The organism is Mucilaginibacter dorajii (assembly GCF_024808255.1).
GTDB lineage: Bacteria > Bacteroidota > Bacteroidia > Sphingobacteriales > Sphingobacteriaceae > Mucilaginibacter > Mucilaginibacter dorajii.
This window is the reverse complement of record NZ_JANTYS010000002.1, coordinates 519,041-575,833: the sequence shown is the minus strand read 5'-3', so window position 1 is coordinate 575,833 and position 56,793 is coordinate 519,041. Positions and strand designations below refer to the sequence as shown.

Annotated in this window: 45 protein-coding genes, 1 rRNA gene and 1 pseudogene (1 of these 47 running past the window's edge); 23 read left to right on the top strand and 24 right to left on the bottom strand. The window is 42.4% G+C overall.

The features are described from left to right. Positions 1-229: 229 nt before the first annotated feature. Positions 230-341, top strand: a 5S ribosomal RNA gene (gene rrf, locus FHS10_RS04470). Positions 342-567: 226 nt separating this feature from the next. On the opposite strand, the gene FHS10_RS04465 is transcribed toward rrf, so the two are convergent. Next, on the bottom strand, positions 568-1,980 hold the full coding sequence (locus FHS10_RS04465; protein WP_259087966.1) for an ATP-dependent DNA helicase: 1,413 nt from the start codon (positions 1,978-1,980) through the stop codon (positions 568-570). A gap of 412 nt (positions 1,981-2,392) precedes the next feature. Here FHS10_RS04465 and FHS10_RS04460 point away from each other — a divergent pair, with 412 nt between their 5' ends. Beyond that, on the top strand, positions 2,393-3,769 hold the full coding sequence (locus tag FHS10_RS04460; RefSeq protein ID WP_259087964.1) for a right-handed parallel beta-helix repeat-containing protein: 1,377 nt from the start codon (positions 2,393-2,395) through the stop codon (positions 3,767-3,769). 333 nt (positions 3,770-4,102) lie between these two features. On the opposite strand, the gene FHS10_RS04455 is transcribed toward FHS10_RS04460, so the two are convergent. Then, on the bottom strand, positions 4,103-4,870 hold the full coding sequence (locus FHS10_RS04455) for a DeoR/GlpR family DNA-binding transcription regulator (protein WP_259087963.1): 768 nt from the start codon (positions 4,868-4,870) through the stop codon (positions 4,103-4,105). A gap of 125 nt (positions 4,871-4,995) precedes the next feature. On the opposite strand from FHS10_RS04455, the gene FHS10_RS04450 reads away from it, so the two are divergent. The 6 genes from FHS10_RS04450 (at position 4,996) to FHS10_RS04425 (ending at position 14,344) form a co-directional block, all read left to right on the top strand. Beyond that, complete coding sequence (locus FHS10_RS04450; RefSeq protein ID WP_259087961.1) at positions 4,996-6,570, top strand: glycerol-3-phosphate dehydrogenase/oxidase; 1,575 nt, start codon at positions 4,996-4,998, stop codon at positions 6,568-6,570. 248 nt (positions 6,571-6,818) lie between these two features. Then, positions 6,819-8,321: a glycerol kinase GlpK gene (gene glpK, locus FHS10_RS04445; RefSeq protein ID WP_259087959.1), complete on the top strand. Its 1,503-nt coding sequence runs from the start codon at positions 6,819-6,821 to the stop codon at positions 8,319-8,321. A gap of 198 nt (positions 8,322-8,519) precedes the next feature. Next, positions 8,520-9,248, top strand: coding sequence for an MIP/aquaporin family protein (locus FHS10_RS04440; protein ID WP_259087953.1), 729 nt, complete (start codon positions 8,520-8,522; stop codon positions 9,246-9,248). Positions 9,249-9,613: 365 nt separating this feature from the next. After that, a complete protein-coding gene (locus FHS10_RS04435; RefSeq protein WP_259087952.1) occupies positions 9,614-13,285 on the top strand; it encodes a family 78 glycoside hydrolase catalytic domain in 3,672 nt (1,223 codons plus the stop codon). Between the two features lie 207 nt (positions 13,286-13,492). Beyond that, positions 13,493-13,894 carry a nucleoside 2-deoxyribosyltransferase gene (locus FHS10_RS04430; RefSeq protein WP_259087951.1) on the top strand — a complete coding sequence of 134 codons (402 nt, stop codon included), beginning with the start codon at positions 13,493-13,495 and terminating at the stop codon, positions 13,892-13,894. 72 nt (positions 13,895-13,966) lie between these two features. Beyond that, positions 13,967-14,344: a hypothetical protein gene (locus tag FHS10_RS04425; protein ID WP_259087948.1), complete on the top strand. Its 378-nt coding sequence runs from the start codon at positions 13,967-13,969 to the stop codon at positions 14,342-14,344. 140 nt (positions 14,345-14,484) lie between these two features. On the opposite strand, the gene FHS10_RS04420 is transcribed toward FHS10_RS04425, so the two are convergent. Both FHS10_RS04420 and FHS10_RS04415 read right to left on the bottom strand, forming a co-directional pair. Beyond that, a complete protein-coding gene (locus FHS10_RS04420; protein ID WP_259087946.1) occupies positions 14,485-15,390 on the bottom strand; it encodes a helix-turn-helix domain-containing protein in 906 nt (301 codons plus the stop codon). A 150-nt stretch (positions 15,391-15,540) separates the two neighbouring features. Beyond that, complete coding sequence (locus tag FHS10_RS04415; protein WP_259087945.1) at positions 15,541-16,353, bottom strand: SDR family oxidoreductase; 813 nt, start codon at positions 16,351-16,353, stop codon at positions 15,541-15,543. 621 nt (positions 16,354-16,974) lie between these two features. Here FHS10_RS04415 and FHS10_RS04410 point away from each other — a divergent pair. The 5 genes from FHS10_RS04410 to FHS10_RS04390 all read left to right on the top strand — a co-directional run bounded on the left by FHS10_RS04410 (position 16,975) and on the right by FHS10_RS04390 (position 25,743). Next, positions 16,975-18,513, top strand: a complete 1,539-nt coding sequence (locus FHS10_RS04410; protein WP_259087944.1) for a tetratricopeptide repeat protein — start codon at positions 16,975-16,977, stop codon at positions 18,511-18,513. Between the two features lie 297 nt (positions 18,514-18,810). Then, complete coding sequence (locus FHS10_RS04405) at positions 18,811-20,475, top strand: hypothetical protein (protein ID WP_259087941.1); 1,665 nt, start codon at positions 18,811-18,813, stop codon at positions 20,473-20,475. Between the two features lie 209 nt (positions 20,476-20,684). Continuing rightward, positions 20,685-21,242, top strand: coding sequence for an REP-associated tyrosine transposase (locus FHS10_RS04400; RefSeq protein WP_259087940.1), 558 nt, complete (start codon positions 20,685-20,687; stop codon positions 21,240-21,242). A gap of 797 nt (positions 21,243-22,039) precedes the next feature. Continuing rightward, positions 22,040-23,203, top strand: a complete 1,164-nt coding sequence (locus FHS10_RS04395) for an ATP-binding protein (RefSeq protein ID WP_259087938.1) — start codon at positions 22,040-22,042, stop codon at positions 23,201-23,203. Then, complete coding sequence (locus FHS10_RS04390; protein ID WP_259087937.1) at positions 23,203-25,743, top strand: ATP-binding protein; 2,541 nt, start codon at positions 23,203-23,205, stop codon at positions 25,741-25,743. The genes FHS10_RS04395 and FHS10_RS04390 overlap by 1 nt, the downstream gene beginning before the upstream one ends. A 230-nt stretch (positions 25,744-25,973) precedes the next feature. Here FHS10_RS04390 and ilvA read toward each other — a convergent pair whose 3' ends face one another. The 13 genes from ilvA to ilvD all read right to left on the bottom strand — a co-directional run bounded on the left by ilvA (position 25,974) and on the right by ilvD (position 39,778). Further along, entirely contained in the window at positions 25,974-27,224 is a 1,251-nt protein-coding gene (gene ilvA / locus FHS10_RS04385; RefSeq protein ID WP_259087936.1) for a threonine ammonia-lyase IlvA, read from the bottom strand. A 2-nt stretch (positions 27,225-27,226) separates the two neighbouring features. Next, positions 27,227-28,393 (bottom strand): 2-isopropylmalate synthase, encoded by a 1,167-nt coding sequence (locus FHS10_RS04380; protein WP_259087933.1) that lies wholly within the window; start codon positions 28,391-28,393, stop codon positions 27,227-27,229. Between the two features lie 151 nt (positions 28,394-28,544). Further along, positions 28,545-29,300: a class I SAM-dependent methyltransferase gene (locus FHS10_RS04375; RefSeq protein WP_259087932.1), complete on the bottom strand. Its 756-nt coding sequence runs from the start codon at positions 29,298-29,300 to the stop codon at positions 28,545-28,547. Positions 29,301-29,382: 82 nt separating this feature from the next. Continuing rightward, positions 29,383-29,757, bottom strand: coding sequence for a hypothetical protein (locus tag FHS10_RS04370; protein ID WP_259087931.1), 375 nt, complete (start codon positions 29,755-29,757; stop codon positions 29,383-29,385). Positions 29,758-29,791: 34 nt separating this feature from the next. Continuing rightward, complete coding sequence (gene leuB / locus FHS10_RS04365; RefSeq protein WP_259087930.1) at positions 29,792-30,862, bottom strand: 3-isopropylmalate dehydrogenase; 1,071 nt, start codon at positions 30,860-30,862, stop codon at positions 29,792-29,794. Between the two features lie 39 nt (positions 30,863-30,901). Further along, complete coding sequence (locus tag FHS10_RS04360) at positions 30,902-31,708, bottom strand: methyltransferase domain-containing protein (RefSeq protein ID WP_259087926.1); 807 nt, start codon at positions 31,706-31,708, stop codon at positions 30,902-30,904. 83 nt (positions 31,709-31,791) lie between these two features. Continuing rightward, positions 31,792-32,382: a 3-isopropylmalate dehydratase small subunit gene (gene leuD / locus FHS10_RS04355; RefSeq protein WP_259087923.1), complete on the bottom strand. Its 591-nt coding sequence runs from the start codon at positions 32,380-32,382 to the stop codon at positions 31,792-31,794. Between the two features lie 20 nt (positions 32,383-32,402). After that, positions 32,403-32,723: an antibiotic biosynthesis monooxygenase family protein gene (locus FHS10_RS04350; protein WP_259087920.1), complete on the bottom strand. Its 321-nt coding sequence runs from the start codon at positions 32,721-32,723 to the stop codon at positions 32,403-32,405. 75 nt (positions 32,724-32,798) lie between these two features. After that, a complete protein-coding gene (gene leuC, locus FHS10_RS04345; protein ID WP_259087919.1) occupies positions 32,799-34,214 on the bottom strand; it encodes a 3-isopropylmalate dehydratase large subunit in 1,416 nt (471 codons plus the stop codon). 146 nt (positions 34,215-34,360) lie between these two features. After that, positions 34,361-35,419: a ketol-acid reductoisomerase gene (gene ilvC, locus FHS10_RS04340; protein ID WP_259087918.1), complete on the bottom strand. Its 1,059-nt coding sequence runs from the start codon at positions 35,417-35,419 to the stop codon at positions 34,361-34,363. A 170-nt stretch (positions 35,420-35,589) separates the two neighbouring features. Further along, a complete protein-coding gene (gene ilvN / locus FHS10_RS04335) occupies positions 35,590-36,192 on the bottom strand; it encodes an acetolactate synthase small subunit (protein WP_259087917.1) in 603 nt (200 codons plus the stop codon). Between the two features lie 53 nt (positions 36,193-36,245). Next, the gene (ilvB, locus tag FHS10_RS04330) at positions 36,246-37,985 is read right to left on the bottom strand and encodes a biosynthetic-type acetolactate synthase large subunit (protein ID WP_259087984.1); all 1,740 of its coding nucleotides are present in this window, start codon (positions 37,983-37,985) and stop codon (positions 36,246-36,248) included. A gap of 80 nt (positions 37,986-38,065) precedes the next feature. Further along, on the bottom strand, positions 38,066-39,778 hold the full coding sequence (gene ilvD / locus FHS10_RS04325; RefSeq protein WP_259087916.1) for a dihydroxy-acid dehydratase: 1,713 nt from the start codon (positions 39,776-39,778) through the stop codon (positions 38,066-38,068). Positions 39,779-40,306: 528 nt separating this feature from the next. Here ilvD and FHS10_RS04320 point away from each other — a divergent pair. Further along, on the top strand, positions 40,307-40,672 hold the full coding sequence (locus FHS10_RS04320) for a glyoxalase superfamily protein (RefSeq protein WP_259087913.1): 366 nt from the start codon (positions 40,307-40,309) through the stop codon (positions 40,670-40,672). A gap of 196 nt (positions 40,673-40,868) precedes the next feature. On the opposite strand, the gene FHS10_RS04315 is transcribed toward FHS10_RS04320, so the two are convergent. The 6 genes from FHS10_RS04315 to rpsL all read right to left on the bottom strand — a co-directional run bounded on the left by FHS10_RS04315 (position 40,869) and on the right by rpsL (position 45,208). Then, entirely contained in the window at positions 40,869-41,054 is a 186-nt protein-coding gene (locus tag FHS10_RS04315) for a hypothetical protein (protein ID WP_259087912.1), read from the bottom strand. A gap of 23 nt (positions 41,055-41,077) precedes the next feature. Beyond that, positions 41,078-41,392, bottom strand: coding sequence for a hypothetical protein (locus FHS10_RS04310; RefSeq protein WP_259087910.1), 315 nt, complete (start codon positions 41,390-41,392; stop codon positions 41,078-41,080). Positions 41,393-41,562: 170 nt separating this feature from the next. Continuing rightward, positions 41,563-41,868 carry a 30S ribosomal protein S10 gene (gene rpsJ, locus FHS10_RS04305; protein ID WP_022830652.1) on the bottom strand — a complete coding sequence of 102 codons (306 nt, stop codon included), beginning with the start codon at positions 41,866-41,868 and terminating at the stop codon, positions 41,563-41,565. Positions 41,869-42,041: 173 nt separating this feature from the next. Then, a complete protein-coding gene (fusA, locus tag FHS10_RS04300) occupies positions 42,042-44,153 on the bottom strand; it encodes an elongation factor G (RefSeq protein ID WP_259087909.1) in 2,112 nt (703 codons plus the stop codon). A 145-nt stretch (positions 44,154-44,298) separates the two neighbouring features. Continuing rightward, positions 44,299-44,766: a 30S ribosomal protein S7 gene (rpsG, locus tag FHS10_RS04295; RefSeq protein WP_147052640.1), complete on the bottom strand. Its 468-nt coding sequence runs from the start codon at positions 44,764-44,766 to the stop codon at positions 44,299-44,301. Positions 44,767-44,785: 19 nt separating this feature from the next. Then, on the bottom strand, positions 44,786-45,208 hold the full coding sequence (gene rpsL, locus FHS10_RS04290) for a 30S ribosomal protein S12 (RefSeq protein WP_067190071.1): 423 nt from the start codon (positions 45,206-45,208) through the stop codon (positions 44,786-44,788). A gap of 583 nt (positions 45,209-45,791) precedes the next feature. Here rpsL and FHS10_RS04285 point away from each other — a divergent pair. Then, entirely contained in the window at positions 45,792-46,586 is a 795-nt protein-coding gene (locus FHS10_RS04285; protein ID WP_259087906.1) for a hypothetical protein, read from the top strand. Positions 46,587-47,085: 499 nt separating this feature from the next. Here the strand turns inward: FHS10_RS04285 and FHS10_RS04280 are convergent, their stop codons facing one another. Then, the gene (locus FHS10_RS04280) at positions 47,086-47,268 is read right to left on the bottom strand and encodes a hypothetical protein (RefSeq protein WP_259087905.1); all 183 of its coding nucleotides are present in this window, start codon (positions 47,266-47,268) and stop codon (positions 47,086-47,088) included. Positions 47,269-47,490: 222 nt separating this feature from the next. Between FHS10_RS04280 and FHS10_RS04275 the strand changes: the two genes are divergently transcribed. The 8 genes and pseudogenes from FHS10_RS04275 to FHS10_RS04240 all read left to right on the top strand — a co-directional run. After that, positions 47,491-49,248, top strand: a complete 1,758-nt coding sequence (locus FHS10_RS04275; protein ID WP_259087904.1) for a DUF885 domain-containing protein — start codon at positions 47,491-47,493, stop codon at positions 49,246-49,248. Positions 49,249-49,335: 87 nt separating this feature from the next. Next, positions 49,336-49,572, top strand: coding sequence for a UPF0175 family protein (locus tag FHS10_RS04270; protein WP_259087903.1), 237 nt, complete (start codon positions 49,336-49,338; stop codon positions 49,570-49,572). A 63-nt stretch (positions 49,573-49,635) separates the two neighbouring features. Further along, positions 49,636-50,019, top strand: a pseudogene (locus FHS10_RS04265) (PIN domain-containing protein); the annotation flags it as partial. A 125-nt stretch (positions 50,020-50,144) separates the two neighbouring features. After that, entirely contained in the window at positions 50,145-51,674 is a 1,530-nt protein-coding gene (locus FHS10_RS04260; protein WP_259087901.1) for a serine hydrolase domain-containing protein, read from the top strand. A gap of 63 nt (positions 51,675-51,737) precedes the next feature. Then, positions 51,738-52,508: a TlpA family protein disulfide reductase gene (locus FHS10_RS04255; protein WP_259087900.1), complete on the top strand. Its 771-nt coding sequence runs from the start codon at positions 51,738-51,740 to the stop codon at positions 52,506-52,508. A 131-nt stretch (positions 52,509-52,639) separates the two neighbouring features. After that, positions 52,640-53,011, top strand: a complete 372-nt coding sequence (locus FHS10_RS04250; protein WP_259087899.1) for a methionine-R-sulfoxide reductase — start codon at positions 52,640-52,642, stop codon at positions 53,009-53,011. A gap of 573 nt (positions 53,012-53,584) precedes the next feature. Beyond that, a complete protein-coding gene (locus tag FHS10_RS04245) occupies positions 53,585-54,556 on the top strand; it encodes a ribonucleoside-diphosphate reductase small subunit (protein ID WP_259087898.1) in 972 nt (323 codons plus the stop codon). 234 nt (positions 54,557-54,790) lie between these two features. After that, a protein-coding gene (locus tag FHS10_RS04240; protein ID WP_259087897.1) for a ribonucleoside-diphosphate reductase subunit alpha crosses the window boundary here: on the top strand, positions 54,791-56,793 show its 5' portion. 370 nt of this gene lie beyond the right edge of the window; 2,003 of the gene's 2,373 nt are visible here — the first part of the coding sequence; the start codon lies at positions 54,791-54,793; its stop codon lies off the right edge, out of view.

Here is a 56,793-nt window from a genome sequence, read left to right as displayed (position 1 = left end):
ACTATCAACCATGAACACTACAGTTCTGTTGTTTTCTCTGATTTACTTACTTCTTTCAATAATATGTCATTGTTTATAAGTCATTAGGTCACCGGGTCATTAAGTCATTATTGAAACGGTTGAATAAATGAATAAACAATATAAAATAAGTTGCCCATGGTTGGGTTAAGGTAATTGTAAGTCAAAAATGACTCAATGACTTAATGACGAAATGACAACTAAAAAACATTCAGGTGCCTATATCGGCGGTGTCTACCTCTTCCCATTCCGAACAGAGAAGTCAAGCCCGCCAGAGCCGATGGTACTGCGGTAATACGTGGGAGAGTAGGTCGGTGCCAAATCTTAATCAGCCATAGCGGCTGTTAACGCCAAGCCTTCATCTAACGATGAGGGCTTTTTGCGTTACTAACCCCTCCGTTCACTGGTTCATTAGTTCATTGGGAATTAGCGGAACAATCTACTAACTGAAAACCGCCCTCTGCTATCTGCAAACCGGCTTCCCCTGCTAACTGCAAACCGAAAACTCAAAAGATCCTAATCCAATAATCCTTACTCTAAAGACTCCCTTCAACCTATCCACCAGTTATTAACCAGGTTTAATTCTTCGCGGGCGCGGGTTGTAGCGGTATACCACCAGTTGCATAGTTCGGGGTAGGGCATGCCGTACATACTTTTCTCCAGGAATAGATAGACGTCGTTCCATTCGCCCCCCTGGGCTTTGTGGCAGGTAACAGCATAGCCGTAAGATGCTTTTAGGCAATTAAGGTATTCATCTTCACGCATGGCTTCGCGGTAGCTTTCGGTATTGGCAGATATACCTTTTTCGCGCATGCGCGTGTTGAAATCAATCATCAGATATTTGGAATCATCGTTGCTAAGGTTGCCCTTCATACTGTTTAAAGCATCAAGGGAGAGCATAATGCTAAACTCTTTCCCCGAAGCCAAAGCCGTGATCCTTATCTTCTGAAATTTCAATGTTGCTTTAGTTTTAATTTCACCAAGTTCATCAATAACCACAAAATCACCGTTAGTAAGCGGGGCCGCATAATTATTTTGAGTTACCAATAATACATCGCCCTGCCGTAGCGGCTCATGTTCAGATCCAAATAGCTCACGGCGCATCGCCCTGTTAATTTGCATCACCATTTTATTTCTCCGGGCAATAGCCAGTGTAGTGTTAGTGCCGGATGCCCGGTATTTGTTGGCATAAGCAGCAAATAATGATCGGTCTGTTGTATGCAACCTTACATTTTTGAGGTTGGCTGCGGGAAGCTTAGGGAATCTTGGGGGTTCTTTATCGTCCCTCATTTTTCTGATGGCCCCTGCCAACACCAGGATATCGTAGCCATCCTTAGTACGCTCTATAGTAGTTAAGGTGAATGATACAGCAACGTGGTTTTGATCTTCCAGCCATTTTACATCCAACGCGGGACTAAACGATGAGCCCACAGGGGGCAACTGACATGGATCGCCGACAAAAATGATCTTGTTTTTACCTGCCACCTCAAAAAAGTCATTGAGTAGCATGCCGGAGCCAAAAACCGCGAAATTGTCACTCTGCATCATTTCTGCCGATAGCATCGAAGCTTCATCTACTATATAGATCATTGGATCCTGATCTGGTGGCCGTGTAGTAAACTGGAGCGTCATTTGTGCGTTAGCAGATGCGGCTGCATTGGCCGTAGGATGTTCATCGATGCCATCTATCTTACTGAAATTATATACCTCGCCGTGTACTGTTGTTGCAGTAAACCCGGTTTTACCCCTAAGCACGGTAGCCGCTCTGCCGGTAGCTGCCAGCATGGTAAACTTCTTTTCCTTTTCTTCCAGCCACTTTCCAACACGCTGCATCAAAAAAGTTTTACCTGTGCCTGCGTAACCCTTCAAAACAAAAACGTTGGCTGTAGGATGCTGCAAAAACTTGTGAATCGCCTTAAAAGCAGCCTTCTGATCGGAATTTAAAACAGGCTGATCGGCCATAGATAGATTGATATGTTATTCAAATATAATGTTGGAGGATAGCATCAGGAAGTTAACGTTAAAAATTAAAACAAAAACGCGTTTGTAAATAATATTTGAACGCCGAATTATATGCAAATATCAAACGATTTTCTAATTACAGTGCTCCAACTACTTGTACATTGTCACCTCTTGTTACCCTTCACCCCTATGTAATATTTGGAGAATCAGCAGTAAGTCCTATTTTGTTAAAAAGAGAATTTAAATGAATTATTTACAGGTTGTTAGCTGTAAGACGAAACCTCACCACTGTTTTAAGCAACAATAAACACAAAAGCAACGTATAAGAACCGTTACTGCGAAGAACAGAAAAGTTGGATATATGTGGATTATTCCCCCAATCTACATCAACAGGATACTTTAAATAATAAATATGAATAACAAAAACTACCTGACGTGTATTGTAGCAGGTGTATTAATTTTATCATCATTTACGATGTGTACCAAAAGCAAAATTGAAGCACCGGTTGCAGCAACACCAACTCAGGCAACCGAAGCTGCAAGTTTGGCTACCCAGGCCGTTACAGGCGCCACATATACAGTAAAGTCTTCTGATTGGATAGTTGACGGCAGCACGATTGTTCCCGGAACAATTGTGTATATCCCGGCCGGTACAAGAGGTTCCTTACTGCTTAAAAATTTTAAAGGCACGGCTGCCGCTCCTATTATTATTGTTAATAAAGGTGGTAAAGTAACCTTTTCTACTTCTACAAGTGCATCGTACGGTTTTAAAACGCAAAACTGCACTTACTTTAAGGTGCTTGGAAACGGTGTATCTACTATCAAATATGGTTTTGATGTAAACGGTGGCAATATCGGAATGACAATGGATGATCTGAGTTCGGATTTTGAGATAGCCAATGTTGAAGTTCGTAACAGCGGCTTTGCCGGTATTATGGCAAAAACCGACCCATCATGTGATCCGGCAACGTGGCGAGGACATTTTACCATGAAAAATGTAAATATTCACGACAACTACGTTCACAAAACAGGTGGCGAAGGGCTTTACGTAGGAAATTCCTTTTACCAGGATGGGGTTTCAACTTCATGCGGAACGGTTTTTCCTCACAATGTAGTGAACGCGAAAATATACAGAAATCTTACAGATTCTACCGGCAGCGAAGGTATCCAGGTTGGCAGTGCTACTTCAGCTTGCGACATCTACAGCAATACGGTTAAAAACCCAGGGGTAAGTCCTTTTTCGGCTTACCAGGATAACGGGATTCAGATAGGGGAAGGTACCGGTGGGAGGTGTTTTAATAACCTGGTGAGCAATGCGCCGGGCAACGGTATTATAGTTTTGGGACTTGGCGATAACGTGGTATTCAACAACTATATCCTTAATTCAAAAAGCTACGGAATTTTTGCAGATTCAAGATATACCCCAGGGCCCCATTTTCAGTTTATTAATAATACCATCATAGCTTCTGCTTTGGGTGGTATCAAATTAAACTCCGAGACTATCCCGATGAATACTGTTATTAATAACGTTATTATCCAATCGGCGTCATTAACCCCGATAATCAGGAAAAGCACCAGTGTTAAGCTTACGGCTTCTAACAATTATGTAAATACAAATGTAGCTGCCTGCAAATTTGTGAATTATAATGGCGGTGATTTTCATTTACAGTCGTCATCTCCGCTTATAAATAAGGGAGCAAATGTTTTATCATACGGTGTAAAAGTTGACTATTATGGTAAAACGCGCCCTTCGGGAGCTGAGTTTGACATTGGCGCTGCCGAGTATTAATTTTTTGGATAAAGGATTGTTGGATAAAGGAGTAAGGATTTATAACCTTATGATAACCATTATGGTAAAAATCACAAGTCTGCAATGCTATTTTTGCTAATACATGGGGCCTGATAAAAGATTGTGCTGTTGTGTTGCGCAACAAGTGAAACAGTGAAAAGTAGCATCTGCTTGTAAGCCAATATGTTGTGAATTGTCATATTTTGCAAACCGCAACAGGATCGCAACAGTCTAAAAAAACAGTACTAAAATTATTTTCTATACTTTTCCTAATATCACCAGTCTAAAAGTCTTTGCTCTTTACTCCCCAAATCCTTAATCTGCCACCCCCAATTACTTTACAAGAGTAACCGCTATTCCTTTTTCCTGCAGTATTTTAAGCATTGCCGGGCTTATCCCGCTATCGGTAATAATATGCTGAACCTGGTCAATAGGGCAAATTTTCCCTAAGCCACGTTTTCCAAACTTGGTACTATCAGCCAATACAACTACCGTTTGGGCGGCATTAATCATTTTTTGGTTTAACCGGGCCTCCATTAAATTGGTGGTTGTTAAGCCAATTTCGGGATCGATGCCGTCAACACCTAAAAAAAGCATACTGCATGCCATGTCCTGTAGCATTACTTCGGGGTATGAACCTGTTACAGATGATGACGAATTACGTAGTTGCCCACCTAACTGAACCACCTCTACATTAGGTTGTTGGGATAGCTCGATAGCCACATTGAGGGCTGATGTAATTACGGTTAGGTGCTTACCGGGGTTAATTGACCTGGCAAGAGCCAGCATGGTAGTACCCGACGCTATAATAATAGAATCATTGTTGCCAATCAGCGCGGCTGCGGCCGCCCCTATCTGCTGCTTTTCTGCAGCATTTAGCTTCTCCTTTTCGGCTACAGGCCGGTCATTGGTGTATGGGTTGCTTTTGGTGGCTCCACCATGGGTTCTGAACAATAGTTTTTTATCCTCCAAAAGTTTCAGATCCTTTCGGATAGTAACTTCAGAAACATTTAATTGCTTACCCAGTTCCTGTACGTTTACAAAGCCCCCGTCTTCCAACTGCCGGAGTATGATCTTGTGCCTGTCGGTATTTTTATTCATAAACAAACAAAACTAAGCAAAAAAGTCGCCATAAATCAAATTTGAAATAAAAAATAAGTTTCGATTTGTTATTTTATATTTCGTTATTGTATATTTGAAAGTAAATCGAAATATAACATAATAGAATGAATGTTTTCAGCAGGCGGGCAATCTTGCAATCTATACAGGATACAGGCAAGGTTTGGGATATGATTATTATTGGCGGGGGCGCTACCGGGCTGGGTACTGCGGTAGATGCGGCTTCGCGCGGCTTATCGGTGTTGTTGCTGGAACAAGCAGACTTTGCCAAAGGAACATCAAGCCGGGCAACCAAACTGGTACATGGCGGCGTACGCTACCTGGCGCAGGGCGATATAGGCCTGGTACGCGAAGCCCTGCACGAAAGAGGTTTATTGTTAAAGAATGCCCCGCACCTGGTAAAAAACGAAAGTTTTATTATTCCTAATTATAGCTGGTTTGATGGTATATTTTATACCATTGGTTTAACCATATATGATTTGCTGGCAGGTAAGCTGGGTTTTGGCAGGGCCAGGCATATCTCAAAAAAAGAAACCATACAACGGTTACCAGGGATTGAAGATAAAGGCCTTCACGGTGGTGTAGTGTACCACGATGGGCAGTTTGATGACTCAAGACTGGCTGTAAACCTGGCGCAAACCGCTTTAGAGCAGGGTGCCTCGGTTTTAAATTATGTTAAGGTTACCGGATTGATAAAAGACAGCGGTAATAAAGTTGTCGGTGTTAAGGCTATTGATGCCGAAACAGGGCTTACCTATCAGCTAAAAACCAAAACTGTTATTAACGCTACAGGAGTTTTTGTAGATGATGTGCTTAAAATGGATATGCCCGATAAAAAGCCGTTGGTAAGACCAAGCCAGGGTGTGCATTTGGTTTTAAATAAAGAATTTATGCCCGGTGAGGATGCCATTATGATCCCCAAAACCGAAGACGGACGGGTGTTATTTGTGGTTCCGTGGTATAACAAGCTGTTGGTTGGTACTACCGATACGCCTATTGACCTGCACAGCCTGGAACCGGTGGCGCTTGATACCGAAATAGAATTTATTTTGCGTACCGCGGCTAAGTATCTAAAAAAGATACCAACCCATGAGGATGTGTTAAGCGTTTTTGCAGGGTTAAGACCTTTGGCCGCACCGCAGGATGAATCGTCAAAAACCAAAGAGATTTCCCGCAGTCATAAGCTCATTGTTTCTAAGTCGGGCCTCATCACCATAACCGGGGGCAAATGGACAACCTATCGTAAAATGGGGCAGGATACGGTAGATAAAGCGATAGAAGTGGGCAAATTACCCAACAAGGCTTGCATTACCGCCAGCCTGCCCATACATGGCAGCAAGCCAAACCCCGATAGGAGCAATCACCTGTATGTTTACGGTGCCAATATACCAGGGGTATTAGCCTTAATAAATGAAAACAACGACTGGCAAAACCGGGTGCATCCGGATGATGAATACACCAAAGGCGAGGTGATCTGGGCTGTAAGGAATGAAATGGCACGGACTGTTGAAGATGTACTGGCGCGCCGTACCCGCGTGTTATTTTTAAACGCCCGGTTGGCTGTAGCCATGGCCCCCGAAGTTGCCCGCCTGATGGCCGCCGAACTGAATAAAGATGCCGCATGGCAAACAGAACAGATAGCTGCCTTTAATAAGGTAGCAGGAAACTATATATTAGCGTAACCAATTAGTATCAAGTGGTTAGTATCAAGTATCAAGATTTTCTGGTCAGGCGAAGAATTGACTCGTAGAAGTTTTTGTTAAAACTTCCAACAACTGAACTTTTTTTCTTGATTCTTGACTTTACCTCAAGTAGTAAATATCAAGATTTTTAACTTTCGGGTAAAAGGCTCTTATATTAAACCGCTTATGCAGCGGTCTTGATACTTGATACTAACTACTTGATACTATTTACATAACCAACCTAAGTAATGGAACAATACATTTTGGCCCTTGACCAGGGCACAACCAGTTCAAGGGCAATCATATTTGATCATGCGGGGCAGATTAAATCGGTTTCACAAAAGGAATTTAAGCAGTATTTTCCGAAGCCGGGCTGGGTTGAGCATGATCCGAACGAAATCTGGTCGACCCAGGCGGGTGTGGCGGCCGAGGCTACCGTTAAGGCAGGGCTTAATGGCAAAAACATTAAAGCGATAGGTATTACTAACCAGCGCGAAACCACTGTTGTTTGGAACCGCGAAACCGGCGAAGCTATTTACAATGCCATAGTTTGGCAGGATAGGCGCACGGCTGCTTATTGTGATCAACTGAAGCAGGATGGTTATGGCGATATCGTCCGTTCCAAAACGGGGTTGGTGATAGATGCGTATTTTTCGGGCTCAAAAATAAAATGGATCCTGGATAATGTAGCGGGTGCACGGGCCCTGGCGGAGGAAGGTAAACTGGCGTTTGGCACGGTTGATAGCTGGCTGGTATGGAAATTTACCCGGGGCCATGTACATGTTACCGATGTTACCAATGCAAGCCGTACCATGTTATTCAATATCCGCACACAACAATGGGATGATGAGTTATTGCAACTGCTGAATATCCCTAAAAGTATGTTGCCCGAGGTAAAGCAATCAAGCGAGGTTTATGGTGAAACGGCCACCACCATATTTGCCAGTAAAATACCCATTGCCGGTATAGCCGGCGATCAGCATGCTGCGCTTTTTGGACAAATGTGCATTGATAAAGCCATGGTTAAAAATACTTACGGAACAGGCTGTTTTATGCTGATGAACATCGGCACAGAATTTATCGAATCGAAAAATAACCTGCTTACCACCATTGCCTGGAAAATTAACGGCCAGGTACAATATGCCTTTGAAGGCAGTATATTTATTGGAGGCGCCGTTGTACAATGGTTGCGCGACGGATTAGGCATTATCCAAACATCGGCCGATGTTGAACGGCTGGCCACCAGTGTTAAAGATACCGGGGGCGTATATTTTGTGCCGGCCTTTGCGGGCCTGGGTGCTCCTTACTGGGATCCCGAAGCCAGGGGTACTATAGTCGGGCTTACACGGGGCACTACGGCGGGGCACCTGGCAAGGGCCGCCCTTGCAGCAATAGCCTACCAAACCATGGATGTGTTAAAGGCCATGGAGGCCGATGCGGGTATGCCCATCAAAGAATTGCGGGTAGATGGCGGCGCAACCGGCAATGATTTATTGATGCAGTACCAGGCCGATGTGTTGAACTGCAAGGTAATAAGGCCAAACGTGGTAGAAACCACGGCTTTGGGCGCGGCATACCTTGCCGGTCTGGCCGTAGGTTTTTGGAAAGATATAACTGAAATACAGCAATTATGGCAAGCCGAAAGGGAATTTACGCCAGCGGATAACCTGCAGGATATTAAAACCGATATGGAGGGATGGAAAAGAGCCGTAAATACGGCGCGCTATTGGGCAGATAGTGCAAAAAGCTAAAAGCCCAAGGCATAAAGCAAGAGCAGATCGCATAATAGATCCAAAACTTACGAAGTTTTCAAAACTTCGTAAGTTTCTCGTCGCTTTGTCATTCCCTTAATTCAGAGTCCGCCAGATTTTACGACTTATAATGACGCTTTATTTTGTTTTTAAATAGCTTCTAAAGTAATTTACGCTCACCAATTAAAACTTTATATCATGTCTCCATTTATTGCCGAACTGATTGGCACCATGTTACTCATACTTTTGGGCGATGGTGTGGTAGCCAACGTAGTATTAAAAGATACCAAGGGAAATAACAGTGGTTGGATGGTTATTACCACAGCCTGGGGCCTGGCTGTATTTGTTGGGGTTGTGGTGGCGGGGCCATACAGCGGCGCGCATCTTAATCCGGCTGTTACCATAGCGCTGGCTATAGCAGGTAAGTTTCCCTGGGCCCAGGTGCCTTTATATATTGCGGCACAATTTTTAGGCGCGATGTTGGGCGCGTTCCTGGTATGGGCTATGTATTATGATCATTTTAAACGAACCAATGAACCTGCCGCTATACTGGCTGTATTTTGCACCGGCCCGGCTGTACGTAATTACGTATCCAATATTACCAGTGAAATTATTGGCGCTTTTGTATTGCTGTTTACGATCTTTTACATTTCAGGTGCCCAAATTATGCCAACAAATACACCCATAGGCCTTGGCTCCGTTGGCGCTTTACCTGTAGCGTTATTAGTTTGGGTAATTGGGCTGTCATTAGGTGGTACCACAGGTTATGCCATTAACCCATGCCGGGATCTGGGCCCCCGTTTTATGCATATGATACTTCCCATCAAAAACAAAGGAACCAGCGACTGGGCTTACGCCTGGATCCCGGTTTTAGGCCCAATTGCCGGGGCATCAATTGCGGCGGGTTTATATTTGTGGGTTAGGTAAAACAAAGGTGTATAGTCGGTATTTTGGAGACAAAGGAAAAAAGACAATAATACTTTATGATTTTGTCGGCAATCTAACCTTCCGTCAGTCTAATAGTCCGCCAGTCCAACAATCACATAATCCCCGAGTCTTTGCTCCAAAGCAGACAGTTCATGACGGTTTGATACTTACAACACGTATTATTGTATTAATAATTATAAAACCATCTATCTGCTTTTTTTGACGTTATACCTTGCCGATAGGAGCATTGTTGGGCTTTGCTGTTTGAGGTAATGCTGATTGCCGCAGCAGGTATCCCAATGGATTTGTTGTGGCAGCGTATAGCGTGGTTTTGAAATTATTGTTGATTTGTTAAAATACCTTTCATGGAAAAAAACGCTTTACGCCGCTTTAAAACCTGCCTGCCTGCATTGGGCTTATTTTGCCTTGTTGCTTTAACCGTACCCGCATCGGCACAAACTGTAAAACCTAACACAGCTGCCGGCCTTGATAATTTACAGGTTGAATACACAGATAGGCCCTTAGGCATTGATGTAACTGTACCGCGTTTTGGCTGGCAAATGAAAGCCCCTGCCGGTGCGCGTGGCTATGCCCAATTAGCATATCAAATAGCTGTTGCCGATGGTGAAGGCAAGCAGGTTTGGAGCACTGGTAAAATAAACAGTAGCACATCATCGGGCATCGAATACGCCGGCAAAAAACTAAAGGCAGCTACACGATATACCTGGAAGCTTACTGTATGGGATCAAACCGGCAAAACGTTAACCAATACTTCCTGGTTCGAGACTGGATTGATGAATACCGGGCTATCCGCATGGGATGGTGCCAATTGGATAGGCGGCAACGATAACGACCTGGTTTTGAAATCCCATTACCTGCCTGTTTTTAACTTAAGCTGCAAACTGGCTGTAGCGCCGGGCAGCACCCGCGCCGCGATAATTTTAAGCGCCAATGATGCCAGGTTAATGAATAGCAATAAAAACATTTTCCAGGTAGCCAGTAAAAAGGACGAGAGTTATTTTAAGGTAGAGCTTGATATTGCCGCCGTTAACAGCGCCGGTACAGGTACAGCCAAAATTAACGTTTACCGCAGCGGTTATACAGGCAATGATACTGCCGGCCGTGTCATCAAAACATTTGAGATAAAACCGGGCGTAATTAACAATGGTAATAAAAACAAGGAACATAAAATTTTTATCAATGACGAGTTTGGTACCCTTATGTTTACGGTTGACGACGACAATGCTTTTTTTGTTGATAACAATAAAGGCCCTGCCCCGGCTCCAAGTCCTTTCCCGTCCCGGGGACCGAAACGTGCGGTTGTTACCCTTAATCCCCTTGGCGAACATGATGTAATATCCTACGGTTTGCTTTGCGATATCGGTTATTCAGTAGATGCCGGGCAGCAGGCTTCGTTTTCGGGTATCGAGGTTTCCAATGCGCGCAGGCCCGGCAATACCTTGTTTAAGGAAGATCTATCGGCACAAAATTATACCGGTATTTATAAAAACTTTATTGGCAAAACTTCATCGGGCATCAGCATTAAAGACGATAGGTTCCAGGTTTCGGGCGGCAGCAAGGGCGCGTTCCTGGTGGCCGACCCAAGCCATAATTCAATGCCGATGCTGCGTACGCAGTTTGCCGCCGATAAAAAGGTAGCAAGCGCACGCTTGTATGTCACCGCGCGTGGCATTTACGAGTTTTACCTGAACGGCAAGCGCGTTGGTCATGATTATTACAATCCTGGCCTTACCCAGTACAATATTACGCACCTGTATCAAACTTATGATGTTACTGGTATGATAAGCAACGGGCAAAACGCATTAGGTGCCATGTTGGGCGAAGGCTGGTGGAGCGGCCTGCTAAGCTACGGTTCCGTATGGAACCACTTTGGTGACCGCCAATCGCTGCTGGCCAAACTGGTGATCAAATATACAGATGGTTCAAAAAAAGTGATCACCACCAACAATAAGGACTGGAAGTATTATAACAAAGGCCCGGTTGTTTACAGCAGCCTGGATATGGGCGAAGTGTACGATGCATCCTTAGAGGCAGGTATCAAAAACTGGAGCACCACCGGCTACAATGATGCAGCGTGGACAAAAGCGGTGGAAATCCCGCTGAAGGGTACGGCTTACTCAGGGGTATCGTATGATTTTTTTGGCCGCAAAGAGGATTTTAATTTTGATAAGCTATCATTGATTGGCCAAATCGGGCAGCCGGCGGGGATTTACAAAACGCTTACCGCTACCAAAGTGCTGGAAGTGCGCAAAGGCGTGTACGTATACAATATGGGGCAAAACATAGTGGGCGTACCGTGCATTACGTTTAAAGATGGCAAGGCCGGTAAAAAGATCACCTTTCGCTATGCCGAAGTATTGTATCCCAACCTGAAGGAATCTGGCAAAAACGTAGGTATGATCATGACCGAAAACTACCGCGCCGCCCTGAGCCAGGATATTTATACCATGAAGGATGGCCCGCAGGTGTTTCAGCCGCATTTTACATCGCATGGGTATCAATATGTGGAGATCACCGGGATAGATGAACCATTGCCCTTAACGGCAGTGCAGGGGCTGGCCATGAGTTCGATCAGTAAGCTTACGGCAGATTATAATACCTCAAACCCCAAAGTAAACAAGCTTTGGTCAAACCTTACCTGGTCAAACATTGATAACTTTTTAACCATCCCTACCGATTGCCCACAGCGTAACGAACGCATGGGCTGGTCGGGCGATATCAGTATTTTTTCGCGTACAGCCACTTACCTGTCCAATTCCGACCAGTTTTTGCGCCGTCACCTTTTTGCCCTGCGCGATTTGCAAATGGGCAACGGCAAGTTTACCGATATCGCGCCGGTTGGCGGCGGTTTCGGCGGCGTGCTTTGGGGCAGTGCGGGCATCACCATCCCCTGGGAGGCCTACCAGCAATATGATGATGTGGCTTTGTTAAAAGAACATTATGATGCCATGGCCAGGTACATGACCTACATCGACTCTACCATTAACAAAACTACCGGCCTTAGCAGCGACGACGTACTTGGCGACTGGCTTGGCCCCCAAAATAACCAGCTGGGTACCGATTACCTGGTAACCGCTTACCATATTTTTGATTTGGGTATTATGGTTAAGGTGGCCACCGCTTTAAACAAACCGCAGGATGCCGCCAAATACCAGGAACGGTATAACGAGCGGAAGGTATTTTTTAACAAAACTTTTATCAGTGCCGATAAAAAAGCCCTGGGGCTTATTGGCGGTGGCATATTTGCCCCACGCGACGCGAAGGTTGAATTTAAGGTTGCCGATATTGAAACACCTTACGCGGTAGGCCTGGCCCTTGGTGCATTCAGCAACGAAAACATTCCTTACATGGCTAAAAACCTGCAAGGCGCTGTTGAGCACGAAAGCAAGGACGATGGCGGCATTACCCGCCCTAAATATTCCTTAATGACGGGTTTCATCGGTACCGCCTGGATCAGCAAATCACTATCGGACTATGGCCACAGCGACCTGGCCTACAAGGTGCTGCAAAACGAACATTATCCATCATGGTTGTACGCCATTAACCAGGGTGCCACCACCATTTGGGAACGTCTGAACGGTTACACGGTAGAAAATGGTTTTGGCGGCAATAATAGTATGAACTCCTTTAATCATTATTCTTTTGGCGCTGTAGGCCAGTGGATGATGGCCTACTCCTTAGGCATTCAACGCGACGAGGCGGCCTTCAAAAAATTCATCCTGCAGCCCGAGCCCGACCCAACCGGCCAAATGACCTACGCCAAAGGCTATTACGATTCGCCCTATGGCCGTATCAACAGCAGCTGGAAAGTTACCGGCAACACGCTAAGCTATAACGCCACCGTGCCTGCCAATACCAGGGCAACTCTTTACCTGCCCGCCAAAGCAGCATCATCAGTTAACGAAAGCGGCAAGCCGGCGGCCAAAGCAAAAGGTATCAAGTTTTTGAAGTTTGCCGATGGCAAGGCCGTTTATGAGTTGGAATCGGGGAGTTATGCGTTTAGTGTGGTTCAATAAATTTATTACCAGTTGTTCGAATGTCGGAGACATTCGAACAACGTGAAGACTTCGAAGAACAGAGGGGAAATGTACAATGAAAATACAGGTATTTAGCTTATCGAATTATTAAAGTTCATTAATTTTGAATGCCTATGTACAAGCTTTCAGTATCAATGGGCCTGTTCAAGACTCATCTTTCGACCTGCTGATTGAAGAAACAACAATATGATTGCTTATATTTCCATTAGTTTTAATCAAAGGGATAAATTGGATCAGGAAGTTGATTCCCTTGTGCGCGTGCTTAACGATTTTAAGATAACTCCATTTATATTTGTGGACAATTACCAGTTTGATCCGGCCCAGGAGCGGATCATGATGCAGCAGGCCATGAATGACATTGATAAATGCGCCATGTTAATTGCTGAAACTTCTGATAAAGCAATCGGGATAGGCATAGAAGCGGGCTATGCCAAAGCCAAAGGGAAGCCGGTTATTTATGTACGCAGAAACACGGCAGCTCATTCTACAACCCTATCCGGAATTAGTGATTTTCAAATTATATACGCTTCTGTACACGATTTGGAACAACAATTCGGGGCGGTCATTGCTCAAATCTCCCGCAAATAATACCGCACTAAGTAACAGCATAAAACTTGTAATTTTATCAAAGTTCCTGAAGCCTGATGATTGGTTTTCTATATGATGCAATTGGTTTGTCGCATGGAGGGAATGATAAGCAGATTAGCTGAAGGTGCCGACAAGAACGTAAAGGAAAAAAATAATAATTGCCCGATACCTGACAATAACACCACAACTATGAATTTTCAATCAAAAAAGATTTCGTTAGTGATTTTGGGCGTAACGGCTATTCTTTGTTCCAGAACATTGTTCTTCTTTTTTAATGATACTGAAGGCCCAAATCTTTTAATAGTTGGGGGCTTAGCAGTGGCCATATATTTGTTAGCCTTTGCTGCTTATGTATTTGTACCTTCCAAAAAGCAGGGACTTAAGAAACTTTCAATAGCAGTTTGTATCCAGATACTATCTGTTATTGGCCTCTATTTTTGTATGAAGTAATTTCTGTTTATAATAACCTTAATCTCAACCGGGACATTCGAACAACCGGAAGACTTTGAAGAATGGGAACACTCCTGTCAGCATCTTACAGGTATCGGTTTTTCTAACCGTTCTTTCCATAAACCTCAACAAGCATAAATTCAATTTAATAACCTGTACTCACTCGGCGATTTCCCTGTTTTTGTTTTAAATATTTTAGTAAAGTGCGATGGGTGCTCAAAGCCAAGGCCATAGGCAATTTCGCTGATGGACTGGTTGCTGCCCCACAGCATGGTTTTCGCTTTATCTATCAGTTCCAGATGAATATGTTCCTGTGTGGTTTTACCTGTAAATTTACCCAGCAGGTCTGACAGATAATTAGGCGACAGGTTGAGCCTGGAGGCAAAATAACCCACGTTAGGCAATCCCGTTTCTATGAGGTTGTTTTGAGAAAAATAATCTTTTAATAATTTTTCAAACTGCTGTACCACATCCGAATTAACTTTTGCCCGGGTATAAAACTGCCGGTCATAAAACCGGTTGCAATAATTCAACAGCAATTCAATATTACTAACAATCAGGCCCTGCGAATGCTTATCGATGTTTTGCGCATACTCTTTTTCGATTTTGGCCACACAATCTTTAATGATCTGCTTTTCCTCTTCCGAAATGTGCAGCGCCTCGTTTATCTCATAATTAAAAAACGAATACTGATGGATCTTTTTGCCCAGGTCGGTGCCATGGATCAGGTCGGGATGGATGAACAGCGCCCAGCCTTCCTCCACCTGAACATCGGGTCCGGGGCCAAGAACCTGGTCTGGGGCGGTAAACATCAGGGAGCCTTCATTAAAATCATAATGTCCCTTGCCGTATTTTAACAATCCGTCAAACTTTTTACACGAAATGATATAAAATCCAAACCGGTAAAACACATCTGCTTTGGGATGATAGCTTTTATAAAAGTCGCAATGATCTATCACACTCACCAGTGGATGCCTGGGTGAGGTGTAATGTACCATCCGGTGCAAATCGCTGATCGATTTGATATCAATGTATTTATCGGGCATGTTTTTATGGTAAAGTTAATGCAAAAAAGGGAAGGTTGCCTCAGTTCGGGCGTATGGATTTTTGGAACAAGGAGCAAGGATAAGGTGAACAAAATTCTTTATTCTTTGCTCCCAAAATCCTTGTTCCCTAACCCGGGCAGCTAACAATTTTTAGATGCCCATTTGGCCCACTATCATTTTTTTGAAATCCACATCATCCATTTGGTGCCTTGCCTCAATTATTGGCCCGGCATCATGACCTACGGGGTAACGCAGTTTTTCGGTGCCATCGGTGGCTGCTTCATAAATGACTTCGGCCACTTCGCCAATGTTTTCAGACATTGGCCATTGTTCTACCGCGCTGATAAATTTATCAAACGGAGCCTGGTAATCGCCTGATTCGCCAACGCCATAAACGGAAATCGAACGGCCTGCGAACTCGGTTTTATAGCCGCCTGGTTCAATAATTTTTAACCGGATACCCAGCGGGTTGAGTTCGTATTGTATAGATTCTGTTAAACCTTCCACCGCGAATTTAGTGGCATGGTAAAGTGACGAGAATGGGAAGGTAACCTTGCCGCCTATAGAAGAAACGTTGATGATAACGCCCGATTTTTGTTGACGCATCACAGGTATTAAGGCTTGTGTTACTTCGATCAGCCCAAAGAAATTAACGTCGAACTGTCGTTTGATCTCGGCTTCGGTAGCGGCCTCCAACGCGCCAAATGAACCATAACCTGCGTTGTTCACCAATACATCAATCTGGCCAAACTTTTCAATGCCGGCTTTTACGGCGCTTTGTATGCTGGCTTTGTCGGTTACATCTAATTTGGTTACCAAAACCTGGTCAAGTGCCGATAGTTCTGTTTCTTTTTCTGGCGAACGCATGGTAGCTATCACGTTCCAGTTGTTTTTATGGAATAATTTAACGGCCTCTTTTCCAAATCCTGATGAAGCGCCGGTGATTAATACTGTCTTTTTCATTGCTCTTATATTTATTTGCTGAAACAAAGGTGCGGCGAAAGGCGATGACAGGTTTATACTTTTCTACTGATCACTTATACATTTCGGGGATCATCATGCCAACTACCCGTTTTTAGCACAAGTCTTGCGTAGCGGGCAGTGTGAAGGGTGACTTGTGCTCGGCGAACGAGATGTCTGAGAGCGGGGGGCCATACACACGGTAGTTTTAAACTACGGGCATAGCCGTTCGAAGTCAGAGACATTCGAACAACTGGAAGACTACGGAGCGCATGGTATGTGAACAAACGCCAATTAAGGGTTAACATAACTTAACATAATTTTGAAATATCAAAATTAAAACACTGGTAGTCAATTATTTGTGTTTTTAGTGGGTTAACATATTTAGCCTAATTTTGTGTATAGGCAATAAGAAGGGGACTTGTGAACTGTCTAAGTCACAAGTCTGCCTGTGCCCTTTTTAGCCAACACACAATACTTGCGCTAAGGGGGGACGCATGCGAAACGTGTGCGCGGGATAACGTTAGATATTGAGAATTATTATATTAAACTTGTTTATATATATTAAGTTAATATTTTTACTGTTATTTTTGAACAGTAAATCCCCCTAATCCCAGTCACTAGATGAAAAAACTCCTTTCCTTAATTAAGGAAAACATTGTTGAATATTCTTATTGGAGCACATTTATTGCTGGAATTCTCGGTATTTTAATTACAACATCCACAGTAATTAAAAGCGTTGCTTTAAATCAAGTAAATGTTTCGTTGTTCTTTATCATTTTGTTCTTCCTATTAAAGTTCTTTTTTAAAAAAATCGAGAGTTTAAAGGAAGAGAAATTTGGGCTAATGGTTAACTCATTTTCGCAAAAAACGCTGAAAATGGTTTGCGTCATGAAAAGAATTAATTGGATCTTTTTACTTGCGCCTTTACTTTTTTTGACTATTCACTTTGATGATATTTTTGCAAGTAAAAAGAACATTGATGAGCTTTGTTCTGAGAATAGAAAGAAAACTAATATTTTGATCGCTAACTTTATAAAAAAAACGGATGGCGATGATGATGACTTTTCTACCTTATTATATGGTAAGCTTGATTCGTACACGCAAAATGATGACTCTATCAATTTAAAAAGAATTGATAAATATATATCGGTAAATGGTAAAGAATATCGAGATTCTGTAGGGAAAGTTTTTCAAGAGAACTGCAGTAATACAGGACTGTTAATATTTGGAAAAAGAAAAGACTCAAATTTCTTTCTGTGTCGAATATATTCTCAAAATTTTTTCAATCAAAAAACGAGATATTTTTATAGGGAGAATAAAAATATCATCTATATTGAAAATCCAGATATTTTAGATTTTTCCATAAAAAGCGAGGTCAAGATAATATCTACATTTATAATGGGCCTGCTCAGATATCACAATAACGACTTTGAAAGTTCCAACAAATTAATCGATTCTGCATTGCGATTAAACAAGAATAAAGACGATCAACAATTTGTTACAATCTGTCATCTTTTTAAGGGTGACAATTTTATTCGAAGTAATCAACCGCTGAAGGCGGTAGCTGAATATCAATGTGGTTTATTATCGGATCCCAACAATCTATATTTGCACCATAATCTTGGCGTAATCTACTTAAAATTGGGAAAAGAAAAAGACGCAAAAGTGGAGTTTGAAACAGCCAAACGTATCAATAAAGGAGCAAAAGATTCAATTATTTCCATTTATCCTATTTACTTGAGCAAAAAAAGGCCAATTAAAAAAGACTCGTTTTTCATACGTCGTGATTCTGGAACTATTATTGGAGATATTTTACCAAAAAGAAAGGGGCAGTTGAAGGATTGGGCGAAAGAAGAATGTAATGTTTTTTATGATAATGGAAATTACGGCGTAATGAATAACAATGGAGATACGATAGTAAGAGGACGTTATAAAAGTATAGAGAAATTTATATACAAAAATGTTGATTGTTTTATTACATTTTCCGGTTATAAATATGGTATCGTATTTCATAGACATTTAGACGATGGATTTTCGACATTCGAGATTATACCTGAATATCCCGGAGATAAAGTAAAAACGAAAGCGACAACATGGATAGACTTAAATGAGAACGCGCTTATAAAATTTGTAGAAAAAAAGGTTAATTATAAAAATTGACCATATTTAACGCAGGTCTTATAGTAGTTCATTGGGAGATGGCTTTTGACGACAGAAGTAAATTAAAAGCATACAATTAATATTGTCTTTAGCGCAAGTGTTTTGGACAGGTATGTATGAAGAGAGACTTGTGATTCGACGTAAAGGAATACAATCACGATTCTTTCACCTGCTTGGCACCCAATACCAAGACTTACGCCAGCAGAGCGGAAGCAGTAGAGGAAAAACGCTTTCTGATAATTAGTTATTCTTGTCGAGGTAATATTTAGATCTTCGACCGACACTTTCACTTTTAGCATGAATCCCAATAGAGATAATTTCAGCGTAGAAACAAAACGAATATTAGGTAGTAGAGTGGCATATCGATGTTGCTATTTGGGTTGCCCGGCTATTACCATTGGGCCAAATACAACGGATAGCCAAAAATTCGTTAATCTTGGTGAGGCAGCGCACATACATGCAGCTGCACCGGGTGGGCCACGCTATCTTGCTACCATGACTGCGGAACAACGAAAATCCATTGAAAATGGGATTTGGATGTGTAAAAAACATGCTCGTTTGATTGATGCGAATTATGGTAATTATTCGGCAGAAACATTGCTTCAATGGAAACAGTCCTTAGAGATAGAGGCATATAAGCAACTAAAAAGCGTTGATAATATTGTGCTTTCGGAGCCTACAACTATTGTTTGTCTTAATCCTAATTTAATGTTTGAAGGATTATGGAAGGCTGCGAATAATGATTCCTGGACATTTACTGTGAAAGAATTTATTTACGGTGATATCAACTTGCTTAGAGAATATGGCAGTAAAATTAACGAACCTTTTAAAAAATATATTATTGTAGAATCACAGGGCGATGGCCGATTAATTAACAACCATTTTCAATGGGAGCAAAAGGCAAATGGAATTGAAATTTCTTTACAAGTATTTCCCTCGGTAATTCGTAGAGATCCTAATAACATTGGCAGTGATATTTCTACCGGCCTTGATGGTGATATACAAATTGAGGATGGAGACCTTAAAATTGTCTCGGGTAAAGCATTCGCCAAGCAGCTAATAGAACGAAACCTGAGCATAGAACTTGGCAGTTGGTTAATTCATCCACGAGTGGGTTCGTTGTTTACCAAATACTATCATAAATTTAAAAGCAACCAATCATTATTAAATCGGATTGTAAAAGTTGAAATTACACGCTTAATGACCATTCCTACAGGAGGAGGTGTTATCACAGATCAGCCTGAATTAAATTTCATAAATCGTATTCACGAGGTTATTGTAATGGAAGCATTGGACGGGATTGTACCTGTTTTTATTTCATTAGAATGGGGGGATGGCTCTTTTGAAAGTGACACTTTACATATTCATTTGTATCAGCCTAACTATGGAGACGAAGTGATTTTTGATGAGTTGCCAGACTTTATAAAACATTTGATTGACCAGGGGCCACTGGAACAAATGAAACGTCTAACTTCGAAACTTAATCAAGACGAGTTGCAAGAAAAAATAAATGGCGCGGCAATTATGAGAATCTTCAAAGATTTGCTGCCTGCAATCATGCAAAGTGCTGCTGATGCCCTAAATACAGAAGTATATCCACTTTTTGATTCCTATATACTTTATCGGTCTTATGATAATAACACGTTTGAATACAATACCTCTTACGATGTCGAACGCATCTTGTATCAAGGCGGAACAATACAACAAGTTGGGGTGACAATAAGCTTAAAGGGGTTTAAAAAGGCTGGTACTAAGGCGTTTGATGTTACAAGTAGTATTCTTGTTTTTTTTAACGACTACAACTATGTGGTCGGCAATTCTGGGGTAAATCCATGGCTAATAAAAATGTATCATCAAATGCCTTCGGATGAGGAAATTGAAAGACTTGCCAACCAATTGATTAATAATACTATCAATCAAATAAATCAAAAAGTTCTTAATTCTGGTTTAATACTTTTGTAGATAGTTGATAACTATTGGTACTTCGCCGGTGCAAGCGTTCCGCGTATCCCCACATGCCCTTTTTAGCGCAAGTCTTGTGTTGTGGCTGGTGCGAAGGATGACTTGTGATCGATTCCCTTTATCGTTGTGGTATACCGATAATTTGTGACCAATTTCCTTATCGGGATGGATGGGTTGTGATTATCTTTCCCATTTTCTACATTTAGCGAATGAGCACAAAATATAAGTTTGGCAATCCCGAAGGTGTTTACTTTGTAACTTTTGCAGTGGTAGAGTGGATTGATATTTTTACCCGGCAGGTTTACCGCGACATATTATTAGACAGTTTTAGGCATTGCATTCGTGAAAAAGGTTTAGCCATTCACGGGTATGTGATTATGAGTAATCATGTACATTTGATCATAAGCAGCAAGGGAAAACAAAGTTTATCGGCAATTATGCGCGATATGAAAAAGTTTTCGGCCGTTAAAATTATACGCGAAATAATAGAAAATCCAATAGAAAGTAGAAAACGTTGGATGCTACGTCTTTTAGCTGATGCTGGCGAAGCTAATTCCAATAATACACATTATCAATTGTGGCAACAGGATAATCACCCAATCGAATTGCATCCCAACTCCGATCTCTTTAGGCAGAAATTAGATTATATCCACGAAAATCCGGTAAAAGCCGGCTTGGTGGCCGAGCCTGGCGATTACATTTATAGCAGCGCAAGTAATTATATGGAAAAAGAAAGCATATTGATGGAAGTAGAAACTTTCTTCTAAATAAATCACAAGTCATCCGCCCGCCAGGCCAGCGCTCAAGACTTGCCCTTATTTAGCGCAAGTCTTGTGTATTAGGTGGTGCGAAGGATGACTTGTGATCGGCGAACGAGATGTTGATGCTAAACAAATCACAAGTCATCTACCCGCCAGGCGGTCGCTCAAGACTTGCGCTAAGGGGGGGCGCTAAGGAGGTTAACCTTTCCGGTGGAACACCACGGCATTTGCAATCGCTCTCGGCCAACACGCAAGACTTGCGCCAAATGGGTGCAGGGAGGTGTGAAGGGTGACTTGTGATCGACAAAGTAATGTCTGCTATAAGTCACAAGTCTGCCACCGCTCTTTGGCCAACACACAAGACTTGCGCCAAGGAGGGGGATCGACAAGTAATGTCGACTACAAGTCACAAGTCTGCTATCGCTCTTTGGCCAACACACAAGACTTGCGCCAAGGGGGGGGGACTTGTGATCGACAAGTAATGTCGACTACAAGTCACAAGTCTGCTATCGCTCTTTGGCCAACACACAAGACTTGCGCCAAGGGGGGGCGAACATCCCGGACTTCGATATGTTTTGTAGCCTCTAGCTGCTTGTTCGGTTTCAAAAATCATACCCATATTAGTTTTAAACTATCTGCATACTTAGCTGTAAGTCAGAAGTCCGCCATCGCCCTTTGGCCAACACTCAAGACTTGGGGCCAAATGACTATAAATGGTTTAATAATTATGACAATAAAATTATTGCCAAAATACTTGACAATGAAAAAGTTGTCATTATATTTGACAATAAAATTATTGCTAAATGAAAAATAGCTTAGGAAATCCAGCAAGGGGTGACGCCTTTTATGATAGAAAAAAAGAAATTGCTAAAATATATCGTGTTTTAGAAGCAGGGACAAGTATTTATTTGTCTGCCCCACGTAGGGTGGGGAAAACTTCAATACTAAAACATCTGGAGGAATTTCCCAAAGAAAATTTTTATTTCGTCTATATTATAACAGAATCAATTGATTCAAGCAACGAATTTTTTAAAGCAATATTTGAAGAAATTATTAAAAGCGATGCTATAAAAAAGTTGGAACAAATTTCCGTGGCGGTCAAAAATGTAATCGTCGGTTTAATGGGAAAGGTTAAAAGTATTTATAACGTTGAATTAAGGGAAAACGGCGAGACTGATTATTATGAGTTGTTGGTAGAACTCTTTTCACATCTTAAACCAGACTACGGAAAAGTTGTTATTATGATAGACGAATTCCCTCAAACTATCCAGAATATCATGGAAAAAGATGGTGGACCTATTGCCGAAGCCTTTATTCAAAAGAATAGGGAATTGAGACATCATAAATATCTACAAGATAAAATAAGTTTTATTTACACAGGTTCGGTGTCTTTATTTCCGATGGTTGAAAAGGTGACTTCACTTACTTCAGTCAACGATTTGCGCACCGTCGAAGTAAATCCATTGAGCAAGGAAGATGCGGCCGACTTCATCAGGCAGTTAATGAAAAATGAGGATTTTTCTTTAAATGACGAATTAATAGATTCTCTTTTGAGCAAAGTTGGCTGGCTTATTCCTTTCCACTTGCAATTGATGCAACAAGAAATAATAGATGTATTTGAATCGACGGGAAAGGAAATAGACGAGTCGGGAATCGATAAAGCGTATGATCAAATTGTTCATACCAGGAATAAGCCTCAATTTGAACCTTATTTTGGGCGTTTAACTAAGATATTTAAAGGTGGTGAATTTAATTTTGTAATGGAGGTGCTCACATTTACAGCTCAAAATAGTACTGTTGATGAACTGGTGATAGCCGACAAAGGTGTGAAATTCAATATAGCTGATACAAAAAACACAATGAGCATCTTGGAAGGTGACGGGTATCTTTTTAAAACAGCAGATGGACTATATCGATATACCTCTCCGATTCTTCAATTATGGTGTAAAAAGCATATCTGCAAATAATGGAAAATAAACTATATAATCCAGCGGGTCAGCCCAAAGATTGGTTGATCGAAAATTTTGTAGCGAGAACAAGCGTCTTTAAAAAGATTTTCAAAGACCTTGAAACCGGAACTATGCAATATCCGGAACAAAATTATCTGATTCAAGGCCAACGAGGGATGGGCAAAACCACCCTGTTGTTGCGCTTAAAATATGAAATAGAAAATACACCAGAACTCATTAAATGGATGGTACCAGTTTTCTTTAATGAAGAATCCTACGACCTTACTTCCCTCTCAAATTTGTGGGAAAAGCTTTTAAAATACCTTGATAATTTGTGGCAAACGGGTGGCATGTATTATAGAGAAACAGATAAGTTTGTTGGGACTGATGACTATGAGAAAAGAATTTTCGAATTATTAATTAGTATACTAAAAAGTGAGCAAAAGAAGCTGGTAATTTTTTTTGATAATTTTGGGCAGCTTTTTTTGGATAACTTAAAAGAGAAAGAGCAACGCCGCCTCAGGGAAGTTTTGATGAATTGTAATGATATTAGGATTGTAGGCGCTTCGGCTATAGTTCTTGAGGATTTGTACGATTATTCCAAACCTTTTTTTGAATTCTTTAAAATTATCAATCTTGAAGGGCTTAATAAAGACGACACGATACAGTTAATAGGAAAACTTCAGGAAGGTTCTGAAAAGAAGATCAACATCGAGAAAAGCAAAGGGAAAATAGAGACGCTGGGTATTTTAACAGGTGGAGTAATCCGAACGATAATGCTAATTTATGAAGTGATATTAGCAGATGAAGACGGCACCGCTTTGCAGAACCTGGAAATTATACTTGATCGTATTACCCCTTTATACAAACATCGGATTGAAGACCTCCCGGTTCAGCAGCGAAAAATAATAGATGTTATAGCTAAAAGGTGGGATGCAATTAGCACAAAAGAAATAGCAGAGAATATTCGTGAAAATGGTAAGTTAATGTCCACAAAGTTAATATCGGCTCAGCTGCAACAACTGGAAAAAAATAACATTCTGGAAAAAAAACATACTAATACTAAAAATCATTTATATCAACTTAATGAGCGCTTCTTTAACATTTGGTACTTAATGCGCAACGGTGATAGGATGGATAGGTGTCGTGTTATGTGGTTGACGAAATTTTTAGAAGCTTGGTATGACGGAGAAAGTATAGGGAACTTTATAAAAAAACACATTGAGTTATTACAATCGGGAAAATACTACGCGAGTTCGGCAATTATGATTGCCGAGGCTTTAACGTATTCAGCTAATGTAGGTTTTGAAGATCAGGCTACTATAATAAAAGCTACCGAAGTTATTTTAAATGATGATCAAAAAAAGCTGTTACCACAAGTTAGCCTTGAAAAATTTAACAAAGCAAGGGTACTTTATAACGAGGAAAAATATAAGGAAGCAATAATGTTATTAGAATCAATTGATCAAACTTCTGGGGAAGCTAATACATTACTATTCAACAGTTATTTCAATCTTGATAAACCTGCAAAAGCAATTGAGGTATTAAATGATGGAAATAACCTCAAGCCATTATTATTGGGAATGGCATATTTAAAGCTGGTAGAGCCGCAAAAAGCTATTAAGTATTTAAATGCCTCTTTGGACATTGATATTTCTGGAATAAATATTCAAAAATCTCAAATAGCAAGCGCTATAGGTATCGTATATCAAACGTCTATAGCATTAAATTTAAAAAGAGCTATAAAATATCATAAACTTTCTATCGAATTAGGTAATGAGAAAGGCTACTATGAATTGGCAAATTGCTATACCAAAATCGGAGACTTTGTGAATGCAGAAAAAGAATATCTAAATGGAATTGAAGCAGGGGATACTACATTAGAAAAAAAATTAATTGATTTTTATGTATTTAAGGGTAGGCAAGTTGAAAAAGCCCTTGATTTGATAGAGAAAACTCGATTTAAGTACGCCAATGACGGAGACTTTCTGTTTTATGAAGGCTTTTCACTTTTTGATAATGACAATGATGGTGCTGAAAAAGTACTCTTTCGGGCTAAAGATTTATTAACGAAAGGTAATTATGGATCTCGGTTATTAGAATTGGCTCAAATAATTTTAGCTTCAATTTATTTTAATAATAAAGACAAGGTAAAAGCCAATGCTATTTTTGACGAATTAGATTCGAAGGATAATCCAGTAGTATTTTTAATGAAAGCAATAATTAAAGTTTGGAATAATCATTTCCAAGAATCTTTCTCTTTCATAAATAAATATCTCGAAAAAAGTGACCTGATAAACTTTAATATCAATAATGAATATCTTGAAAAGTTGATAATATTATTAATGGCCAAAAAACAATACCATTTTGTCGCCGAGATATTTGAGAAAGGGCAACGGGTGAACTTGAAAGATCAAATGAAGCCAATTTATTATGCTTTAATGTATAATCTAAAAGATAAATACCCAAATGAGTTTTTAAAAATGGGCGAGGAGTTAATTCAGCCTGTGGATGATGTTAGGAGAAGAATCGAGGAAGTAGCCACTGAATATGTTTAAAAAAAACAATTGGAGTTTGAGCGATTTTCAATTTAATGTCCCAAGCTGGTGCACCCGTTCCGCGTGTACCCGGCATGCAAATCACGATGATTTAGTAAAACAAAAAGCCTCCCGAAGTTTTATCTCCGGGAGGCTTTGTTATGTTTGGGTTATGAGGTAATCTTTTGATCTGTAAAGTTGCCCTGTACAGTTCGCGATTGCTTCGTTCCTCGCAATGACATGGTGGGTTTTTATACCAAATACTCAAACAGGGTTTGATCCTTATTCAGCTCAATAACGCTGAAGCGGTGGGCTTCCATGCGGTTGAGCAGTGCGGGGTAGTCGGCGGCGTTTTTAAGTTCGATGCCTACCAGGGCCGGGCCGTTTTCTTTTTCGGTTTTTTTGATGAACTCGAAACGGGTGATATCGTCGCCGGGACCTAATACGTTGTTCACGAATAACTTCAATGCTCCCGGGCGCTGCGGAAAGCGTACGATAAAGTAATGCTTCAAACCTTCATACAGCAGGGATTTCTCCTTGATCTCTTGCATGCGGGCAATGTCATTATTACCACCGCTGATCACGCACACGACCTTTTTGCCTTTAATTTTATCCTTGCAGGCATCCAGCACGGCTACGGATAGCGCGCCGGCGGGTTCAACTACAATGGCATCTTCGTTGTATAGCTTCAATATGGTGGTACACACTTTGCCTTCGGGTACCAGCAGCATATCGTCCAGCACCTCGTGGCATAGGTTGTAGGTAAGCTTGCCTACGCATTTAACCGCGGCACCATCCACAAAGCGGTTAATTTCCTTGAGTGTAACCGGTCCGCCGTGTTCAAAGGCTTCCAGCATCGACGGGGCACCTTCGGGTTCAACACCGGCCAGGTAAATGCCCGGTACGTGTTGTTTAAGGTAACTACCTGTGCCGGCTGCCAGTCCGCCGCCACCTATAGGCATAATAATGGCCTCGATATCCGGCAAGTCCTGCAATATCTCGACGCCCACGGTTCCCTGGCCTTCAATGATGCGGTAATTATCGAATGGCGGGATAAACGTCATGCCGTGCGCCTCGGTATAAATGAGGGCTTCGCGCAGGCAATCGTCAAAAGTATCGCCGGTGAGTACAATTTCAATATTGCCCTTGCCGTGCATTTCGGTTTGGGTGATTTTTTGACGCGGGGTAATCTCGGGCATAAAAATTACCCCTTTGGTACCCAGTCGGCTGCAGCTAAAGGCCACGCCCTGGGCATGGTTGCCCGCGCTGGCGCAAACTACGCCGCGGTCAAGCTCATCCTGTGTAAGCTGACTGATCATGTTGTAAGCACCACGCAATTTGTACGACCGTACCATTTGCAAATCCTCACGCTTTAAATATATCTCGCACTCGTACTTTGCCGATAGGCCGGCATTATACTCCAGGGGGGTGCGTTTTACAACCTCTTTCAGTCGTTCGTAAGCCGAATCGAAATCGAGCAGGTTTTTAGTTTCGGTTTCCATTATTAGTTTTTTACCAGCCTGTGGGCCATTAAGCCGTTCAGGTCTTCGTCATTTATATCAAGCTTGACATCGGCAAGCGTTAAAAACTTGTTGTAAACAGCGGCTAATTCATCTTTATCTAATGTAAAGCCAAGGCGTTCCAAATGGAACTTCAGAGCATGCCTGCCGCTGCGCGCGGTTAGCACTATTGTGGCGCTCGGGAAGCCTACATCTTCAGGGCGAATGATCTCGTAGTTCTCGCGCATTTTCAGGAAACCATCCTGGTGAATGCCCGAGCTGTGCGCGAAGGCGTTGCTGCCTACAATAGCCTTATTTGGCTGCACCGGCATGCGCATTTGTGTGCGGATCATCTGGCTTAGTTCATAAAAACGTTTAGAGTCTATCTGGGTATGTAAGCCCAACACCTGGTGCGTTTTCAGGATCATCACCACCTCTTCAATAGAGGTATTGCCCGCGCGTTCGCCAATGCCGTTGATGGTACCTTCTATTTGGCGGGCACCGTTCTGTAAACCGGCTATGGAGTTGGCGGTAGCCAGGCCTAAATCGTTATGGCAGTGTACCGAGATAATGGCCTTATCGATGTTTTTAACGTTCTCTTTCAAAAACCTGATCTTGGCACCGTACTGGTCTGGCAGGCAATAGCCATTGGTATCGGGGATGTTTACCACGGTAGCTCCGGCAGCAATAACAGCCTCAACCATTTGCGCCAGGTAAACTACATCGGCTCTGCCGGCATCCTCGGCATAAAACTCAATATCTTCAACAGATTTTTTGGCATATTTTACAGCTTCAACGGCACGCTCCAGGATCTCCTCGCGGGTGCTGTTAAACTTATGCTTAATGTGCATATCTGATGAGCCGATACCGGTATGGATACGCGGATGTTTGGCATATTTTAATGATTCTACAGCGGCATCAATATCGCCTTTGTTGGCACGGGTAAGCGCGCAAACGGTAGGGTTGGTTACTGCTTTAGAAATCTCGACAACACTCTGAAAATCTCCCGGACTTGAAACCGGAAAGCCAGCTTCAATAATATCCACGCCCAGTAGTTCCAGTTCTTTAGCTATCTCAATCTTTTCGGGGGTGGTTAACTGGCACCCTGGTACCTGCTCGCCATCGCGAAGCGTGGTATCAAAAACATAAACGCGGTTGGGATCGTGTAACATATTCTTCTTTTTTAGTATCAAGTAGTTAGTATCAAGTAGCAAGATTTGTTCCTGGCATATGATAAATAACTACGCTAATTATTTATTAAACATTAAATATCGTTAATCCAAGTGTCAATTAAAAGTCTTGATACTTGATACTAACTACTTACTACTCTTTCACCGCCACAAACCTTAGTCTTTTATAGTCGGCGTACCATTGGCCGCCTTCGTTGTAGTAGGGTTCAAGCTTGTGGGTTATTTCTTTTAGTATCTGTTCTTTTTCGTCTTCGGGGATGTCCTGCAAAAACTGGGCACCAAACATCCTGATCCATTTGGCTACGCCCTCGTCGCCATCCTGTAAAGGTGTTTTGCGGTCAAAGTGCGAGGTGAATGTTACCCTGAAGCCGTGGTCCTCCAGTAATTTGGCGTATTCGGCCGTTGAGGGGAAGAACCATACTTTAACATCGGCCTGGTTTACGTAACCGTGGTTAACCAATACCAGCCTTACAGCCTGGGTTAGTTTCTCCACGTTGCCTTTACCGCCCATTTCGGCCACAAAACGGCCGCCATGTTTCAGGGCATCGTATACGTTTTTGATAGCGCCGTTGGCATCCAAAACCCAATGCAGGGCCGCGTTGCTGAATACGGCGTCGTACTTTTGTTCTGTATAAAAATCAGCAGCGTTTTCCACTGCGAAATCAACATCGGGGAACAAAGCCTTTGCCTGCGCGATCATATCCGGCGAATAGTCGGTACCTTTTACAATGGCACCTTTATCCTGGATCTGTTTGGTTAGGTGGCCCGTGCCGCAACCAATATCCAGGACATGCTCACCGGGTTTAACATCCAGCAAATCGACCACATCCTCGCCAAATTTGAATACAAAGGCGTGCTTTTGGTCGTATAAATCAGCGTTCCACTTCATTTTAGTCCCCTCTAAATCTCCCCGGCAGGGAGACTTTTTGTTTTTAAAATATGTTATTTATAACTTCCTTTTTAAGCCCTCCCTACCGGGGAGGGTTTGGGTGGGGCTTTTTCCTGAAGTGCAGTACCACGTAAACGATTGCTGCCAACAGGAAACACGTATTAACCACTATTACCTTGCCCAAAGCACCAGCCGAGGCTATGGTGACCATGATTACCACCGCGCTTAAGGCTATTACCGAAGCCAGCATCAAACGGTTGTTGGAGGTAACAAGCGCGAAAACCCCGGCTACTTGTGCCACAATGGTAAGCAGTAATACCAACCGCTCGGATGTTTCGTAATCATCTATGTTGGTGATGGCCAAAAACTCAATAAAGGCAAAACTACCACCCCCGTTATTGGCCGCGTAGCCGCAAAAGAGGAAAAATAGTAAGATAAAAACTTTAAAACCCGTCATTTCAACCTTTCGCCTTTGACCTTTTGCCTTTCACCTATAAATACTCCAACACTTTTTGCCCCATTGCTTTGGTGCCTAAAATTTTGGCTTTGTCGGTATTCGCATCTGCGATGTCGCCAGTGCGGTAACCTTCTTTAAGCGCTTTGTCGATAGCCGATGTAATAAGCCTGGCTTCGTCTTTAAGACCGAAGCTGATCTCTAACATCAACGCAACCGACAGGATAGAGGCAAGGGGATTGGCTTTATCCATGCCGGCAATATCATGCGCCGAACCGTGGATAGGCTCAAAAAATCCTGTGCCATCACCAATTGATGCCGATGCCAGCATCCCCATTGATCCTGCAATCTGCGATGCCTCGTCGGTTAAAATATCACCAAAAAGGTTGGCGGTTAATACCACATCAAACTTTTTAGGGTTTTTAACCAGCTGCATGGCAGCGTTGTCAATAAACATGTGTTCGGTTTCTACCTCGGGATAGTTTTTAGCTATCTCCTGTACCACCTCGCGCCACAGGCGTGAAGCTTCTAACACATTGGCCTTATCAACCGAGCATAATCTTTTACCACGCACCATAGCTGCTTCGTAAGCTTTGATGGCGATGCGCTCCACTTCGTAACGTGAATAGATCATCAGATCAGACGCGGTATTGCGATCTTCACTCCGTTTTTTCTCGCCGAAGTAAACATCACCTGTCAACTCACGGAAAAACAGGATATCGGTACCTTTCAGTATCTCGGGTTTAAGGCTCGATGCATCCAATAGCTCATCAAATAACATGATGGGGCGCAGGTTGGCATATAGGCCTAATTCCTTGCGGATCTTTAATAATCCCTGTTCTGGTCTAACCTTTGCCGATGGATCATTATCATATTTGATATGGCCGATAGCACCAAATAAAATGGCATCACTGGCTTTGGCTTTTGCCAAAGTTTCATCGGGCAGCGGGTTACCCGTAGCCTCTATACCTGCATGACCCATCAGGGCCTCATCAAACGTAAACTCGTGGCCAAAATCCTGACCAATTTTTTCTAAAACCGCTTTACCCCAGGTGGTAACCTCGGGGCCTATCCCGTCGCCAGGTATTACTAAAATGTGTTTTTTCATTAAGCCCCCTAACCCCCTGAAGGGGAATGTTTTTGTTAGTTAGATATTATGCGGTTTTGTGCCGCGTATTTCTTTTAGTTTCATTGTCATGCGCTCGGCATCGGTTGCTACCCAGTCGGTATATTCATCGATTGCCAGCAAACGCAACTCATCGTCAATATAACCTTCCTCTACCATTTGCTTTGATTGGGCAACACTGGCCCAGATGCCTGCTTTGCGGATAAAGTTTTCTTCACCTTTTTGGTAAACCTCGTCGGCATTAAACTCAACGATATCGGTAAAACCGGCTTCTTCAAAATATCCGGGCAGGTCCTCGGCTATGTGGTTGTTCATGCCGGCATCGCCACGCCATCTTAAAAAAGTAGTATAAAACCTAAGCATGCTTGGCGGCGGTTGTGGCTGCCACTCCAATGCCTCGTGGTTATAATCCAAAATAGATACGATACCACCTGGTTTTAACAAGGCATGCATTTTCTTTAAAGCTTCAACAGGGTTGTTTAACCACTGTAAAACGCGTGCAGCTACAATCAGGTCGAACTGTTCTTCTGGTTCGTAGGCAAAAAGATCGGTATAAATCAGCTCCAGGTTTTTTATATCGGCATAAGTTTCCTTACCACTTTGAATAAAGAACTCCGTATTATCAATACCCGTAACGTGACCGGTATCGCCAACCTTAGCAGCTATATCTTTCGATATGGCACCCGTACCACAACCCACATCCAAAACCCGTAAGCCCGGATTTAAGGCAGACTCAAGCGTTCCATAATCATTCGCCAAACTACGTTCGTCAAATAACTTGGCGGTGCCTTTGCCTTCTCTTTGAATATGCTTGTTGGTTGTTGTCATTTCGCCTTGCTGTCATTTGCTTCGCGTCATTGGGTCATTAAGTCATTTTTTTGACCTTTCGCCTTTGACCTTTCAGTTTTTACCTATCTCTGTGCTTCAAATTCGGCTATCGTTTCCTTTTTGCTCAGGATGTAGTCGATATCATCGTAGCCATTGGTCATGCAGGCCTTCTTGTAAGGGTTAACTTCAAAGCTTTCCTGTTCGCCGGTTGCTACCAGGCGGATGAATTGATCAACAAGGTCAATTTCTACAACGGCGTGCTCATCGGCATAAACCGCATCGAAGATCTTCTTTAAAAAATCTTCGCTCACCTGCACTGGTAGTAAGCCGTTGTTTAGCGCGTTACCTTTAAAAATATCGGCAAAAAAGCTGCTTACCACGGCGTCAAAACCATAATCGGCAATGGCCCAGGCCGCATGCTCCCTGCTACTGCCGCAACCGAAGTTTTTACCTGCAACCAGGATCTTGCCGCTATAGTTAGGGTTGTTAAGTACGAAATCCTGTTTAGGGTTATCGTCGCCATCAAAACGCCAATCGCGGAACAGGTTATTGCCAAAACCATCGCGGGTAGTGGCCTTCAAAAACCGGGCAGGGATAATTTGATCCGTATCGATATTCTCGATAGGCAAAGGCACCACGCTGGTTTGAATATGTTTGAATATTTTGGTTGCCATCTTTTTTTAGATTTGAGATGTTAGATATGAGATATGAGACTTTCGTCCGCCTTCTCAATATTCGTATAATGTTCTACCGTAGGGAAAGGATCATAAAAATGATGTAACAAGCCTTTCCATTCCTGGTATTCTTTTGATTCTCTGAAGCCAATTGTATGGTCGGTAAGTTTTTCCCATTCAACCAATAAAATGAATTGGCTGGCATGCTCAATACATCTTTTTAATTGGTGGGAATGGTAACCGACCATTTTTGATATAATATCCTGCGCCTTTGAAAATGCTTTTAAAAACTCATCTTCCTGCCCGGGAATCACATTAAGTACAGCAACTTCGAGTATCATTTATTCGGATTTGAGATTTTAGACGTGAGATATGAGATTTTTGAAGCTGTCTCAAATCTCACGTCTAAAATCTATTTATACTAATTCTGATTCAGACAAGAACGTCCTTATATCCGTCACCTTTCCCGTAATGGCGCTTGCTGCCGCGGTTAGCGGGCTGGCCAGGAAGGTGCGGGAGTTTGGTCCCTGGCGTCCTTCAAAGTTACGGTTGGAGGTTGAGACACAATATTTTCCTGCCGGGATCTTATCCTCGTTCATGCCCAAACATGCGCTGCAGCCTGGTTCGCGAAGCGGGAAACCCGCGGCATCAAATATTTTGTCCAATCCTTCGCGGATGGCTTGTTCCTGCACTTGTTTAGAGCCGGGAACCACCCATACGGTAACGTTATCTGCCTTGTGCCTGCCTTTTACAAATTCGGCCACCTGGCGCAAATCTTCAATGCGCGAGTTGGTGCAGCTGCCGATGAACACATAATCGATAGGTTTGCCTAACAGTGTTTCATCATCGTGCAGGCCCATATAATCAAGGGCTTTTTTGTACGATCCCTGTTCTTTAGCTTCAAATGAAGCAGTTTGGGGAACGTGTTGTGTAACGCCAATGCCCATGCCGGGGTTTGTTCCGTAGGTGATCATTGGTTCAATATCTTCGGCTCTAAAGCTTAAAACTGAGTCAAAAGTTGCATCTTCATCAGAGTGCAGGGTTTGCCAGTAAGCTACAGCTTTATCCCACTCTTCGCCTTTAGGCGCAAATTCGCGACCTTTAACGTAGTTAATGGTAGTTTCATCCGGGGCAATCAATCCGCAACGGGCGCCCATTTCGATGCTCATGTTACAGATGGTCATGCGGCCTTCCATGCTTAATGAGCGGATGGTATCGCCTGCATACTCTACCGCGTAGCCTGTACCACCAGCGGCGCTGATCTGCGCGATGATGTACAGGATTATATCTTTAGCGCCAACGCCTTTTTGCAAAGTGCCGTTAACTTCAATTTTCATTCTTTTGGGGCGCGATTGCAGCAAACATTGTGTTGCCATAACCTGCTCTACCTGCGATGTGCCTATACCAAATGCAATGGCACCAAAGGCCCCGTGTGTTGAAGTATGGCTGTCACCGCAAACATAAGTGCCGCCCGGACGGGTTATACCCAGCTCGGGGCCAATTACGTGTACAATACCCTGGTAGGGGTGACCTAAGCCATACAACTCAATACCAAACTCCTTACAGTTTTTGGTGAGCATATCAACCTGGTAGCGGGAAAGTTCTTCTTTGATTGGGAGGTGCTGATCAATTGTGGGAACGTTATGATCTGCAGTGGCCACTGTTTGTTTTGGCCTGAAAACCGGCAACCCTCTTGTGCGCAAACCATCAAATGCCTGCGGACTGGTTACCTCATGTATGAAGTGTGTGTCGATGTATAGAATATCAGGAAAACCCTCGTTGCTACTGACGACGTGTGCATCCCATATCTTATCAAATAATGTTTGTCCCATTTTAGTATCAAGTATTTAGTATCAAGTATCAAGACTGCTGCGTGGAGGGGCAGTTTGATTTTGAAGCTGTATTGGTATTAAAGCAAGTAGTTAGTACCCTGCAAATCAAAATCTTGCTACTTGATACTAACTACTTGATACTTATCTTAAGCTTCTACAACCTGGTTTTCAGGGCGTAGGCTGCGCACAGTTTTGCCTGCTTGCCATAATTCGCTTTCGCGCAATTCTTTCAGTTCAGCATCCAGTTTTTCGCGGTAATCCTCTTTACTGTTTGAGTCGATTGATTTTTGTGACTCAACACCTGTTGCAACACTTTTGTATAGATCTTCAAATACTGGTTTAGTAGCATCACGGAATTTTTTCCACCAATCTAAAGCACCACGTTGTGCTGTGGTCGAGCAGTTGGCATACATCCAATCCATACCATTTTCTGCAACTAAAGGCATTAATGACTGGGTTAACTCTTCAACAGTTTCGTTGAAAGACTCAGATGGTGAGTGACCATTTGCACGTAATACTTCGTATTGTGCTGCAAAAATACCCTGGATACAACCCATCAGCGTACCACGCTCGCCGGTTAAATCACTAAATACTTCTTTTTTGAAGTTGGTTTCAAATAAGTAACCACTACCAACGGCAATACCTAAGGCGATAACGCGTTCAAACGCTTTACCTGTAGCATCCTGGAAAATTGCGTAGCTTGAGTTTAAGCCGCGGCCCTGCAAAAACATACGACGTAATGAAGTACCTGATCCTTTAGGAGCAACCAAAAATACGTCAACATCGGCAGGAGGAACAATGCCTGTTTGCTCGTTAAAAGTGATACCAAAGCCGTGAGAAAAGTATAATGCTTTACCCGGAGTAAGGTGTTTTTTTACAGTTGGCCATAAAGCTATCTGTGCCGCATCGCTCAATAAGTAGCAAATTACAGTTCCTTTTTGCAAAGCTTCTTCAATTTCAAAAAGAGTTTCGCCCGGTACAAAGCCATCGCTTACAGCTTTATCCCATGTTTTTGTGCCTTTACGCTGACCAACAATAACGTTAATGCCATTGTCTTTTTGATTTAACGCCTGACCCGGACCCTGAACGCCATAGCCAATTACTGCTACAACTTCGTCTTTTAATACTTCTTGAGCTTTAGCTAAAGGGAACTCATCGCGGGTAACTACGTTTTCTTCAGTACCGCCGAAATTTAATTTTGCCATTGTTTTATTGTTTGTTTTTTGGGATTTCACCGATTTTTGATGATTTCACCGATTTTGATTTTATGAGTAATTTAAGTTTTTTAATTTCAACCCCCTCTAAATCTCCCCCCGGTAGGGGAGACTTTTTTATTTTAAAGCCCTCCCTTCCGGGGAGGGTTGGGAGGGGCTCCTTACATCGTAAATACTTTTTGTCCCTGGTTTAAATATTCGTTTTCGATAACGTCTTCGCCCGGTTCAAGGCGCTCAAACTCGCGCAATTTACGGTTAAATCCGTCACTATCTTTAATAATTGCAACGCGGGCGCTGCGTACAAATTCTATCAGGCCGTATGGCTGTAATATGCTGATCAGGTTATCGGTTTCCTCGCGGTGACCCGTGGTTTCAAACACGGTATAATCCTTACGCAGCACAACCACACGGGCTCCGTTTTCGCGCAATAAACGCTCAACACTTACCTTTTCGGCAATAACATCTGTCGATACTTTATATAACGCCATTTCCTGCCAAATAACATCGGCATTGGTATGGTAATAGCATTTTAATACCTCTACCTGTTTTTCAATCTGGCGGGTAAGCTTACGCACCACATCTTCCGATTCGGTGATCACAATATTAAACCTGTGAATACGCTCAATCTCAGATGGAGATGTATTCAGACTATCAATATTGATTTTACGGCGTGTAAATATAATAGCAATCCGGTTTAATAAACCAATCTGGTTTTCGGTATAAACCGTGATGTTAAATTCCTGTTTTTCTGTATCCTGAGTCATGACTTTAATTTTTAAAGTCCTCTCCTTTGGAGAGGATTTAGGTGAGGCTTCTTTTACTTTAACCTGATCTCGCTTACACTACAACCTTGTGGCACCATCGGGAATACATTGTTCTCTTTGGTAACCATTACTTCTAAAAGGAATGATCCTTTATTGCTCAGCATTTCATTTAATGCCGATGGAAGGTCTTTACGGTCTTCAATACATTTACCGGGGATGCGGTATGCTGCAGCCAATGCCACAAAATCGGGGCTTTGGATATCAACAAACGAGTAACGGCGAGAGTTAAACAATTCCTGCCATTGCCTTACCATGCCCAGGAAACGGTTATTAAGTATAATGATTTTTACATCGATGCCGCTTTGCATAATAGTACCTAATTCCTGGCAGGTCATCTGGAAACCACCATCGCCAATAATGGCAACTACGGTACGATCCTGAGCGCCAAATTTAGCACCTATGGCAGCAGGCAGGGCAAAGCCCATAGTGCCTAAGCCACCGCTGGTAACATTGCTGCGGGTGTTGTTAAACTGCGCATAACGGCAGGCTACCATCTGGTGCTGACCTACGTCGGTTACAATTATAGCTTCGCCTTTGGTAAGCTCGTTCAGTTGTTTAATAACCTCGCCCATGGTCATTTCTGCCGTGGTAGGGTTTAGTTCTTTTTCAATTACCTGCTCGACTTCCTGGCGGGTGTAATCATTGAATTTGGCAAGCCACTCGGTATGTTGTTTTTCATCCACCAAAGCAGTAAGCAATGGCAGCGTTTCTTTACAATCGCCCCAAACAGGTACAGTTGATTTTACGTTTTTGTCTATCTCTGCCGGGTCAATATCCAAATGGATCACTTTGGCCTGTTTAGCATATTTATCCAGGCGGCCGGTTACGCGGTCGTCAAAACGCATACCGATAGCGATCAATACATCGCATTCATTGGTTAAAACGTTTGGTCCGTAGTTGCCGTGCATACCCAGCATACCTACATTTAAAGGGTGATCTGTTGGAATAGCGCCAGCGCCCAATACTGTCCAGGCTGCAGGGATACCACTTTTTTCAACAAAAGCTTTAAACTCCTGTTCTGCGCTTCCTAAAATAACGCCCTGACCAAACAGGATGAATGGTTTTTTAGCCTCATTTATCAATTCGGCAGCTTGTTGAATATACTGCGGGCGAACTATTGGTTTTGGCCTGTAGCTACGGATATGATTGCAAGGCGTATAACCTTTATAGTTAAATAACTGGATCTGGGCGTTTTTGGTAATATCGATCAAAACCGGACCAGGGCGACCGCTTCTGGCAATATAAAATGCCTTGGCAATTACTTCAGGGATCTCGGTTGCGTCGGTTACCTGGTAATTCCATTTGGTAACCGGGGTAGTAATGTTGATCACGTCAGTTTCCTGGAAAGCATCGGTACCTAACAAATGCGCAAAAACCTGGCCGGTGATACATACCAACGGTGTACTGTCAATTTGTGCATCGGCTAAACCGGTAACCAGGTTGGTAGCACCCGGTCCGCTTGTAGCAAATACAACACCGCATTTACCAGAACTGCGCGCATAACCCTGACCAGCATGAATACCGCCCTGCTCATGACGGACCAGGATATGGTTTAGCTTATCATTATAGTCAAATAAAGCATCGTAGATGGGCATAATAGCGCCACCCGGATAACCGAAGATGGTATCAACACCCTCAACAATCAATGCCTCCAATAATGCTACCGACCCCGAAACTTCAATACCGGTTTCTGTAGGTTTTTCTTCAGTAAGTATTTCTTGTATAGCTTCCATATATTCTGTTATTGCACCGGCATGTTGTACCGGCAGGTTATTCAAATCTTTTGTCTTTTAATCCTTGTTCCCTAATCCTCTTAAGGCATTTCATCGGTTACGCAACCTTCAGCAGCAGAGCTTACTGTTTTGGCGTAACGGTATAATAAGCCTTTGGTTGCTTTTAAAGCGGGCTGTTTCCAGGCGGCTTTACGTGCCGCCATTTCTTCGTCGGTTATGATCACATTGATGGTATTGCTTGTTGCATCAATAATAATCTTATCATCGTCGTTAATTAAACCAATAGCGCCCCCATCAAAAGCTTCGGGGGTGATGTGGCCTACCACAAAGCCGTGTGTACCGCCGCTAAAGCGTCCGTCGGTAATTAATGCTACCGAGCTTCCTAAACCTGCACCAAAAATGGCCGACGTTGGTTTCAACATTTCGGGCATACCCGGTGCGCCTTTAGGGCCTACGTTGCGGATAACCACCACATCACCTTTTTTGACTCGGCCGCTCTGTATGCCATGTATCAGTTCAAACTCGCCGTCAAACACACGGGCGGGGCCTTCAAAATGAGTACCTTCTTTACCGGTAATCTTGGCTACGCTACCACCTTCAGCAATATTGCCGTACAGGATCTGTAAGTGGCCGGTAACTTTAACAGGTTTTTCAACCGACCATATAATTTTTTGTGTATCAAACTCCAGTTCAGGTACATCTGCTAAGTTCTCTGCAATGGTTTTACCGGTAACGGTAAGGCAATCACCGTGTAACCAGCCTTGCGCCAAACAGTATTTCATTACAGCCGGTACACCACCAATGTTGTGCAGATCTTCCATCATGTATTTACCACTTGGCTTCATATCGGCCAATACCGGGATACGGTTACTTACTTCCTGGAAATCATCCTGGGTTACTTTTACATCAACGCTTTTAGCCATTGCAATTAAGTGCAATACCGCATTGGTTGAGCCACCCAATACCATAATAACAACCATGGCATTTTCAAATGCCTCGCGGGTCATGATGTCAGATGGTTTAATGTCTTTCTCTAACAATATTTTAATAGCCTTGCCTGCTGCCAGGCATTCTGCTTGTTTATCTTCGCTCAATGCGGGGTTTGATGATGAATAAGGCAAGCTCATACCCAATGCCTCAATAGCCGCGGCCATGGTATTGGCAGTGTAAATACCACCACAAGCACCAGCGCTTGGGCAGGCATTTTTAATGATGCCCATAAAATCAACATCTTCAATAGTGCCAGCCATTCTTTTGCCTAAAGCCTCAAATGCCGATACAATGTTCAAATCTTCACCTTTCCAATGGCCTGGCTTGATAGTGCCACCGTATACCATGATAGACGGACGGTTTAAACGGCCCATAGCCATAATAGAACCCGGCATGTTTTTATCACAGCCCGGCAATGTGATTAAGCCATCATAATATTGAGCGCCGGTTACGGCTTCAATAGAATCTGCAATGATATCGCGGCTCACCAAAGAATAACGCATACCTTCGGTACCGTTGCTCATACCATCACTTACACCAATGGTATGGAATATTAGGCCTACCATATCTTCATCCCAGATACCTTGCTTAACTATCTTGGCCAAATCGTTCAAATGCATGTTACAAGTGTTGCCATCGTAACCCATACTTGCCACGCCGACTTGTGCTTTACGCATGTCGTCGTCGGTTAAGCCGATCCCGTAAAGCATGGCTTGTGCAGCCGGTTGCGTTGGATCCTGTGTAAAGGTTTTGCTATACTTGTTCAATTCTATAGCCGCTGTAGTATCTGATGATGAACTCATTTTATTTATTTAGATAAACTAACTTTGTAAATATTCTTTGTTGTTGATCAGGTTTATTTGATTGCTCGAATCAATAAACGTAAGGTAGAGATAGCAGCAAGGAATAACAATAGTTAAGTTTTATTTTTTAAAAAAGTATTTTATATTGATATATGATACGCATTCAATATAAAATTACGTAAATAATGTAATAAACAACATATAAACTTTCATAAAATAGACCAAAGTTCAAAACGGTATTCGGTACGTATTTTATGCATGCATAGTAAGTTGCCAATTTTCTTCCTGAAATGGGGGTGATTGCAGAAAAACTTACAAAAAACAAGGCGGTGAGAATCCTTTATTTTTGTTGGGAACCAGGCTTTCAAAATGCGGATAAGTCGAACTGTTTGTCTTATCTGTTGTTAATTTAACAGAAACTTTGTAACTCACCAGAAAAGCACAACTGTTAGCTTTGTTTTTTTAGTTTTAACCTGGATGGCAATTGTTAAGTTAATTTTAATAATCACAAATTTATAGCAGCATACTATGGCAGTAGTAAAACCCATTCTTCGCATTTTTGATTATGATAAAGCTGTTGAGTTTTATGTGAATTGGCTTGGCTTTCAAATTGACTGGAAACATCAGCCCGATGGTAGCCCATTGTATATGCAGGTATCTTTACGGGATGTGATGCTTTACCTGTCGGAACATCATGGTGACTCAAGTCCGGGTGCGCACATTTTTATTGAAGATTTTGCAGGCTTGCGGGCGTACCAAAAGAACCTGGTGGATCAGGAGTATAAATACAACCGGCCTGGTTTGGAAATACCCGATTGGAACCCCAATGCGATAACTGTTACGGTACATGATCCTTTTGGAAACAGGCTTACTTTTGTGGAAGAGATTGGATGATTACGATAACAATAAATACCCTTTGATGTCACGGCAATCTGTTAATCTTAAAAATCAAGGTTCAGACAAACCGTTAGGGATGGAAGTGGATACCGGCCAAAAGCTTAAGGCCGGTGCAGTATGAACGTACAGCCCGGGCCGCAGGTAACGGCATAAGTGGGATAAGGATTGACAGATGAAGGAGAAGACTATTGTATTACTTAGCAGAACTTAACCGCTTTTTAAATTCTTCTAAACTTATTATACGCCCGGCTTTGATATCGGCTTGCCCCTTGGTGATACCATCCAAAACATGCAGTGGCAAAGCTTGTTCGTCTATTTGCACATAAGATGCTTCGGGTGCGGCAGGAAACACAATCCCGGGGTTATTATTTTCTTTCATTAGTTACGCAAGTGAGTTGGTCGTTATCTTATTTTTTTAATTAATCCGTAACAAGTTTTCCTGATGGAACAATCATATTTTCCATCCCCTAAGGCACCTGCGCTGTTATCGTTCTCATAATGACTCACTATTACGGAATCGGAAACTTGCGCACTTTCGGTGTAGCAAGGGCCATTTACGCGAATCGTGTCCATGCTATTTACAATTATTATGGTGTTAGCATGTATATTGGCATATCCACAATTAAATTTTGTTTGCAATAAAACTACGCCCTTAATGGGTTTGGTTAAATTAAAGTACTCCCACACACTTTCACATTTACCAAGTGCGTATGCCATTTTTCTAATTCTATGTCGTTCCGAACAGCTAAAACTTAATAAAACAAATATTACTATCAAAAGCCTTTTCTGCATAGCTAAATATAAGCTTATAAAACAAAAAAACACCACCCGAAACCGGATGGTGTTTTTTTATGTTGTTCCACACCTTTCAGTGGACCGGGCATCTATCAAACTTTGATTTCAACCTCAACGCCGCTTGGCAATTCAAGCTTCATTAGTGCGTCTACAGTTTTTGAGTTCGAGCTGTAAATGTCTAATAAACGCTTGTATGAGCAAAGTTGAAATTGCTCACGTGCCTTTTTGTTTACGTGTGGTGAACGTAAAACGGTGAAAATTTTCTTTTCGGTTGGTAACGGAAGTGGTCCGCTAACTACAGCGCCTGTTGGCTTTACTGTTTTTACGATTTTCTCGGCAGATTTATCTACCAGGTTGTAATCGTAAGATTTTAATTTGATCCTGATTCTTTGGCTCATGTTGTTTAATTTTTGTGATTTCACCGATTTATGATGATTTCACTGATTTGATTTTAGCCATCCTAAGAGCTATTTATTAGGATGAACCGATTTATTATGATGATTTTACTGATCTTGAGAATGATTACATCCATTAATCGGTGTAATCATTCCCTAATCAGTGTAATCCTTAATTATGCGTTTGCAGCAGCTCTTTTGCCTCTTGCTTTGGCTACTACTTCTTCCTGTACGTTACGTGGTGCTTCAGCATAGTGATCAAATTCCATGGTTGAAGTAGCACGACCTGAAGTGATGGTACGTAACTGGGTTACATAACCAAACATTTCTGAAAGTGGTACAGTTGCTTTAATAACCTGTGCACCCGCACGTGAATCCATACCTAACAGCTGGCCACGACGACGGTTCATGTCACCGATTACATCACCCATGTTTTCTTCTGGGGTAAGGATCTCGATTTTCATGATCGGCTCAAGCAATACTGGTTTACATTTTGGCAATGCCTCACGGTAAGCCATCTTAGCAGCTAATTCGAAAGATAGCGCGTCTGAATCGACCGCATGGAATGAACCGTCAATTAACCTAACTTTTAAGCTGGTTAAAGGATAGCCTGCCAATACACCATTATCCATTGATGCCTTGAAGCCTTTTTCAACAGATGGAATAAACTCACGAGGGATTGAACCACCGCTGATTTCATTCACAAACTGTAAGCCTTCCTGGCCTTCATCATTTGGTGAAAGTATAACCTGGATATCGGCAAATTTACCACGACCACCGGTTTGTTTCTTATAAGTTTCACGGTGCTGAATAGTACCGGTGATAGACTCTTTGTAAGCAACTTGTGGCGCACCCTGGTTAACCTCTACTTTAAACTCACGTTTTAAGCGGTCCATGATGATATCTAAATGAAGCTCGCCCATGCCGCTAATTACGGTTTGACCGGTTTCTTCGTCAGATTTTACGTGGAAGGTAGGATCCTCTTCAGATAATTTACCTAAAGCAATACCTAATTTATCAACATCAGCCTGAGTTTTAGGCTCAATAGCTAAACCGATAACGGGGTCAGGAAAGTTCATTGACTCCAGGATGATCGGGTGTTTCTCGTCGCAAAGGGTATCACCGGTTTTGATATCTTTAAAGCCTACTACCGCAGCAATATCACCTGCACCCACGTTAGGGATAGGGTTTTGCTTGTTAGCATGCATCTGGAAGATACGAGAGATACGCTCTTTGTTATCTGAACGCATGTTGTGTACATATGAACCAGCCTCAAGGTTACCTGAGTATACGCGGATAAAGCACAAACGACCTACGAAAGGATCCGTCGCAATTTTAAACGCTAATGCTGCAAATGGCTCTTTTTCAGATGGTCTGCGTAAAATTTCTTCGCCGGTGTCTGGATTGGTACCAATGATACCTTCAACATCCATAGGTGAAGGAAGTAATTCCATCACGTAATCAAGCATGGTTTGTACACCTTTGTTTTTGAAAGATGAACCGCAAACCATAGGTACAATTTTAGCATCTAACACTGCTTTACGCAATGCATCTAAAATTTCACGCTCGGTGATTGACTCTGGCGCTTCGAAGAATTTCTCCATCAGGCTTTCATCATAGTCGGCAACTGACTCCAATAATTTCTCTCTCCACTCAGTAGCTTCTTCAATCATATCCTCTGGGATAGGCACTTCGGTAAAGGTCATACCTTTATCATGCTCATTCCAAACAATACCTCTCCAGTTAATTAAGTCAACAACACCTGTAAATTTCTCTTCGGCACCAATTGGCAATTGAAGAGGTACAGCGTTGCTGCCTAACATGCTTTTTACCTGTTTTACAACATTTAAAAAGTCGGCACCAGAACGGTCCATTTTATTAACGAAACCTATACGGGCAACGTTATAATTGTTTGCAAGTCTCCAGTTGGTTTCTGATTGAGGTTCAACACCATCAACAGCACTAAAAAGGAATACCAAACCATCTAATACACGCAGTGAGCGGTTTACTTCTACAGTAAAATCCACGTGACCTGGTGTGTCAATAATGTTGATATGATATTTTTGGCCCCTGTAATTCCAATCTACAGTAGTTGCGGCAGATGTAATGGTAATACCACGTTCCTGCTCTTGCGCCATCCAATCCATTGTTGCAGCACCTTCGTGTACTTCACCAATTTTGTGGCTTACGCCCGAGTAATAAAGGATACGCTCGGTAGTAGTAGTTTTACCGGCATCAATGTGGGCGGCAATACCTATATTTCTTGTAAATCTAAGATCTCTTGACATGTTTTTTGTTTTATGACTTCACTGACTGTTTAAAATGATTACACTGATTTATTGATTTTGCCGTTTAGGGCGCAATCATAATAAATCAGTGTAACCTTAATATATAATCGGTGTAATCCTTTCTATATCGGTGTAATCCTTGTAATTAGAATCTAAAGTGAGAGAACGCTTTATTGGCTTCAGCCATTTTATGCGTATCTTCTTTCTTTTTCACTGCTGCACCTTCACCTTTAGCTGCTGAAATGATTTCGCCGGCTAATTTCTCCATCATGGTTTTTTCACCACGACGACGGGCATAACTGATTAACCATTTCATACCTAAAGCGATTTTACGCTCAGGACGAACTTCGGTTGGTACCTGGAAGTTAGCACCACCTACACGACGGCTTTTAACTTCAACTGCAGGCATAACATTGTTTAAAGCCTTTTTCCAGGTTTCTAAACCGCTTTCGCTGGTTTTCTTTTCAACAATATCAACTGCGTTATAAAATATAGAGTACGCGGTAGATTTTTTACCATCATACATCATGTTATTTACAAACCTTGTAACCATGGTATCATTGAACCTTGGATCAGGAAGGATAATTCTCTTTTTTGGTTTTGACTTTCTCATTGCTTTCTATCCTCCTTAATTATTTTTTCTTCTTAGCTGGTGCGCCTTTGGTAGGTGCAGCTGCCTGACCTGGTTTAGGGCGTTTTGTTCCGTATTTACTACGACGTTGGTTACGACCGGCAACACCTGATGTATCTAATGCACCACGGATGATGTGGTAACGTACACCTGGTAAATCCTTCACACGACCACCGCGGATCAAAACGATAGAGTGCTCCTGTAAGTTGTGACCTTCACCTGGGATGTAAGCGTTTACTTCTTTTCCGTTGGTTAAGCGCACACGGGCAACTTTACGCATTGCTGAGTTTGGTTTTTTAGGGGTAGTGGTATACACGCGTGTGCATACGCCTCTTCGCTGTGGACAGCTGTCCAACGCTGGTGACTTACTCTTGTCAACCAGAGCTACTCTACCTTTTCTAACTAATTGCTGAATAGTAGGCATTTTTCCTTTTTTGTATTTACAGTTTTATCCTTATTTTAAGGACTGCAAAGGTAGGGACTATTTTTTGATTTTCAAGGGCTTGCGTAAAAAAGTTTTTGTAATAGGCTGATATCATGACAATAGCCTAAAAATGACCCGTAAAACAGGGGTTTTTGGAGATTTTTAAAGGTATTGGATTTCCGTTTTGATGGGGTTACTTTTTAAAGCACTTGCGGATACCTTACTATAACCTTATCACATCCAAACTCATCCTTCCCAACTCCCTGCGGGATACTTTCTCCTATCTAAACTATTACCAAACTTATCCTCGTCACCACCTTTTAATAAGTTTCAGACGTTTGTATATCAAATTGTTATGTAAATAAGCAGATATCAAACAAATTGTAGCCCTCTTTTTAGCCAAATAGGCCAGCCATCTTTTGCAAATGGCCGGCCTATGTTTACAGTTACAAATATACGGAAACAGAATAGTTAATCAATTGATGGTATATAAATTAATGATGGGCAACTTACGTTATACGTTCCATAGCAACTACATGTAAATTACAACTACCTTAGGGAGTTGAATCTCAATGCAGGTACTATGCGAAAAATGCTCCCGGTATTTATTGTTTTATTATTGTTTGCCTGTAAGCATCGCGATAACCATGTGCCTGGTAAAGCACACGTAGATACCATCAAAATAATAAAAGAGGCAATGGCCGATACCTCAAAGCATGTTGATTTTTTGGCCACAGGCATTTTTCATGAGCAGATAGATAGCGCGCAGTTCAAACATAAATGGAAGGGTATTTTTTACAACAAGAAAGGGTATTACCTTGCCGATACCAAAGTTTCGGTTGCCGCTGTACGCGACACCATGGCAGGCGAGGATAGTACACAAGCCACCGCTTCGTTTATTAAAACCGATATTCATGATCAAAATGTTTTGCTCATTTCTGGTAACCTTGGGCTGGTGAATGGTGCGGTAAAGTACCTCGACCTCAAAAAAGACCAGCTATTGCCTGGCGAGCAGCTTAAACTGAATTATAACGGGAAGCAATTTATTCTTTATGCTACCGGAAAAGTAATACCCACAGATTCAACAAAAGGCATTGACCTGCAAAATATTTATGATATTAAAAATTACAACCTGTTTATAAAAGGTAATGCAAAGGAACATTACTTCGATCAGCTTTTGGTTCACATCAATTCTTTTGAAAGTGGTTTTTGCACCAGAATTGAATTTGCAGGGGATATTGATGGCGACCAAATTCCCGATTTTATAATTAATACCTCCAGCTATGGCATTGGCGGGGTGCCAACACTTTATTTGTCAAAAATGGCCGGGCCTAAAAGATTACTGGTTGAAGTCGGTGGGTATTCTACGGCCGATTGAACACGAATATTGTTGCGCCTACCGATTTAGTTTTGCACCTACGGCGCAAAATTTTGTTGTGGTTTGGAGCTACAAAGCTTTTGCCCCGATGGGGCATGGAATATATAGGTTTATTGCCTTGTGGTAAACAACCCCAGCGGGGTTAAAGCTTTGTAGCAAATCAATACAGTAAGTTTTTTTTGCTCCGTAGGTGCAAAACATATGCGGGCAACAAAAGATACCATGTCCCTATACCTTCACCACCACCCCAAGCTGAAAATAAAATATACCTTTATTGGTATTGACCATTGTTGATGTGATTTGAGCCGGCAGTTTGTTGTGGGCATAGGCGTAGGTAGGGGTAAAGCTAAAATGAACAGGCCTGTTTTATATTCGATAGACATCGATAATTCCAAATCCCCAAAAGGCTTAGTTTGTGGTCACTTATATAACAAAACAGAGCGATGATAAAATCACCGCCCTGCTAACAATCACTCAACAACAATCTTTATATTAAATATTAATAATGGTTATAGCCATCATGGTCATGTCCACGGTCGTCATGATAACCATTGTTATATCCGTTGTGGCCCCTGTCATGATGGCGACCACGTCCATATCCGTCACGTACTACGCAACCCGAGGTTACTGATAATACTACTGTAGATATTAATAGTGCAAATGCAACAAATCTCTTTTTCATGGTGATAATTTTAATGTGCTTGCTTTTAAACAAAATACACCTATAGGACTAACATTTATTGAAAAGGATTAATTGGTAGGTTAATTAAGTTGATTGTGTTGGATTAGGTTGATTGTGTTGGAATGAGTTCTCTACAACGTATTGCCGCACTATCATTACAATCCCTTAACTTTTTGATTCCCCGTCGCAAACACTTAACTTAGGTTCTCCAATCCCAATCAAATGAAAAAGATCTCCTTGTTGTTTATCCCTCTTTGCATCCTGGTTAGCTGTAAGCCCAAACCTGCCGCCGATACGGGCGTATTATCCGGTGACGCCGCTTTTCAAAAACTGGCCGACGAATACCTGGATGGCTACCTGGCCTGGCGACCGGCTAATGGGGTAGCTCTTGGTTACCACCAGTACGATGGTAAGGTTACCGATATCAGCAAGGCCTCATTGGATAAAGAACTTGCCCGTTTAAAGGATTACGATGCCAAACTAAGCGCCGCGGATACTGCATCATTTAGTCCGAAGACATTTTATGATTTTCGCATCCTGCGCTCGGCCGTTAAACAGGAGATCTGGACATTCGACGATTTGGGCACCTACACTAAAAATCCCATGACCTACGCCGGTGCGGTTGATGTGAGCATTTACGTTAAACGAAACTTTGCACCGTTGGAGGATAGGCTGAAATCCATCATCGCCATAGAAAAACTGGCCCCCAAACTGATAGCCGATGCCAAAAAGAACCTGAATGATACCCTGGCCAAGCCGTATGTAGAAACCGCTATCCAGATAGCGCAGGGCTCGGCTGATTTTTTAGGTGGCGATCTGAAGGTGGCGCTGAAAGATGTAAAGAACGATACCCTAATGAAATCGTTCAATACCGTAAATGATGCCGCTATAGCAGCCGTTAAGGATTTTGCCGTGTACCTGCAAAAAGAGAAGTTGCCCAAAGCCAATAACAAATATGCCATTGGCACGGCCAGCTATCAAAAAATGCTGCTGTATAACGAGGGCATCAGACTATCGCCCGACAAAATCTTACAGATTGGTTTAACCGAATTGACAAAGGAGCAATCCTCCTTTAATGCTGCCGCGCATATCATCAACCCCAATAAAAAACCTGTCGATGTTTACCACGATTTGCAGAAGGACCACCCGACGGCCGAAACGCTGATCCCCGACGCTAAGAAAACACTGGAGCAAATTCGTCAGTTTTTGATCGACAAGAACATTGTAACCATGCCATCCGAAGTGCGGGTTAAGGTAGAAGAAACTCCGCAGTATGCCCGTGCTACAGGTACCGCGTCGATGGATACGCCCGGTCCGTTCGAGACTAAAGCGACGGAGGCTTATTATTATATTACACCCGTCGACTCAAAATGGACAGCCCAGCAAAAAGAGGACTGGTTAAAACAATTTGATTTTTACACAACTGATAATGTAACCATCCACGAAGCCTATCCAGGCCATTACACCCAGTTTTTGCATTTAAACGCGTCATCGGCAACGCGGCTTGAAAAGATCTTTGGCAGCTATGCCTACGTAGAGGGCTGGGCACATTATTGCGAAAAAATGATGACTGATGCCGGCTACGGAAACACCGGCGACAGTGTAAAGGCTGCCAAATACCGTTTGGCTCAATCGGGCGATGCTTTGTTGAGGCTTTGCCGCCTGTGTGTATCTATCAAAACTCATACACAGGGGATGAATGTAGATGATGCCACCAAATTTTTCATGAACAACTGGCACCAGGGCGATAAACCATCGCGCCAGGAAGCGCTGCGTGGTACTTTTGATCCGGGGTACCTGTTTTATACCATCGGTAAACTGGAAATCCTGAAACTACGTGAAGACTACAAGAAACAGGAAGGTGCCAACTACTCGCTCAAGAAATTTAACGACGAAGTACTTGACCACGGCATGCCCCAGATTGGTATGCTGCGCGAAATTATGCTGAAAGATAAAAGTACCTGGGGGGATGTGTTGTAAGTGAGTTAGATTGGGTTGGATTAAGTTGATTTGGTTTTTATTGCCCTTGCTTTTCCTGTAGTTTTTAACTATTTGTATATTTACGTTATGACAACGATCACTTTAGAAGTTCCGGATAGCCTTGGCGAGTATCAGAAAGATACTATTCGCTTTATTGCTGCCAAGCTTTATGAATCCGGCAAGCTATCTCTTGGGCAGGCCGCTGTTATGTCGGGCCTTACCAAACGCACTTTTGCTGAACTGCTTAATGATTATGGCGTTTCTTACATCAATTATTCGGTTGACGATTTGAAAGAGGAGCTTGATGGCCTTGCCGGAGTATAACATTATCATCACAGATACCAGTTGCCTTATTTTGCTTGAAAAAAAAATGGTTTTGGTGTATTAAGGCGTTTATTCACAAGTATAACCACTACCCCTGAAATCAAAAGAGAATTTGGCGCGAATTTGCCCGTATGGATAACGATCAGAGCGGTTAAAGATATTGCTCTGATGGAGGTTTTAAAGGAAAGCATTGACCCTGGTGAAGCAAGCGCCATTGCACTCGCTATAGAAACTCCCAATTCATTGGTAATTGTTGATGACCTTAAAGGTCGTAAATTGGCAAAAAGGATGTCGTTATCCATTATGGGGACGTTAGGGATGTTGCTTAAAGCAAAACAACAAAATGTTATCCCATTGGTAAAGCCATACATTGATCTGATTCAGGAAACAGATTTTCGCCTCTCTCAAGCGATCATTAGTTACGTTCTTGAACAAGCTGGAGAATAGCCTTGGATGTCCCCTCCTGAAATTACATTGCACTCATATTGGTTGCGACTCAATACGTAATAACCGCGCGTTGTTTAATCCCCCAATTTTCTTTATTTTAGGAACATCAGCATTCAAACATCGCCATGATCAAAAAAAATCTGCTTTGGTTACTTTTATTATCCTGCGGCAGTACTGCCATCGCCCAAACTTATAAGCCTGCTGCTTTCACTGATCCCGATAGGTTGAAAAAGATAGAGGCCACCTATCCCATTATTGACCAGATCTATAAAAAATATGCCGAAGACAATCACTGGCCAGGCGCAGCCTACGGAATTATTGTGGATGGCAAGCTGGTGCATACCGGAGGATTGGGCTATACCGATGTTCCCAATAAAATCCCCGCCACTTCAAAGTCAGACTTCCGCATAGCCTCTATGACCAAAAGCCTTACGGCTATGGCTATCCTGAAACTTCGCGACGAGGGTAAACTTAAGCTGGATGATCCGGCTTATTTGTACATCCCCGAGATGAAGAATACTAAATATCTAACCAAAGATGCCACACCGGTTACCGTACGCAACCTGCTTACCCACAGCGCCGGTTACCCGGAGGATAACCCATGGGGCGACAGGCAACTGGCCGTAAGCGATGATGAATTGGTAGCGTTATACAAAAAAGGTGTGTCGTTTTCCAATAACCCCGGGCAGGGTTATGAATACAGTAACCTGGGTTTTGCAACGCTGGGTTACATCATTAAAAAGGTATCGGGCAAAACGTATGAAAATTACATTACCGATAATATCCTGAAACCACTGGGCATGACGCATACCTACTGGGAATACACCAAAGTACCCAAAGAGCAACTGGCGCTGGGCTATCGTTGGCTGGACGATAAATGGGTGGAGCAGCCTTTACTGCACGATGGCGCTTATGGTGCCATGGGCGGGCTCATCACCAATATTGAGGATTTTAGCATCTACATGTCATTACACCTGGATGCCTGGCCACCGCGCGACGATGCCGAGACTGGTCCGGTTAAGAGGAGTTCTATCCGCGAAATGCAGTACCCATGGGATGTAAACTATTTAACGGCCAACGCCAAAACAACTACCGGCCGCCCATGCCCCAATGTAAGCGCCTATGCTTACGGGTTACGCTGGGCAAAAGATTGCGATAATCGCGTTTATATAGGCCATACCGGCGGCTTGCCTGGCTTTGGCAGCCAATGGAATATTATGCCCGATTATGGCATCGGCGTAGTATCATTCGCCAACCTGACCTATGCAAGGGCCGGGTACCCCAACACCCAGGTGCTGGATACGATTATGGCGCTCACCAATATTAAACCCCGCCAGCTGCCAGCCTCGCTGATACTGGAACAACGCAAAAACGACCTGCTAAAAGTGATTGCCGACTGGACCACCGCCAAAGCAAGCGGCATCTTTGCCGATAACTTCTTTATGGATTACTTTCCAGATAAACTAAAAACAGCCACCGCCGAAGCGTTTGCCAAAGCCGGCAAAACCCTGAGCGTTGGCGATGTGGTACCCGAAAACCAACTGCGCGGTTATTTTATCATCAAGGGCGAAAAAGCCAATATTAAAGTAAGCTTTACGCTAACGCCAGAAAACCCACCGCTGGTGCAGGAGTACCATTTGGATGTGATGCCGTAGGCTCCCAACGGCTAAATGGATAAACTGTAGCCAAGATGTAAAACATACAATGATAATTTATCTATGAAAAAATTTCCATTGATAGCATTCTTTTTACTAATGCTAACAAATATTGCGGCCTTTGGCCAGCCCGGTGTACCGGTATTAAAGCCGGAGGAAATATTGAAAAGCAACGACAGTTTTTACAATTATATCGGCCTGTATTTTTTTAAGCTTACGCAGGATATTGTGCCTTATGATGCGGCGAAAAAAGCTATAAGCAAGCGGGTGTTTTTTCAAAAGCTTACTACCGGCAATTACCTGCCGCTTAAGCTCAGTTCGGCAGATGGTAAATTATACTACCAGTTATATAAGGTAAACAGCGCGGCAGGAAAAAAACAATTGACTTATATACAAAGCTTTGCCACCATCTTTTTAGATCATTACAACCGGCAAGGCAAGCTTTTCCCGGCGTTTAGTTTTACCGATATTAACGGTAACAAATATGATAATACCAACACCAAAGGCAAAACCGTAGTACTTAAATGCTGGTATATAGGCTGCGGGCGCTGCGAGGAAGAAATGCCCGAACTGAATGCCATTGTAGCCAAATATAAAGACCGTAAAGATGTTCTGTTTGTAAGCCTTGCGTTCGATACCCAGCCTAAACTACAGGCGTTTTTGAAACGCAAACAGTTTAATTACCAGGTGGTAGCCGAGCAACGCGCCTTCATCACCAAAACGCTTCATATTAACGCGTTCCCCACCCATTTCATCATCAACAAAAACGGAACCATTGTAGCCGTGGTTGATAACCCTGATGAAATAGAATATGCCCTGGAACATAAAATCTAAGGTTGTCAAAAGCATGTAAACATCCCCTCCCAAAACAATCAAAGCCCTCAAATTGTCGTATCTTTATATAAGATAACTGAGCCGTTTATCGGTGAAATCATCTCAAAAATCAGTGAAATCATAAATTAAAAATGGAATACAACAAATTAACGCCCGAAGAGGAGTATATTATACTGCATAAAGGAACCGAGCGCCCCTTTACCGGTGCTTTATTAAATAACCATGCCGAAGGTTTATACGTGTGCAAACGTTGCGACACGCCGCTGTACACTTCCGAATCGAAATTTGAATCGCATTGCGGATGGCCAAGTTTTGATGACGAGATCCCCGGAGCCGTAAAACGGGTACCGGATGCCGATGGCAGGAGGGTAGAGATTGTATGCGCCAACTGTGGTGCCCACCTGGGTCACGTTTTTGAAGGCGAGTATCTTACCCCCAAAAATACCCGTCATTGCGTAAATTCTGTGTCGATGAAATTTGTATCGGCAGATGAAGTAAAATAATTCTTAAAACTTACAGGAATATCCCGGGCGATTAAGATTGTCCGGGATATTTTGTTTTTCCACATTGGGTTTTGTGGACTACTTTTTAGCCTTGATTTCGAGATTCTTATTGCCACTTACTTAGGGCATTATGCTATTCGCAATAATTGTCTGTGTTAAGTCAAGTAATTTATAATGTTAAATTATTGTTTTTGGCAAGTTTTTACGCTATGAATTTTGATGGTCATTTTTAATTGGCTGTAATCAAGTTCATTAATTTTCAATCTTCTATCTATCTGTAAAAATAAAGTGACAAAGTGTTAATAACTCGGGGGTTTGTTAAAAACTAAGACTAACAGCATACCAACTCAAACCTTAACTTTGTTCTACAAGGTAATAAAAAGGTATTCAACAGACAGCCGGATGTATTCATCATCCAACAACGCAAACACTTAGCTGTCAGGAATTTACATACTAAAAATTGTGATTGGTCGAGCTAATCACAGCAACTTGAAAGCTTTATTTTAAAATAAGGCTGGCTTTGGTGTCTGATGGCGCTACGTAATAATTGTAAGGATAAAAAAACAGGTACCAATGATACAGGAAGACGAAATATTACTGAAAGAGAACAAAGACAGGTTTGTGATACTGCCTATTAAGTATCCGGCTATTTGGGAAATGTATAAAAAGGCTGAAGCCAGTTTCTGGACGGCCGAGGAGATCGATCTTTCGGACGATATGAAGCATTGGGAAAACCTTAACCCGGGCGAGAAGCACTTCATTTCGCACATCCTGGCTTTTTTTGCTGCCAGCGATGGTATTGTAAATGAAAACCTGGCCGTGAATTTCATGAGCGAGGTACAATTACCAGAAGCCCGTTGCTTTTACGGTTTCCAGATCATGATGGAAAACATCCATTCTGAAACCTATGCCCTGTTAATTGACACCTATATTAAAGATCCTGCCGAAAAGGACCGCCTGTTTCACGCTATTGACACTATTCCCTGCGTAACTAAAAAAGCAGAATGGGCGCTGCGCTGGATAAACAACGGCAATTTTGCCGAGCGTTTGGTAGCTTTCGCGGCTGTTGAAGGTATTTTTTTCTCTGGCAGTTTCTGCTCTATTTTCTGGCTTAAAAAGCGTGGTTTAATGCCGGGCTTAACGTTCAGCAACGAGCTGATTTCGCGTGATGAAGGTTCTCATTGTGAATTTGCCTGCCTGCTTTACAAAATGTTAAAAACCAGGTTAAGCTCAGACGCGGTATTGAAAATTATTACCGACGCCGTTGAAATTGAAAAAGAATTTGTTACCGACGCCTTACCTGTTAACCTGATTGGCATGAACGCCAAAATGATGGGGCAGTATATTGAGTTTGTGGCCGACAGATGGTTGGGCGAGCTTGGGTACGAAAAACACTACGGCGCAAGCAATCCGTTCGACTTCATGGAAATGATTTCTCTGCAGGGCAAAACCAACTTCTTTGAAAAACGCGTAGGCGATTATCAAAAAAGCGGTGTATTGAACAATGCCGAGAGCAAAGCGTTCTCACTGGACGAGGATTTCTAAAGGAGTAGTAAGTATTTAGTATCAAGTATCAAGACCGGAGAACGCGGGAATATTGAATACGCTAAATTCTAACTACAATAAACAAAATGAAAATATCACACAGGTGGCTACATAAAAAGTCTTGATACTTGATACTAACTACCTGATACTAAAAAAGAATTAGTTAACATATATATATCCACGGGTTAGTTCGGGGGCTTGCTATTCGGCACTAACTACTAAATACCAACAAACATGCTTGTAGTAAAAAGAGACGGGAGAAAAGAGTCGGTAAAATTCGACAAGATCACAGCACGTATTGAAAAACTGTGCTATGGATTCCAATTGGTTGACCCAATTGATGTGGCAAAAAAAGTAATTGAAGGTTTGTTTGACGGTGTGACGACGTCAGAACTGGATAACCTTGCAGCCGAGACGGCGGCATCGTTAACAACAAAGCACCCGGATTATGCTTTGCTGGCTTCGCGTATCGCGGTATCAAACCTGCACAAAAACACCATCAAGTCGTTCTCTGAAACCATGCGTTTACTGCATGATTATATCGACCCTAAAACAGGTAAAGATGCCTCTCTTATTGCCGATGATGTATGGGAAGTGATCCAGAATAATGCCGAACTTTTAGATAGCAGCATTATTTATGACCGTGACTTTGGTTTTGATTATTTCGGTTTTAAAACACTTGAAAAATCATATTTGTTAAAAGTTAATGGTAAAATAGCCGAGCGCCCTCAGCACCTGTTTATGCGTGTATCTGTTGGTATCCATAAAGAGGATATTGAAAGCGCTATCAAAACCTACCACTTAATGAGCGAGCGTTGGTTTACACACGCTACACCTACATTATTTAACGCCGGTACTCCAAAACCACAAATGTCGTCATGCTTTTTATTAACCATGAAAGATGATAGCATTGATGGTATTTACGATACTTTAAAGCAAACCGCCAAAATTTCACAAAGCGCTGGTGGTATTGGCCTAAGCATCCACAATGTGCGTGCTACAGGTTCATATATCAGCGGTACAAATGGTACCAGCAACGGTATTATCCCAATGCTGCGTGTGTTTAATGATACCGCCCGTTACGTTGATCAGGGCGGTGGCAAACGTAAAGGCGCTTTCGCTATATACTTAGAGCCTTGGCATGCAGATATCTTTGAATTTCTTGACTTGCGTAAAAACCACGGTAAAGAAGAAATGCGTGCCCGCGATTTGTTCTACGCCCTTTGGGTATCTGACTTGTTTATGCAACGCGTTGAGGCTAACGAAGAGTGGAGCCTGTTTTGCCCGCATGAAGCACCAGGATTAGCTGATTGCTTTGGTGCCGAGTTTGTTGAACTGTACACCCGTTACGAAAAAGAAGGCCGTGCCCGTAAGGTAGTTAAAGCACAGGAACTTTGGTTTGCGGTATTAGATGCCCAGGTAGAAACAGGTACACCATACCTGTTGTATAAAGATGCTGCCAACAGCAAATCAAACCAGCAAAATTTAGGTACTATAAAAAGCTCAAACCTTTGTACCGAAATTATGGAGTATACTGATGCCAACGAAGTTGCGGTTTGTAACCTGGCTTCATTAGCGTTGCCACGCTACATTATCAACGGTACATTTGATCATAACAAATTATACGATGTTACTTACCAGGCTACTTTAAACCTTAATAAGATCATCGATCATAATTACTACCCAATTAAAGAGGCCGAGTACTCAAACCTGCGTCATCGCCCGATTGGCTTAGGTGTACAAGGTTTGGCAGATACTTTTATCCAGCTGCGTATGCCGTTTGAAAGCGATGAGGCTAAACAACTGAACAAAGAGATCTTTGAAACCATCTATTTTGCAGCTATGACAGCCTCAAAAGACCTGGCTATTAAAGATGGTGCTTACGAAACCTTTAAAGGTTCGCCACTGTCAAAAGGTAAGTTCCAGTTTGATTTGTGGAATGTATCGCCGGCCAGCACCCGTTGGGATTGGGAAAACCTGCGTTTAGATGTAATGAACCATGGTGTGCGTAACTCACTGTTAGTTGCGCCAATGCCAACTGCTTCAACTTCACAAATTTTGGGTAACAATGAGTGCTTTGAGCCATATACCTCAAACATTTACACCCGTAGGGTATTAAGCGGTGAGTTCATTGTTGTAAACAAATATTTACTGCGCGATTTGGTTAACCTTGGTTTATGGACCCCTGCAATGAAAGATAAGATCATCACTGCAAACGGATCTGTGCAGGATATTGC

What these genes read in the sequence shown, in the direction of transcription:
- FHS10_RS04465 (WP_259087966.1), bottom strand. Translation starts at nt 1,980, where the DNA reads ATGGCCGATCAGCCTGTTTTAAATTCCGATCAGAAGGCTGCTTTTAAG.
- FHS10_RS04460 (WP_259087964.1), top strand. Translation starts at nt 2,393, where the DNA reads ATGAATAACAAAAACTACCTGACGTGTATTGTAGCAGGTGTATTAATT.
- FHS10_RS04455 (WP_259087963.1), bottom strand. Translation starts at nt 4,870, where the DNA reads ATGAATAAAAATACCGACAGGCACAAGATCATACTCCGGCAGTTGGAA.
- FHS10_RS04450 (WP_259087961.1), top strand. Translation starts at nt 4,996, where the DNA reads ATGAATGTTTTCAGCAGGCGGGCAATCTTGCAATCTATACAGGATACA.
- glpK (WP_259087959.1), top strand. Translation starts at nt 6,819, where the DNA reads ATGGAACAATACATTTTGGCCCTTGACCAGGGCACAACCAGTTCAAGG.
- FHS10_RS04440 (WP_259087953.1), top strand. Translation starts at nt 8,520, where the DNA reads ATGTCTCCATTTATTGCCGAACTGATTGGCACCATGTTACTCATACTT.
- FHS10_RS04435 (WP_259087952.1), top strand. Translation starts at nt 9,614, where the DNA reads ATGGAAAAAAACGCTTTACGCCGCTTTAAAACCTGCCTGCCTGCATTG.
- FHS10_RS04430 (WP_259087951.1), top strand. Translation starts at nt 13,493, where the DNA reads ATGATTGCTTATATTTCCATTAGTTTTAATCAAAGGGATAAATTGGAT.
- FHS10_RS04425 (WP_259087948.1), top strand. Translation starts at nt 13,967, where the DNA reads ATGATGCAATTGGTTTGTCGCATGGAGGGAATGATAAGCAGATTAGCT.
- FHS10_RS04420 (WP_259087946.1), bottom strand. Translation starts at nt 15,390, where the DNA reads ATGCCCGATAAATACATTGATATCAAATCGATCAGCGATTTGCACCGG.
- FHS10_RS04415 (WP_259087945.1), bottom strand. Translation starts at nt 16,353, where the DNA reads ATGAAAAAGACAGTATTAATCACCGGCGCTTCATCAGGATTTGGAAAA.
- FHS10_RS04410 (WP_259087944.1), top strand. Translation starts at nt 16,975, where the DNA reads ATGAAAAAACTCCTTTCCTTAATTAAGGAAAACATTGTTGAATATTCT.
- FHS10_RS04405 (WP_259087941.1), top strand. Translation starts at nt 18,811, where the DNA reads ATGAATCCCAATAGAGATAATTTCAGCGTAGAAACAAAACGAATATTA.
- FHS10_RS04400 (WP_259087940.1), top strand. Translation starts at nt 20,685, where the DNA reads ATGAGCACAAAATATAAGTTTGGCAATCCCGAAGGTGTTTACTTTGTA.
- FHS10_RS04395 (WP_259087938.1), top strand. Translation starts at nt 22,040, where the DNA reads ATGAAAAATAGCTTAGGAAATCCAGCAAGGGGTGACGCCTTTTATGAT.
- FHS10_RS04390 (WP_259087937.1), top strand. Translation starts at nt 23,203, where the DNA reads ATGGAAAATAAACTATATAATCCAGCGGGTCAGCCCAAAGATTGGTTG.
- ilvA (WP_259087936.1), bottom strand. Translation starts at nt 27,224, where the DNA reads ATGGAAACCGAAACTAAAAACCTGCTCGATTTCGATTCGGCTTACGAA.
- FHS10_RS04380 (WP_259087933.1), bottom strand. Translation starts at nt 28,393, where the DNA reads ATGTTACACGATCCCAACCGCGTTTATGTTTTTGATACCACGCTTCGC.
- FHS10_RS04375 (WP_259087932.1), bottom strand. Translation starts at nt 29,300, where the DNA reads ATGAAGTGGAACGCTGATTTATACGACCAAAAGCACGCCTTTGTATTC.
- FHS10_RS04370 (WP_259087931.1), bottom strand. Translation starts at nt 29,757, where the DNA reads ATGACGGGTTTTAAAGTTTTTATCTTACTATTTTTCCTCTTTTGCGGC.
- leuB (WP_259087930.1), bottom strand. Translation starts at nt 30,862, where the DNA reads ATGAAAAAACACATTTTAGTAATACCTGGCGACGGGATAGGCCCCGAG.
- FHS10_RS04360 (WP_259087926.1), bottom strand. Translation starts at nt 31,708, where the DNA reads ATGACAACAACCAACAAGCATATTCAAAGAGAAGGCAAAGGCACCGCC.
- leuD (WP_259087923.1), bottom strand. Translation starts at nt 32,382, where the DNA reads ATGGCAACCAAAATATTCAAACATATTCAAACCAGCGTGGTGCCTTTG.
- FHS10_RS04350 (WP_259087920.1), bottom strand. Translation starts at nt 32,723, where the DNA reads ATGATACTCGAAGTTGCTGTACTTAATGTGATTCCCGGGCAGGAAGAT.
- leuC (WP_259087919.1), bottom strand. Translation starts at nt 34,214, where the DNA reads ATGGGACAAACATTATTTGATAAGATATGGGATGCACACGTCGTCAGT.
- ilvC (WP_259087918.1), bottom strand. Translation starts at nt 35,419, where the DNA reads ATGGCAAAATTAAATTTCGGCGGTACTGAAGAAAACGTAGTTACCCGC.
- ilvN (WP_259087917.1), bottom strand. Translation starts at nt 36,192, where the DNA reads ATGACTCAGGATACAGAAAAACAGGAATTTAACATCACGGTTTATACC.
- ilvB (WP_259087984.1), bottom strand. Translation starts at nt 37,985, where the DNA reads ATGGAAGCTATACAAGAAATACTTACTGAAGAAAAACCTACAGAAACC.
- ilvD (WP_259087916.1), bottom strand. Translation starts at nt 39,778, where the DNA reads ATGAGTTCATCATCAGATACTACAGCGGCTATAGAATTGAACAAGTAT.
- FHS10_RS04320 (WP_259087913.1), top strand. Translation starts at nt 40,307, where the DNA reads ATGGCAGTAGTAAAACCCATTCTTCGCATTTTTGATTATGATAAAGCT.
- FHS10_RS04315 (WP_259087912.1), bottom strand. Translation starts at nt 41,054, where the DNA reads ATGAAAGAAAATAATAACCCCGGGATTGTGTTTCCTGCCGCACCCGAA.
- FHS10_RS04310 (WP_259087910.1), bottom strand. Translation starts at nt 41,392, where the DNA reads ATGGCATACGCACTTGGTAAATGTGAAAGTGTGTGGGAGTACTTTAAT.
- rpsJ (WP_022830652.1), bottom strand. Translation starts at nt 41,868, where the DNA reads ATGAGCCAAAGAATCAGGATCAAATTAAAATCTTACGATTACAACCTG.
- fusA (WP_259087909.1), bottom strand. Translation starts at nt 44,153, where the DNA reads ATGTCAAGAGATCTTAGATTTACAAGAAATATAGGTATTGCCGCCCAC.
- rpsG (WP_147052640.1), bottom strand. Translation starts at nt 44,766, where the DNA reads ATGAGAAAGTCAAAACCAAAAAAGAGAATTATCCTTCCTGATCCAAGG.
- rpsL (WP_067190071.1), bottom strand. Translation starts at nt 45,208, where the DNA reads ATGCCTACTATTCAGCAATTAGTTAGAAAAGGTAGAGTAGCTCTGGTT.
- FHS10_RS04285 (WP_259087906.1), top strand. Translation starts at nt 45,792, where the DNA reads ATGCGAAAAATGCTCCCGGTATTTATTGTTTTATTATTGTTTGCCTGT.
- FHS10_RS04280 (WP_259087905.1), bottom strand. Translation starts at nt 47,268, where the DNA reads ATGAAAAAGAGATTTGTTGCATTTGCACTATTAATATCTACAGTAGTA.
- FHS10_RS04275 (WP_259087904.1), top strand. Translation starts at nt 47,491, where the DNA reads ATGAAAAAGATCTCCTTGTTGTTTATCCCTCTTTGCATCCTGGTTAGC.
- FHS10_RS04270 (WP_259087903.1), top strand. Translation starts at nt 49,336, where the DNA reads ATGACAACGATCACTTTAGAAGTTCCGGATAGCCTTGGCGAGTATCAG.
- FHS10_RS04260 (WP_259087901.1), top strand. Translation starts at nt 50,145, where the DNA reads ATGATCAAAAAAAATCTGCTTTGGTTACTTTTATTATCCTGCGGCAGT.
- FHS10_RS04255 (WP_259087900.1), top strand. Translation starts at nt 51,738, where the DNA reads ATGAAAAAATTTCCATTGATAGCATTCTTTTTACTAATGCTAACAAAT.
- FHS10_RS04250 (WP_259087899.1), top strand. Translation starts at nt 52,640, where the DNA reads ATGGAATACAACAAATTAACGCCCGAAGAGGAGTATATTATACTGCAT.
- FHS10_RS04245 (WP_259087898.1), top strand. Translation starts at nt 53,585, where the DNA reads ATGATACAGGAAGACGAAATATTACTGAAAGAGAACAAAGACAGGTTT.